This is a genomic window from Rhodococcus sp. IEGM 1372 (assembly GCF_030056835.1).
GTDB lineage: Bacteria > Actinomycetota > Actinomycetes > Mycobacteriales > Mycobacteriaceae > Rhodococcoides.
On sequence record NZ_JASHKS010000009.1, the window covers coordinates 57672 to 114178 of the forward strand.

Consider the following 56507-nt stretch of genomic DNA (forward strand, 5'->3'; position numbering starts at 1 on the left):
GGGAATCACCCGATCCACGAACGTTGCACAGCAGGATGTTGTATCCACGCTCGACCAGATATGCCGAGTCCACTGCCAACTGGTCGAGTCCGTCGTAGGCGTTGAAGTCGTAGACGATGGACGGAAACTGTTCGGCGACCGGCACATTGCCGGCGTCACCGGGCCGGTTCACGTCACACGCCAGAGTCTCGCCGTCGCGCATCGGAACATTCATGCGCTCGGAGGTGACCGTGTACTCGGCCGCCCGCCCGTAGGTGAAGAACGGGTCTGTCGGTGATTCGCGGGGCACCGCTGCCGCGGTGCCGGCAGTCTGTGCAGCGAGCACCACGGCGAGGGTCAGCGCCAAGGGTACGTGGGTGATACGGATATCGATCTCCATCCATCGGGCGGCTCGGCCGCAGGTTCTGAAAGTGGGATCAAAAAGATTCGGACACAGTCATACTCAGCAGGTGGTAGCTCAGACATTTGCCGTGTCCGTCGAGCACCGGGCTACCCGTCACTCCCCCACCGAGTACGCCGGGTAGCTCGAACACCAGTCCGGAGACCAGGGGCATGTCGGTGCGGCGTACCTCTCCCGTCACCAGCGGCGCAAAATGCGCAGCGACGGCCTCGACAGTCATTGCGCGAGTCAGCACTTCGTAGCTTTCGTCGGTCCGCGGGAAGACCGCGAGAATGAGAGTGTCGCCCTTGTCCCCGGTTCGCACGTCGGCGAGATCGTCGACAGTCCTCATACCGTCACCTCCGTGGTGTGCACGGCGGTCGTCACCTGTGCACGTGGAATCAAACACGATCTGATGGCGAGGACCTCCGTGTTGCTGCTGCGCGCACCGCCGCCGCCGGCTGGGCCGTTCGTATAGAGACTTTCGACTTCCCACCCCACGAGTGCCGCAGTTTCGGCGTCGGGCACCTTCGCGGTAACGCGCAGTCGTACTTCAGGGACATCCGTAGGGGCGACGAGTCCACGGAATGCAGCGCCCGCACCGATGTATTCGATGCCCACGTTCTCGGCGGATATACCGTGCACCTCCCACAGTCGTTGCTGCACAATCTCTCCGGCGAGCTCGGCGCGTTGCAGCGAGCGCGGACCCGCGTAGCTGATCTGCCCCTCACCGAGCCAACCGCCCCGGAATCCAAGGGTCACTTTCAGCTCCTCTGGCCGCGTGCTGCCCGTCGCCCCGGACACCGCCACCCGATCGGGTCCGATGGTCTCGAACGAGACCCCGGTGAAATCGGCGGTTACATCCGGCGTCAGATAACTGGCGGGATCGCCGACCTCGTACAGCAACTGCTCGGCGCACGTTCGCCGCGTCAACTCCCCGCCGGTACCGTCGACCTTGCCGAATTCTGCTGTGCCATCGGCACGTACGTCCCCGAACGGAAAGCCCAGATTCGCCAGACCCTGCACCGGCTTGGTGACCGGATCTGCGAAGTAGCCACCGGTCAGTTGGCCCGCGCATTCGAGAAGATGCCCGACGGCGGTCCCTGCACCGAGCGTCTCCCAATCCTGCCCGGCCCAACCGAACTCGTGCATCAGGGGTGCGAGATACAGCGCCGGATCGGCGAGACGGCCGGTGACGACCACGTCGGCACCGACGTCGAGTGCGGGCAGCACCGCATCGGCGCCGATGTAGGCGTTGGCCGATACGAGTTCCTCGGAATGCTCCGACAGCGGTCGACCGGTCTCCCACACCACCGGGTCGATCCGGCGCACCGCGTCCAGTACGTCGTCACCTGTGACGGCAGCGATACGTACCGAACGTGAGCACACCTGCTCGGCCACGCGCGCAACGACGGCCGCTGCCGCAACAGGATTCGCGGCTCCGGAGTTCGTGACGACGGTGATGCCCTGCTCGGTCGTCGCCCCGAGAACTGCGCGCATCCGCGCTGCCAACAGTGGGTCGTAGCCCGCCGTGGGATCGAGCAATTTCCGTGCCTGCCCTGTCGCGACCGTTCGCTCTCCGAGGCACTCGAAGATGAGATAGTCGAGCTCGCCTCGCTCGGCCAAGATCTGCGCCGGGTCGATGCGATCGCCGGCAAAACCTGCGCCGGCACCCAACCGGACGGTTCCGCGGGCGCTCATGACGACCACAGCGGGATCGCGCCGGTGGCCATGGCAACGCCGAGCATGCCGAGACTGATCAGCCACGCCCACCCCAACGTGTGCCGAATGTGCTTTCCGATGTCGACTTTCGCGAGACCCACCAAAAGGTAGAACGCGCCGGTCATCGGGCTGATCGGGAATCCGACCGTTTCCTCACCGATGATCGAGGCCTGCGCCAGATCGATTGCGCTGACGCCGAATTGGTCACCCACCTCGATGAGGACCGGCAGCACGCCGAAGTAGTAGGCGTCCGGCCCGAAGATCAGGCTCATCGGGACGGCGAACACGCCGACGATGAGCGGCAAGGCGGGGGCCATCGCGTCCGGAATGGCATTGGCTGCGCTGACCGCCATGGACTCGATCATGCCGCTGCCGTCGAGCACACCGAGAAGTACCCCTGCAGCCAACAACGTGCCGACCATCAGCATCGCGCCGACAGCGTGGGCCTCGATGCGGGCGGACTGGGCCTTCATTCCGCGGTAGTTGACGAGAAGCGCCACGATAGTGGCGATGATGAAGCACGTTTCCGGAGGGGCGATGGCGGCGATCAACGCAGCCAACGTCGCGATTACCAGGAAAGCATTGACCCAGAACAACTTCGGCCGCAGCAGTGCTCGGTCACTCGACGCGGTTGCCGGACCGTCCGCATCGTCGCCACCGGTCGACGGGGTGCCGGGCTCCTCGTTCGCGTCACCGACTGCGGATCCGGTATCCCCGGATCCCACGGACATGCGTTCGGCGACTCGCGCCGTCGACTCCTCCACGACGGCCGACGCATCGCCCGCGGCGACCTTGGCCAGACGGGTCCGCTCACGCCGACCCAGGTAGTAGGCGACGCCCAGCGCGAACACGACTCCGGCGATCTGGGCAGGAATCAACGGTACCCACAGTTCGTTGGCGTCGACACCCAGAGTTGCTGCAGCGCGAGCCGTCGGACCACCCCAGGGAACCATGTTCATCACTCCGGCACCGAGACCGACGCAGGTGGCCAGGACGAGCCGGCTCATACCGAGGCGTTCGTAGATCGGGAGCATGGCGGGGACGGCAATCAGGAACGTGGTTGCGCCGGCGCCGTCGAGGTGAGCCACCACGGCGAGGGCAGTGGTCGCGACTGCCACGGTCGGCGGGGCACTACCTGCCCAGCGCACGATGCGGGCGATGATGGGATCGAACAGTCCAGCGTCGCGCATGATCCCGAAGAACACGATCGCGAAGAGGAACATCGCGGCGACGCCCACCACGCCGCCGAGTCCGTCCTTGACGAACCCGGCCACCTCGGATGGCGAGTTACCGGCCAGGAACGCCGCAGCGAGCGGGACACCTGCGAGCGCGACGATCGCCGCAACGCGTTGGGTGAACAACAGCAGCAGAATGATGGCAATCGTCCCGAAGCCGAGCAGTGACAGCATGTGATCTCCTTCATCGAATACGACGAGTGTTGTGCAGATCACTTACTCCGTCCAACATCAGTTGGGTATAGATTCATGCATCGTGGGCATAAACCTGGGCATCGCCCATCTACGCGCCGTCGTCGCACTCGCCGATCATGCGAGCTTCACTGCAGCGGCGAACTGGCTTCAGGTCTCCCAACCCAATCTGAGCCGTACCGTCGCCGAGGCCGAACGACGCCTGGGCGTCCGACTGTTCGTGCGCACCACCCGCAGCGTCGACCTCACCGGAGACGGACACGAAGTCACGGCCTATGCCCGTCGGGTATTGCTCGAGTTCGACGACGGCCTGGAGCAGATCGGGCGCTTCGTCTCCGGTGACCGCGGAACCGTCACCATCGCGTGCCTACCCTCGATCGCGGCGACGTTTCTCCCGCCGTACATCGTGGACTTCCGCAGCAGTCACCCCGACGTCTCGGTACACATCAGAGACGGGTTGCGCGACGATGTGGTGGCCTCGGTTCGCGACGGTTCCGTGGACTTCGCAGTCGTCGCCGCGTCGGGACGAGCGAACGACTTGATGCGCACGACGGTCAGCACCGACGCCTTCGTCTGCGCACTGCCTCCGAATCATGCTCTGGCACAACGGACAAGCCTGCTGTGGACCGACCTCGCCGACCAGCCGTTCGTTGCGTTCGGTCCCGAATCGAGCATCGCCTCACACGTGCAACTGGGGCTCGAAAGCGCGGGAGTCGACGTCGGGCCATCGGTTCAGGCGCACAACGTGGCCGCCGTGGCGGGCCTGACCGCTGCCGGACTCGGCATCACCGTGATCCCGGAACTGGTGGTGCCGATGATGTCGTTCGCGAACCTGGTCTACCTGCCTATCGAGCCGACCATCCATCGCACCATCTCTGTTGTCCAGTTGCCGGGGCGACGCCAAAGTGCGAGCTGTACGGCGTTTCTGGATATTTTGGTGCCCGCCTTGAACGAATGAATGGTCCATTCAGTACGTCTGAGCGCGTGAAAGTCACATTGATCCGAACGGGGTGGGCGGTGGACCCCAATATTGTTGCGCCCCAATACGAATGAATGGTCCATTCAACACGTCTGAGCGCGTGAATGGACCATTCATTCGATGGGGTGGAGCAGAGAAAACTACTTCTTCGCCGACTCCAGAGCCTCGTTGAAGGTCTTCGAGGGGCGCATCACTGCCGCGGTGGCTTCGGGGTCCGGGTAGTAGTAGCCGCCGATGTCGACTGCGGTGCCCTGAACCTCGTTGAGCTCGGAGACGATTTTCTCCTCGTTCTCCGCAAGCGTCTTCGCCAGTGCAGCGAAGTGCTTGGCCAGTTCGGCGTCCTCGGTCTGCTCGGCGAGTTCCTGCGCCCAGTACAGCGCGAGGTAGAACTGACTGCCACGGTTGTCGAGTTCACCGGTCGAGCGCGACGGGCCCTTGCTGTTCTCGAGCAGCTTGCCGGTGGCGGAGTCGAGTGCCTTGGCGAGGATGGTCGCCTTGACGTCGCCGGTCTTGGTGCCCAGATCTTCGAGGCTCACGGCCAGGGCCAGGAACTCGCCGAGCGAATCCCACCGCAGGTGGTTCTCCTCGATGAGCTGCTTGACGTGCTTGGGAGCCGAGCCGCCCGCACCCGTCTCGTAGAGACCGCCGCCTGCCATCAGCGGAACGATGGAGAGCATCTTGGCGCTGGTACCGAGTTCGAGGATCGGGAACAGGTCGGTGAGGTAGTCACGCAGGATGTTGCCCGTCGCGGAGATGGTGTCGAGTCCGCGGACCAGACGCTCCATCGTGTATCGGATCGCGCGAACCTGGGACATGATCTGGATGTCGAGGCCCTCGGTGTCGTGATCCTTCAGGTACTTGCGCACCTTGCCGATGAGCTCGTTCTCGTGCGGGCGGTACGGGTCGAGCCAGAAGACGACCGGCATTCCGGATTCACGCGCACGCGTGACGGCGAGCTTGACCCAGTCCTGGATCGGGGCATCCTTCACGATGCACAGACGCCAGATGTCGCCCTCTTCGACGGTCTGCGTCAGCAGCACCTCGCCGGTGGCCTTGTCGGTGATGTTCGCGACGCCTGCCTTCGGTACCTCGAAGGTCTTGTCGTGCGAGCCGTACTCCTCGGCCTTCTGCGCCATCAGACCGACGTTGGGAACGGTGCCCATCGTCGTCGGATCGAACTGGCCGTTGGTCTTGCAGAAGTTCACCATCTCCTGGTAAATCCGGGAGAACGTCGACTCGGGGTTGACGGCCTTGGTGTCCTTGGGACGTCCGTCCGCTCCCCACATCTTGCCGCCGGCGCGAATCATCGCGGGCATGGATGCGTCGACGATGACGTCGCTGGGCGAGTGGAAGTTCGAGATGCCGCGGGCGGAGTCGACCATCGCGAGCTCCGGACGGGTCTCGTGACACTTGTGCAGGTCTTCGATGATCTCGTCGCGCTTGGACGCCGGGAGGGTCTCGATCTTGGTGTACAGGTCCGAGAGGCCGTTGTTGACGTTGACGCCCAGCTCCTCGAAGAGCTCGTTGTGCTTGGCGAACGCGTCCTTGTAGAACACACGCACAGCATGGCCGAACACGATGGGGTGCGAGACCCGCATCATGGTCGCCTTGACGTGCAGGGAGAACATGACGCCGGTGTCGTAGGCGTCCTGCATCTCGTGCTCGTAGAAATCGAGGAGTGCCTTCTTGCTCATGAACATCGAGTCGATGACGTCACCGTCGGTGAGCGAGACCGTCTCCTTGAGCACGATCGGCTCGCCGTCGGCGGGCAGCAGCTCCATCTTGATCTCACGGTCACCGTCGACGACCGTCGACTTCTCGCCGTGGTAGAAATCGCCCTCGCGCATGTGCGCGACGTGGGTGCGCGACGCCATCGACCACTCGGTCATGCTGTGCGGGTGCTTGCGGGCGAATTCCTTGACGGCCTTCGGCGCGCGGCGATCCGAGTTGCCTTCACGCAGAACAGGATTGACCGCGCTACCGAGGCACTTGGTGTACCGGTCGCGGATCTCGCGCTCTTCGTCCGTCTTCGGATTGCCGGGGAAGTCGGGGATCGCGTAGCCCTTGTCCTGCAGTTCCTTGATGGCAGCGAGCAGCTGCGGAACCGACGCGCTGATGTTGGGCAGCTTGATGATGTTGGTCTCGGGCAGCTGCGTCAGCTTGCCGAGCTCGGCGAGGTTGTCGGTCACTCGCTGGTCTTCGTTGAGGTAGTCGGGGAACTCGGCGAGGATGCGGTTGGCAACGGAGATGTCACTCGACTCGACGTTGATCTCGGCCGCGCTGGCGAAAGAACGTATGACCGGCAGAAACGCGTGAGTCGCCAGCATGGGCGCCTCGTCGGTCAGGGTATAGATGATGGTCGGCTTCTTCGCAGTCATGTTTCGCCTTTGCCTCAGTTTCAACGTCGTCTTTTGGATGCGTCCACCGTCGACTTTAATCTTTGAACCCGCCGCTGTGCGTGCCAGTGGGGTATCACTCCATCGGCGGTTCCAAGTTACCGACCGGTAGGCCGCTCAAAGGTTTTCGTCGCCCACCGCTGCCCCGCCTCTGACCACCGCCGGAGCATCCGATTTGCCCGGATCGGAACAACGGACCCCTCCCCGACCGTTGAACCGAATATGACGACCTACAAAACTGTCAATCCTGCCGACGGCACAACTGTCAAGGAATTCGAAACTCTCGACGCGGCCGGCGTCGAGCGCGCACTGGCCGACGCACACGCCGGATTCCAGACGTGGCGCAAGACCTCACCGAAGCACCGCGCCGAAATTCTGCACAAGGTCGCCGATCTCTACACCGAACGTTCGGACGAACTGGCGCGGACCATCTCGCTCGAAATGGGCAAGCCGCTCACCGAATCCCAGGGTGAGGTGGAGCTGTCCTCCAACATCTACCGCTACTACGCAGACAACGGTCCCGCGCTGCTCGAGGACGAGAAGCTCGACGTCCCCGGCGCGGAAGACACTGTGCTGCAGCGCAAGCCGGTGGGCGCGCTCGTCGGCGTCATGCCGTGGAACTTCCCGTACTACCAGGTGGCTCGATTCGCAGGCCCGAACCTGATGGTGGGCAACACGATTCTGCTCAAGCACGCACCGAACTGCCCGCAGTCGGCTCTGCTGATGGAGGAGATCTTCCAACAGGCCGGACTCCCCCAGGACGCGTACATCAACATCTTCGCGACCAACGATCAGATCGCCGAGATGATCGCCGACCCACGCGTGCAGGGTGTCTCGCTCACCGGTAGCGAGCGGGCCGGAACCTCGGTCGCCGAAACTGCCGGACGCAACCTCAAGAAGGTCGTGCTCGAACTCGGCGGCTCGGACGTGTTCATCATGCTCGACTCCGACGACATGGACGCCACCGTCGAATCCGCAACCCGGGCGCGGCTGTCCAACGCAGGCCAGGCCTGCAACGCCGCCAAGCGCATCCTCGTCGCCGAGGAGTTCTACGACGACTTCGTCACCAAGCTCACCGCATCGTTCGAGGCAGTGCGGACGGGCGATCCGTTGGACGCGAACACCACCCTCGGCCCGCTGTCGTCGCAGACCGCAGCCGACACGTTGATCGAGCAGATCGACGACGCCGTCGCCAAGGGCGCAACCCTGCTGACCGGCGGCAAGAAGATCGACGGACCGGGTGCATTCGTGCAGCCGACGTTGCTGACCGACGTCACCCCGGACATGCGTGCGTACAGCGAGGAGCTGTTCGGACCGGCAGCGGTGATCTACAAGGTCGAAAGCCCGCAGCAGGCAATCGAATTGGCGAACTCCTCGGCCTACGGCCTGAGCGGCTCGGTGTGGAGTGCCGACCTGGACAAAGCCCGTGACGTCGCCGAGCAGCTCGAAGTGGGCATGGCCTTTGTCAACGAACACGGCACCACGCTGCCCGGCCTGCCGTTCGGCGGAGTCAAGCGCTCCGGCGTCGGCCGTGAGCTGGGACCGTGGGGCATGGACGAGTTCGTGAACAAGAAGCTCGTGCGCGTCTCCGCGAAGTAGATCGTGTTGGCATGGCTCCCCGGGCAGTTGCCCGGGGAGCTTTGTCGTGCCGCAGTCATACTGTCTCGATGATCGTCGAACATGCTCTACTGCACGTCGTCCCCAGTCGAACCGACGAATTCGAGGCCGCGTTCACCGACGCGAAGTCGATCATCTCCTCGATGCCGGGGTTCGTGAATCTGACACTGTCGCGGGGCATCGAGCAGCCGAATACGTATCTACTGCTGGTCGAATGGGGATGCCTCGAAGACCACACCGAGGGCTTCAGGAAGTCCGACGAGTACCAGAAGTGGAAGACGCTGCTGCATCATTTCTACGAACCCTTCCCCGTCGTCGAGCATTTCGCTCCGAGGCTCAGGGCGTAGGAGATAAGTTCGATTCTCGTCCCCATCGCCGTTTCGAGGAGTCACCCGTGGCCAATGCTTCGTCGTTCGTATCCAAGCAGGACGACACCGAGATCAGTACCTACATCTGGGCGACGTCCGCCGACCCGGCGCGCGGCGTCGTACAGATCGCGCACGGGCTCGCCGAGCACGGCAGCCGCTACGCCCGCTTCGCCGCAGCGTTGAACGACGCCGGATTCCACGTCGTCGCGTCCGATCATCGCGGCCACGGAGAGTCGATCGTCGACACCCCCGGCGATTTCGGTGCTGCAGCGTTCGCGGGTTTGTGGGCCGACATCGAGCAGCTGGGCGAATCACTGCTGAACGAATATCCCGACCTGCCACTGTTCCTGTTCGCCCATTCCATGGGATCGTTTGCCGCGCAGCATGTTCTGATCGAACGATCCGATCTGTACGAGGGTGTGGTGCTGTCGGGCTCGACCACGCTGAACATCCTCGCCGCCGGAATGGCCGACGCCCCAGCCGGTGACCTGAGCGTGTTCAACGCCGCCTTCGAGCACCGCACCGGATACGAGTGGCTCTCCCGCGACGAGGCCGAAGTGGACGCCTACGTAGCCGACCCGCTGTGCGGCTTCGACCTCCCGGAGTCGACGGTCCCCGCGTTGTTCGGTGAGGCCGACAAGGTCGCCGACCCGCACAACCTCGAGCAGATCCGTTCCGATCTCCCGCTGCTCATCACCTCGGGAACCGACGACCCGCTCGCCGGGGGCGGACAGTTGATCGAGACCCTCGCTGCCCGATACCGCGAGGCCGGAATGAGCGACGTCACCGTCACCCTCTACCCCGGTGCTCGCCACGAGATCCTCAACGAGACCAACCGCGACGAGGTCACCGCGAACATCATCGGCTGGCTCACCGACCGCGCCGGATAGACCTACCGCTTTCGCAGCTGCACGGGCTGCCCGTCCTCCGGAAAGGGAAGCGACGTGAAGTTCAGCGGCGCAACGTAATCGGGGTCGACCGACCAGTCGAACCGCAGCAGCAGATGATGCATGATCGTCTTGATCTCCGCTCCGGCGAAGAACATGCCGATGCACTTGTGCACGCCTCCGCCGAACGGCTCCCACGCGTAGCGGTGCACCTTGTCCTCCCGGCGGTCGTCGGCGAACCGGCCGGGATCGAATTTCTCCGGGTTCGGCCAGTACTCGGCCATGTGGTGCGTGAAGTGTGGGGCGACCGACGCATACGTCCCCGCGGGAACGAACTTGCCCTGCACCTCGGTGTCCTTGACCGCGCGGCGCGCAACCACCGGCGTGGGCGAGACCAAACGCAAGCATTCCTTCATCACCAGATCGACGCTGTGCAGTTCGTCCAGTTGCGCGAGCGTCGGCGCATCGGTACCGAGCGCCTCGGACTCGGCACGGCACTTGTCCTGCCACTGCGGATGCTGACCGAGGTACTGCATCATCGTCGACAGCGTGATCGTCGACGTGTCGTGCGCGGCCATCAGCAGGAAGATCATGTGGTCGATCACTTCGTCGTCGGAGAAGCGTTCGCCGTCGTTCCCCTCGATGTGACACAGAACCGAGAACAGGTCGTCGGTCTCGGTGGCACGCCGGGACGGCAGGTACCGCCGGAAGAACTCCTCGAGCATGGCGCGGCCGTCGAGACCGCGCTTCCACCGAGTTCCGGGAACCCGAAAGCGCACAATGGATGTCGCCGCCTGAACGCACGCCACGAAACTGGAGTTCAGCTCGGCGATCTCGGCATCGGTGCTGCCCTCTGCGCCGCCCATGAAGATGCTCGTTGCCACCTCCAGGGTCAACGCCTTGAGCGCCGGGTAGACCTGAACGTCGCGCCCGCCTTGCCACGCGTCCAAACCTGTTGCTGTGACAGGATTCAACGCCTCGACGGATTTGGTGAGCCGGTCCCTGGTGAAGGCCTGCTGCATGATCCGTCGGTGCTTCAGATGCTCCTCGGAGTCGAGCAACATCAATCCGCCGTGAAAGAACGGGCCGATCAGCAGGGACCAGCCGTCACCGTTCGCGAACGCCTTGTCGGCGTTCTGCAACACCTCTTGGCATGCGTCCGGACCCAGAACGGTGATCCACTTCTGACCGGCCATCGTCAGCCACGACACCTCGCCGTACTTCTCCCACCGACTCCCGAGCAGTTTCAGGGGATCTCGGATGTACTCCAGCGTGTGCCCGACGACGGGCATACCGCCGTCGCCGTATACCGGTTGGAGCGTTGAATCAGCAGGTGGAGCAGCCAGAGCACGTGCCATTGTCGACCTCCGTCAATCTGACAGAGCGTCCTGTCAGATGGCATGTAGTCTGCGTCACACCTGCTCCCTCTGTCAAGATCTACGCATGGCTTCCACGCGCCGCTACAACGGCATGAGCGCAGACGATCGCACCGCCGACCGTCGCGCACGGTTGCTCGAAGCCGGACTCGAAGTGTTCTCGACGGCCGGTGCCCAGAACACGACCATGACCGCGATCTGCGCGGAGGCGAAGCTGACCGAGCGCTACTTCTACCAGAACTTCTCCAGCAAAGAGGATGTGCTCGAGAAAGTGGTGGAGTCGGTATCCGACGAGATCCGGGCCGCTGCCCTGGACGCGCTGCACTCCCCCGCCCCCACCGTCGAGGACCAGGTACACAACGCCATCGCCGCGTTCGTCGGCGTGCTCACCGACGACCGCCGCAAGGGCCGCGTCGCGATGATCGAGTCGCTGGCCGTCGACTCACTGCGTGACTATCGACGACAGTCCATGCGCGCGTTCGCCCATCTGGTCGCCGAGCAGTCACGCGAGCTGTTCGGCGAACAGGCCTGGCCGCAGCCACAATCCGAGATCAACGGCCTGCTGTTCATCGGCGGACTCGCGGAACTGGTCATCGCGTGGTTGAACAACGAGATAGCCGTCACCCCAGCGGATATCGTCGACGCCGCCACTCGCCACTTCGTCGCGACGGCACACCGCTGAGGTGCGCTACGCGCAGTGGCGTGACTAAGTGCCCGCTGAGGCACTTACCCGCACCACTGCGCCGGAGGCGCACTCCTACCGGTCGAAGTGCGCCTTGGAGATCTGACCGTGCACGCCGACCGTCTTGTCGACGACCTGCGACACGGTGAAGTTCGCGGCCGCGGAGAGGTACGCGTAGGCCGTCGCCCGGTCCATACCGAGGTCGGTCTCGAGGAAGTCGAGCGCGTTGACCACGGCGCGACGCATGGCGGCGTTCAGGTCCGAACTCTGGCCGCCGACGGCACCGTCCGGGTCGGACAGACCGATCGGAATCCACGAGTCCTCGTTCTCGGCAAAGGGATACGAGTACGCGACGGACGGGGCATCTCCACTGCCCGCCTTGCAGACAGTGAGGCGGAAGGTGCCGCGCAGAGAACCTTCCATCGCGGTGAGCGCCACCTCCCCGTCGCCCATCGCCATGTGCGGATCGCCGACGTAGAACAACGCACCCTCGGCGAACACCGGGAGGTAGAACGTCGATCCGACACCGAGCAAACCGACGTCGATGTTGCCGCCGCCGAGCGTCGGCGGAATCGAGTTCGCGTTGGGTGACGTCAGACCCGGGTCGCTGGCGAACGCGACGCCCATCATGCCCATGAACGGGCGCAGCGGAAAGCGCACGGCCGCATCGCCGTAACGCATCACACCCTGCCCGTCCTCGACGGCTGTGAACGTGGAGACGTTGCCGTACTGCGTCGGATCACCCGACGGCCTGCCATCGCTGCCGATCGGCGGCATCACCTCGTCCAGGCTGATACCTGCGGGTGCCTCACCGGACGCGGTCACCGCCAGGGAACCCTTGCCGTGCCGACTCGACACCACGCCGTACGGAACGCGGGGAATCGCCTCGAGCGTCTCGATCTTGAGCACGTCGCCGCGCTGCGCCCCTTCGACGAACACCGGGCCCGTCACTACGTGCGGGCCGTCGACGTCGAAGTTGCGGACCGTCCGGTCGTACCCGCCGGCGATGTCGATGGCGTCCTGCAGCACATCGGATTCCGCTACGCCTTTGCCGCCGAAGAACTCGACGGGATCGCGGCCCTGGTCCTCGAGAATTCCCTCGTGGCTGAGCGCATCGATGGTCACCGTCTCACCGGACTTCATCTGCAGCACCGATTCGGACTCGACCGTCGGGACGTATCCCCAGAGAACCTTGTCGACTTCGGAACTCAGGTAGTGATCGCCGGAGATATCGCCTGCGGCGGGCTGAAGAATGCCGACCGGTGCCGGAGCCGACGAACTCGCGGCGGCGGTGCTCGTCGACGACGACGTCGAACAGGCTGCGGTTCCGGCGATCCCGACGCCCGCGCCCAGCGCGGCCACCGCCTGAATGAATCCGCGACGTCCGATCCCCTTGGTGATCGTCTCCGCTGCCTGCTCCGCCATCGACCGCGCCATGATTCCTCCTGAATTGTCCGAAACCCGAACGTAGACCGGAGGTGTTTCTCGGCAGTTACGATCACGCGTCGCGGCAATTGCTCAGCTTGGATCGCTGCCGCCGATTGCGGACCACCACACAGCGGTGACGGCGGCGAGGACCGTCACTGCCACGAACTCGGCGAATCCGCCTCCGTCGACGACCAGCCACAGCAATCCGATGATCGGACCTGCCACCGCGGCGGGGGCGTCGAGCATGATCCGACGCCGCAGCGAGCCGAAGCGATCACTGCGCGTACGGAGGTCGGACTCGTTCAACCGCGGCGCGTCGAGCGGAGCGCCGGGAGGCAACGAACTACAACGCCGTCCCGACGGCAGCGCCACAATTCCGGGTTCGATGACGAAAGCGCGCCGCCCGAGAATCGACCTACTCGCGCGCGCGTCGGCGTCGGGGACGATCGCCAGCAGCCCGGTGTGGAAGTAGACGGGGTACCAGGCCCGCCCACCGTTCTCGTGTACTTCCAGGTACCCGCGAGAACGCATACGGTGTTGAAACCGTACTCGCCGAACGGTGGTCGAGGTGTTCATCGACCTTCCGGCCAGCACTGCGCACGCTGTCGACCAGCCCGTCCAGACGAGGACGATCAGGGCCACGAAAACGCTCAGTGGCGCAATGACGACAGCGGTCGATGCCGCGACAACCAGAGTGATCGCCGCGGCACCGACCGGATATCCGAGACCGTGAGCTATTTCAGGAACCCGACCTTCGAGTAGTCGAGATCGCCGAATCCCGGAGCTCCGAAGTTCGCGAGATTCGACTTGGTCGCGTACGTCGACGGACGCTGGAACATGGTCAGGCTATGGCCCTCGGCCCAAATCGCCTTGTCCGCTTCGTTGTAGTCGGCGATGCGTGCATCGTTGTCGAGCTCGGCGGCAGCCTTGTCGAGCAAACCGTTGATCTCCTCGGATCCCACCTGGCCGTAGTTCTGCAGCGTGCTGCCCGGCGTGAGCCGGAAGATGCCGTCACTGCTCGAGGAGTACGGCGTTCCCTCCCAAGTGAAGTGGGTGACATCGAATGCGCCGACCAGAATGTACTTCTCGAAGAAGTCATCCGACGGCACCGATTGGATGATGAGATTGGCACCGACGGCCTTGAGGTTCTGCTGGATGATCTGCGCTTCCTGCGTCGCATTGGGGGTATCGGCCGGAATGATGTCCTGCAGATCGAGCTGCTTGCCGTCCTTGGATCGGAACTCCCCGTTCATCGTCCAACCGGCCGCGTCGAGTTCGGCCTTCGCCTTTTCGGGGTCGAAGGTGATATTGCCGTTGTTGGCCTGGTAGCCCTTCTGCCCGTCCACGTAGATGTGGTTGTTCAGGACAGTCGGGCTCGAGGTGATCTGACCGAGCTGTGACGTCGCCAGGTAGTCACGATCGATCGCCTTCATCAACGCCACGCGCACTGCCTTGTCCGAGGTGATGCGTCCCGGGGCTCCGTTGAAGTCGAAGTGCCGGTACTGCGGGCCCAGGCTCTGCCGCAGGTCGACATTCGGGATACCGCGGGCAACCTTGAAAGCATCGGCGCTGCTGCCCAATTCGAAGTAGTCGATCTCGCCACTCTGCAACGCACCGATAGCTGCCGTCGTATCCAGCGGCAGGTACGTGATGGTGTCCAGCACTGCTGGGTTCTCACCCCACCAGTCCGGGTTGCGCTCGGCAACGATGCGCTTGCCGCCGGGCTCGATCGTGCGGATGCGGAACGGGCCGGCGGTGGCAGGCATGGTCTCGACCGAACCGGTGTTGAACGCCTCGACAGTGTTCACGGACTCCGCAGGCATCAGCGGCGAAAACAGGGAGCGCCAGTCCGCGAACTTCTCAGCGAACGTCAGGGTCACCTGCTGGTCGTTCTCACCGCACAACGGATTCCACCTTGTCCCAGCCCGCGGTGCTGGACGCCTCGTAAGCCGGGTCCTTGCCGCTGTTCGCAGTCCATGTGGCCACGAGGTCGGTGTAGTCCAGCGGCCTCCCGCTGCTCCACTTGGCCTTGGGATTGATGTTGTAGGTGATCACCTGCTTACCGTCGACCTCGGACTCGGTGATGTCGGTGAAGAAATCGGTCGCCGTCGTGAGGCTTGCGTCCGCGGCAGCCTTGAACGCCGTAGGCATCAACGCGGCGTAGTACCGCGCAGCGTCGACTGTGGTGCCGTCGATTTGGTAGTAGTTGTAGTTGGTCGGCACCTGCGAGAGCGGGAAGTTCATGTTTCCGCCCTGCTGTAGATCGCTGATCGGGTGTGGATTGATCTGCGCTCCGCTCTCGAAGGACGCAGGCGCGTCGGCGTTGGGCCCGGTATCCCCCGAGCTGCACCCCGCCACCAGTCCCACAGTGGTCACGGCCACCGCGATCGGGACCAGTGCCCGAAATAGCTTGGCTCTCATCAATTCACCTTTCTCAGTGTGCACGTAACCTGCAGGATCAGATGGCGTCGGCCAGTGCTGCGGCCTCGGCGATTCGGGCTCGTTGGAGCACGGGATCGGGGATGGGGATGGCTTTCAGGAGTGCCCGTGTGTACGGGTCCTCGGGTGCGTCGAAGATCTGCGCCGTCGGACCCTTTTCCACGAACACCCCGTTGCGCATCACAGCAACTTCGTCGGCGAGATGACGCACCACCGACAGATCGTGCGAGACGAAAAGATATGCCAGCCCGAGCTCCGCTTGCAGATCCTGCAGCAGGTTCAGCACGCCCGCCTGGATCGATACGTCGAGTGCGGACACCGGCTCGTCGAGCACCAGGATCGACGGCTTCAGCGCCAAAGCCCGTGCAATACCGACTCGTTGACGCTGCCCGCCGGAAAATTGTGTGGGATACCGATCTGCGAGTTCCGGACGCATCCCGACGGTGTCCATCAGTTCCCGAACCCGGCGGGTGCGCTCGTCGATCGGGACACCGTTGATCTTCAACGGCTCGGCGATGATCTCCCCCACCGGCATCCGCGGGTCGAGCGAGCCCATCGGGTCCTGGAACACGATTTGGATGTGCGCGCGGAGCTGTCGTTGCTCGGCGCGGCTCAGGCCGTACGGCTCGACGCCGTTGATCCGGATCGAACCTTGTTGCGGCTTCACGAATTCCATGATCTCGAGCAGGGTCGTGGACTTGCCGCAGCCCGATTCGCCGACGATCGCCAGCGTCGACCCGGCGTGCACGTCGAAGCTGATGCCCTGCACCGCAGGCACTTCCCCGGCCCGACGCCGCAGTACCGATCCCTTGAACACCGGGTAGCTCTTGTGTAGATCGGTCACCGACAGCACCGGAGCGTCCTTCGAAACCGTCACCACCAGCTCCGCTGGGGCCTCCGACCGTGGGGCACCCTCGAACTCCGTCTCCACCGAGTCTGCCGTCGCGGCATCGATGCGAATGCACGCAGCACTGTGGCTCGGTGCGACCTCGATCAACTGGGGTTCGCCTGCGTCGCACGCGTCGGTGTGCAACGGGCACCGCGGACCGAAGGGGCATCCCGTCGGCAGGTTGACCAGAGCCGGCGGGGTGCCCTCGATCGGCACGAGCCGCTCCTGGGCCGGCCGGTCGGGGCGAGGAACCGATCCGAGCAGCCCGACGGTGTACGGCATCGACGGATGCGCATAGAGCTCGTCCACGGGCGCGGTCTCGACTGCGCGACCGGCGTACATCACCATGGCCCGATCGGCCACGCCGGCAACGACTCCGAGGTCATGGGTGATGAACACGACCCCGGCCCCGGTGACGTCCCGCGCGGTACGGAGCAGATCCAGAATCTGGGCCTGGATTGTGACGTCGAGGGCCGTGGTGGGCTCGTCGGCGATGATGAGGTCGGGGTCGTTGGCGATGGCCATCGCGATGACGGCGCGTTGGCGCATGCCACCGGAGAACTCGTGCGGGTACGACCTGGCCCGTGTCTTCGGATCGGCGATACCGACCAGATCCAACAACTCGAGCGCACGCTCGTGCACCTTCGCTTTGCCGAGCGATGGATTGTGTACCGAGATCGCTTCGGAGATCTGGTCACCGATGCGGTAGATGGGCGTCAGTGCAGTCAGCGGGTCCTGCGAGATCATGGCCACCGAACGTCCGCGCTCGCGAGACATCTCGCGGTCGGACAGGCCGAGCAGCTGACGGCCGTTGAGTTCGATGGATCCGGTGACCCGCGCGGTCTGCGGGAGAAGTCCCATGACGGCGAGGGACGACACCGACTTTCCCGAGCCGGACTCGCCGACGATGGCCAACACCTCCCCCTTGTCGACCTGGTAGTCCAAGCCCCGGACTGCGGTGACGCGCCCTTCCTCACTGGGGAAACTGACCTCGAGCCCGCTGACCTTCAACACCGGCACAATCTCAGCCACGCGCCTGTCCCCTCGTCGAGTTCGGATCGAATGCATCGCGCAGGCCGTCGCCGACGAAGTTGGTGGCCAGCACGATCAACACCAGTGCGCCACAGCAGAACGCGAACAGCCACGGATACGTCAACGCGGACGACGTGCCGTCGGCGATCAGCGTGCCGAGCGAGACGTCGGGTCGCTGGACACCGAAGCCGAAGTAGCTCAGGGACGCCTCACCGATGATGGCGATACCCACGTTGAGCGTGACGTCGACGATGAGAATCGAGGCCATCGACGGCAGCACGTGCTTGCCGATCACACTCGCCGGGGTCGCGCCCATGTACTTTGCGGCGCGGATGAATTCACGCTCCCGGAGCGACCGCGTCATAGCCCGGATGATGCGCGAGGTGATCATCCACGCGAACGCCGCAAGTAGCAGCACCAGAATGAAGAAGCTCTTGTCGCGGAACAGCGGTGAGCAGATGGCGATGACCAGGAAGCTCGGGACGACGAGCAGGACATCGGCAACCCACATCAGGGCGCGGTCGGTCCAGCCGCCGAAGTATCCCGCCACCGCGCCGACGACGCCGGCGAGCACCGTGGAGATCAACGCCACGAGCATGCCGATGATCAGCGACTTCTGCAATCCGCGCAGAGTCTGAGCGAGGACGTCCTGCCCGATCTGGTTGGTGCCGAACCAATGCCGCGTGGTCGGCGGAGAGTTCAACGCATACGCGTCGAGTTCCTCGTAGGTGAAGGGGATGAAGTGCGGGAGCACGAACGCGCCGACGAACATCACCACCAACACCAGAATGCCTACCAGGGCCGGCCTGTTACGCAGGAACCGACGCAGCACCAGTCGACGGCGGGTGATCGGGGCCGTCGTCTCGCCCTGGCCGTCCACCGCGGCGATCTCGGGAACCACAGGTGTTGCCATCGCCGATCCTTTCCTCGATCGAAGTGGTGGGTCAGTCCGCGTAGCGAACGCGCGGATCCAGTGCGGCAGTGAAGATATCGGTCAGCATTCCGGAGACGAGGACGGAGAGCGCGGTGAAGAGCGAGACCGCGAGCGTGATGTTGATGTCCTGGCTGGTGATGCCGTAGATCAGCCAGTCCCCCATGCCGTACCAACCGAATACGCGCTCGGTGAAGGTGGCTCCGGTGATCACCGCGCCCATACCGAACGCGAACAACGTGGCCATCGGAATGAGCGCAGTACGGAAGCCGTGCTTGAAGATCGCGCGGCCGCGGGTGAGCCCCTTGCCGCGGGCGGTGCGAATGTAGTCCATGTTCAGCTCGTCCAGCATCGAGCTGCGCATGTAGCGGCTGTAGCCACCGATGGTGAACAACATCAGCACGACGGTGGGTAGCAGTAAATGCTGTGCACGGTCGACGATTTCGTTCATCAGGCCGGGCGCGAGCGTCGTCGACGTCTCGCCGGTGTACTGGAAGAACTGACTGCCCGTGCTCTGATTGACCTGCACCGCCAGGTATTTGAGCACCGGGGCAAGCACCAGAATCGGTGTGCTGATGAGAACGAACGTCACGACCGTTGCAACGTGATCGAAGATCTTGTACTGCCGAACCGCTCCGTACGCCCCGATCAACGTACCGAGCACTGCTCCCAACACGGTGCCGAGCACCACCAGCCGCAGTGATACGAGGATGCGACGCCACAACTCGTCGTTGACCGAACCGGCCGCGATCGTCTGCCCGAAATCACCGTGCAGCACCGCCCACAGCCACTTCAGGTAACGCAACACCGGATTGTCGTCGAGGTGCAGAGCCGCGCGCTTGGCGGCCAGCACCGCGTCGGAGGGCGGTGGGTTACGGCTGAGCAGATTGGACAGCGGATCGAACGTGAGCGACGCCAGAAGGTAGGTCAGAAACGTCGCGATGAGCAGCAGTACGACGTAGTTCAGCAACCTCCGCGCAAGATAACCGCCCACGCGCAACCACCTTCCATCTAACACCACGGCGGTGCCCACTGGCACTGCTCTCGGCATTGTTCACACCGCGTGTTTCCTGCTTGTTTCGTTAGCGGCGGAAACAGACATTCCACAACATAGCACCAGAAATTTGCTGTTCGTTCATGGAAGAGGAAATACTTTCCGAGGAACGGACAAACCGGAAATAGCGGTGTCAGAACATGTTTGGAGACATTTACCGATACAGGCTGCAAATTCCGACAATGCGGACAACGCGCGGAATAGGTGCTCTCCACTCGAATCGGTAGATTCACGACCATGACCGCAGCTGCCACACCCGACGGATTCGCCTACGAACGATTCGACGTCACCGACGCCGGATCCATCGCCGCGGTCTTCGCGGCCAAGGAACATCGAGCCGGGCTCTACGTTCTGCACTTCACCGACGGCTCGGCCTACGCGGGCTACGCAGATTCGGTCGCCGCGCGGTTCGCCGCGGACCTCGACGTGTGGGCCGACATCGAGGCACTCGACTTCGCGGCCGGAACTCCAGATCAGCTGGGGCAGCTGCAGGAGCTCGTGTCGCGCCTGACCCGCCTCCGCGAACGCCCTTCCGATCCTGGCGCGATCGGCGAAGCACCGAGCGCGAAATCCGCACTGCCGAAAGAAAGAGCCAAGCGGGCGACGTTGCTCGACACGGCAGTCGGCAAGGCACGCAAGCAGTTCTGGGAACTGTCCGACCACATCGCGTACCCCGCCATCCGCAGCATCGTGGCCGACTACCTCAATTCCTCGATCCCCGACCCGGCGAACACCGAGAAGTATCTGTGGCAGATCGCTGCCCTGTCCGACGATCTCGCCGAGACCGGTCCGCGACGCTTGGTGACGCTGACGTGCGGCGGCTTCGAGACGCTCCGCGTCGACGAGATCGTGCACGACGACGACACGATCGAACTCGACCTGCGCATCAACACCAACGTTCCGCGCGACCGCACCGACGAGCAACTCGAGGTCTCCAACGAGACGGTCAGCGCAGGACGCGGTCCGCACCGGGACGAACGTGTGTGGTCGTGGTCGATCGACCTCGGCGCACTGCTGGAAGAAGACGTGGACGTCGACCTCGGCATCGACGACGACACGTTCGACGACCTCGCCTACGGCCTCAACGCCCGGCTGATGCGATCCGGAAACTCAACGGGCGCAGCATCACACAACCACGACCTCGCGTCCGACCTGCTCGCCGAGGCATACCGGCAGCTGTTCGAGACCGAGTGACCGATCGGCTGTGGTACGTCTCGTACGGGTCCAACCTGCTGCGCGAGAGGTTCCATACCTACCTGACCGGGTCCGACGAGCGGTCCGAATTCGGTGCGCACCCACCGGCACCCATTGCGTCACCACCCGCCGAAGAACGATGGCTGTGGATCGATCATGCGCTGTATTTCGCGGGAGTCTCCCGGCGCTGGACCGGAGCGTCCGCATTCGTCTCCACGACGGTCGATCCGGCGAATCGCTCTGTAGGGCGCGGATATCTGATCGAGCGAGCCCAGTTCGCTCATCTGGCCGCGGTCGAGAACGTCGTCGCAGCCGTCGATATCGGGGCGACGGAGACGCTCGCCATCGGACAGTGGGCGCAGCTGTCAGTGGATCGCGAGGGCGAGAGCTTCCGCGGGAAATATGATGCACTGCTACGGCTTCCGGACATCCACGGAAGGTCCGCCTTCACGCTGAGCAGTTCGACCGTGCGCGAGCCCGGCGAACCGTCGAGCAGGTATCTCTCGACCATTCGCCGCGGACTGCTCGGCGCAGACCTCGATCTGGACGTCGACGCCTACCTCTACGCGGCCATCGAACGATCGATGCAGATCACTTCAGCGCATCAAGGTTCGTCTTCAACAGCAGCACGTTGTAGTCCGACCACCGAGAAGCAGTGAAGTACAGGTCTTTTCCGCTCGACATCGGGTGAATGAACGGCGCGTAGATGCCACCGGCCGTCTGATTGGCGTCGAGGATGGTCCTCGGCGCACTCCACGGACCCTCGGGATTGTCTGCTGTGCGAGCCACCAGAGTGCGAGAGTTCTCGTCCCCGTACATCATCACGTAGCGGCCGAGGTAGTCGTTCCACGCAACCGACATCTCACTGACCGGGCCCTTGACGATGGCGACCGTATCGCCGATGTTCTTCGACCACTGCTTCGTCGGGTCCGGATCCTGCGTCGAGTACTCGTACGCGTCGAGATTCTCGATGTCCGCAGGCGCGACCCGCGAGACGAAGGCGTCGCCGAATCTACCGTTGGGAGTACCGAACTGGTACAGGTACTCGCCGTCGCGGCCCAGGACGTACGCACTCTGCTGGAACTTGCCCTGGCTTTCGTGGACGTTGGTGAAGCCCGGGATGGTGACACCCTTGTTGACGCGGATGGTCCTGGGATCCGTCGACCAATTCTGGCCGTTGTCAGTGGACTTCGCTGTCGCGGAGTAATTCGTGACCCAGCGCCCGGGTGTGCCCCAGCTCCGCACCGACATGTAGTTGATGTACTGGGTGTTGCCGATCGCGATGGCCGCCGTGGGGATGGTCGTGTCCTCGACGCTGGGTAGCTTTGCGCTCGAGATGATCTCGGCCGCATAGCGTGGGTTGTCTGCACGCACGACGGCACCGGAGGTGTTGTCCGCGGGATCGGCTGGACCGATCTCGATGCCCTGCGCCAAGTTCGTCGACGCCTTGTCCGAGCGGAAGAGCGCGTTGCTGCGCCACTGGGCATTGCCGGAGGAGCAGTCGCCGAACGTGTCACCGAACGCCATCAGGATCTGGCCGGCACCGTTGTCCCAGCTGATGCCGAGGTCGGTACCCGACATTGCAAGGTCGTTGTAGGTGTTGTTCACACTCTGCGGACCGGTGACCCAGGCAATGCTCTGCGTGTTGCCTGTGATCCGAGGAAGCGGCCCCTGCGGACCCTGCGGGTTCTTGCCCGACATGCCCGCGCTGCCCGACGACCCGAACAGCGGAGACGAGCCCGGCCCGCCGAGCCCACCACACGGTTCGGCCGACACGGTGGGCGCAGTCAAAGCGCTGAGTCCGCTCACTGCCAGCGCCAGGACAGCCCCGACAGCGATCTGCCGACTACGTACACGCATAGACGAACCCACCGTTTCCCGTGTGACTCACGATACTGATGTGACTGATGGGACGAGTGTTACGCAAATCTACTGATCGCGCAACAAATCGGGCGAGTCGGTACTTGACAAAACACCTACGGAGAGAATGACACTCGTGTGATTAGCCGGCAATCATGCGGGCGTGAGTCGTGTCCAGCGCGAGCAGCGCAGCGCCCTGCACGACGACGGCAGTGCCGTGACCCACGGCCTGGTCAGCAGTGATCCGGCGTCCGAACCGAGGCTTCCTGACGGCGATGTGCGCACCGGTCGCGATGTAGAGAACGTCGAGACCGGCATTGATCCACAGCAGCCGGCTCAAACTCGCGGCCGTCGGGGGCTTCGAGCTCAGCGCGCCTGCACCCGCGATCGCCAGATCGATCGCGCCCCACCCCGCCGTCTGCAACCCGAACGCCCGCCGGGCAGGCGAGGACCCGCGCAACGCCAACATCGTTCCGGTGAGCACACTCCCACCGCCCCACACCGCGAGGCGACGGCCGAGCTGCTGGGCAACGATGGGCGCTTCGAGTGCTGTCATGCACTCCAGTGTGCCGCCTCGGGGGAGATGCCGGTTCGTAACGCGCGGTCGGTTGCAGCCGATTCCATGAGCACTGAGCATTCGCGCTCGAAACGAACGGAGCCACCATGCTGAAGAAGGTCCTCGCCGGAGTCGCGCTGGCGATCGGCGGCGCAGTGCTCGTCGCGCCGACAGCGTCCGCAGCACCCGACGACAACCCGTTCGGACCCAAGGACTCGACCGCGAACTTCGTGAGCGCCTTCGACCCTGCGGCATACGGTGCAGGGAGCGCCAAATCGTTGATCGTCAGCCCGTTCGGCACGAGCCAGCAGATCGACTGCTCGTCGTTCCACGGCCAGAGCTGGTGCACCCAGAGCGGGCGAGTCCTCACTCAGATTCGAATCCCGGCCGGATCGTCGGAATGGGACTACCGGACGCTCTACGTCTACAAGCCGTTCTGATGATCGCCGGCCGCGTCCTGTGCGGACTGGCTCTCATCTCCCTCACCGGTTGCGCTGCAACGCAACCCGAGCCGACCATCGACGCGGCGGTGAATGTTGCGCCGTCGTCGTTCCCGGCACCTCCTCCCTCCGTCGCACCCTCCGCCATCCCGACCCCGGACGAGGCGACCGCCATCTTCCGCACCGTCTTCGACTGGACCGCCGAGCGGTCCGACCGCTCCGACGCGCTCGAGGGATCTGCCGAGGACAACGCTGCGGTCTTCGACAGCGGTGGGATCATGTCCGAGGCGTCAATCGACCACATCGACGTCGTCGCACCCGGCCGGGTCGAGGCGAGCGGAACGTCCGTCGGGCGAGTGTCGTCGATCGGCTTCGTTGTCTCCGAGGGCCGTTGGAAGCTGGAACGCTCGACAGCGTGCGCTGTCACCGGGGTCTGTTAGTCACCACCCGAACGGGTCAGAGTCGGATCCGGGCAGCCAACTGTTGCCGGGTCCGACCCACCCTCGGGCCTTGATCATTTCCTTCGCTGCGCGCTGATTGCGGCCTATCAGACGGTCGAGGTACAGGTGACCGGCCAGATGGTCGGACTCGTGCTGCAGACACCGCGCCAGGTAGCCGTGGCCCTCGACGGATACGGGGTTGTTCTCCACATCGACACCGGTCACGCGGGCCCAGTCCGCACGGCCGGTCGGGTACCGCTCCCCCGGGGCCGACAGACACCCCTCACCGTCCTCGGGGTCCGGCATCGTCTCCGGGATCGCCGACGTCTCGAGCACTGGATTGAACGCGTGCCCGCGATGACGGACTCCGCCGTCGTGGAGGTCGTAGACGAAAACCGCACGCGGATCACCGACCTGGTTGGCGGCAAGACCGGCACCGTGCGCCGCAGTGTTGGTCTCGAACAGGTCCTCCACGAACGCGGCCAACTCTGCGTCGAACTCGGTGACGGGAGCGGCACAGGTCGTCAAACGTGGGTCGCCGGCAACGAGGATGGGTCGAATCGCCATGCGAGAAGGTTACTGTCGAAGCATGGCTCATTCCCGTCGCTCCCCCACGGCTCACCCCGCGGACAAGGTCTGCGCATCGTGCGGACGGCGAATCGAATGGCGCAAGAAGTGGGAGAAGAACTGGGATGACATCAAGTACTGCAGCGACGCATGCCGGCGGCACAAGGTGAGCACCACCGACAAGGAACTCGAAGACAAGATCCGTTCCCTGCTCGACGCCCGATCCCGCGACTCCACCATCTGCCCTTCCGACGTCGCACGTGCACTGTCCGACGACAATTGGCGGGAGTTGATGGAACCGGTTCGGCGCGCCGCCCGCCGGATGGTCGACGCGGGAGAAGTCGAGATCACCCAGAAAGGATCAGTCGTCGATCCGTCGACCGCGAAGGGGCCCATCCGCATCCGATGGACGCGCTGACCTGCGACACAGAAGTTGTCGGTGGGTGGGTATAGCTTTCGTGGTGTGAAGGCATGGGGGGATGTGTTCGGGCTCGGTGACCAGGATTTGGTCTCCGAGCTCGCTGGCGTGTCCTCCCTCGAAAACGAGCTCGCTGCAACGCGATTGACGCTGCTGGCGGAGATGGACCGCCGCGGTCTTGCGATGAAACTCGGCTACTCGTCGGTGACCCGGTGGTACGCGCGATCGGTGCGCATCACCGACGGGTCCGCGGCCCGTCAGATGGAGCTGGGGCAGTGGCTCACCGACCGGCCCAGCGTGTTGGGTGCCCTCGCAGGTGGTGACATCCACGCCGCGCACGCCTCGGCGATCGCCGACGGTTACGCCACCGTGGTGGTCGCCGACCCCACCCTCGACGAACGACGCCGCGACGCTGTCGTCGCCGAACTGCTCGAAACCGCCATGCGCAGCACCGCCGGGCAGGTCGCCTCCCGCGCGCAGGCACTGGCGCATTCCGCGGCCGAGGACGCCAGAGCCCGCCACGAGCAGGCAGAGAAGCAACGACAAGAACAGGAGCGGGAACAGGAGCGGGAGCAAGAGCGGGACCGTGCGAGCCGAGCTGACGCGTGTGACGCAGCTGGCTCGGGCGAGCCCGAACCTGCTCGGCCGGAACCTGTTCCAGCTGGACCGCCGCCGATACCGGTGTCGGAGAACCCGGAGTTGAACCGTTTCGATGTTCACCCGCTTGCCAGTGGCCGCTTCCAGATGGGTGGCAACGTCGACCGGCTCCTGGCCGAGAAGCTGCTCACCGCGCTGTCGGCGTTGACCGCGCCGCAGCCCGGCCCCGGTGGTGAACGCGATCTACGTGGGCCGTCGAAGCGGCGGGCCGATGCACTCGATCGGATCCTCGACCGGCACCTGAGCGGTGGTGGCCGCGGATCGGCGGGCGGGTTGCGGGCATCGGTGCACTTGATCGTCCCGCTGCGTAACCTGCTCGCCGACCGCGGACACACGCAACCGAACAGCGCAACAACGGGTTCGACGGCATCCGGTACCGGCGGCAACTCACGGGCCCGCGATACCGACACGGGTCCCGATCGTGGTGCTGGCGGCAGTCACGCCGGCGAGAGCAATGCTGGTGCCGGCGGCAGTTCACGAGCCCGCGATACCGACGTCGGTCCCGATCGTGGCAACGGTCGTCGCGTCAGCGGGAGCGGCGCGGGTGCCGGCGACGACTCACGGACCGGCGATACCGACACGCCTCCCGTGGCTGGCACTGACGGCGGGCACGACGTCGGGAGCGGTGCTGGTGCCGGCGACGACTCACGGACCGGCGATGCCGACACGCCTCCCGTTGCTCGCGCTGGCAGCGGGCACCACGTGAGTGAGAGTGCCGGTGCCGGTTCACGGACCGGTGATTCCCGCGGCGATCGTGTCGGTCCCAGCGCTGGTGCCGGTGACCATCGCGGGCAGAGGTCTGCACCTGAGCCCGGTGATGCCGACTGGCCGTTCCACTTCGACTGGACCGGGCCGATGAGCCGCGCCTTCGCCGAACTTCTCACCTGCGATGCCGACCTCACCCCGGTCATCGTCGACCACCACGGCGTCCCGCTCGCCCTCGGCCGCAGCACCAGACTTGCCAGCGACGACCAACGCATCGCCCTGACCATCCGCGACCGATGCTGCGTGATGTGCGGCCGCCCCGCACAGTGGTGCCAAGCCCACCACGTGAAGTTCTGGGAACACGGCGGCCGCACCGACCTGAACAACCTCGCGCTGGTCTGCGGGGAATGCCACCGCCTCGTCCACCACGGCGACTGGCAACTGCTCATGGGCGACGACGGCCACCCCTACGCCATCCCACCCGAATCCATCGACGCCACACGACAACCCATCCCCAGCTACCACCGCCGAAAACGTCGCGCAGCCTGACAACAGGTCAGCTGCGCAGCTCACGCTTGAGCAATTTTCCGCTCTGATTGCGCGGCAGTTCGTCGACGAAGGTGACGGTCTTGGGCACCTTGAACGGCGCTATCCGACCCTTCACGTGGTCGATCAACACCTCAGACGACAGCTCACTTCCGTCCTTGAGCACGACGACGGCCGTCACCGCCTCGATCCACTTGTCGTCGGGCATCCCGATCACCGCGACCTCGGCGACCGCCGGATGGGTGTAGATCGCATCCTCCACCTCGCGTGACGCGACGAGGATGCCGCCGGTGTTGATGACATCCTTGATCCGGTCGACCACGGTGATGAACCCCTCGGCGTCGCGTGTCACCAAATCACCGGAATGAAACCACCCATCCGAGAACGCATCTGCCGTCGCCTCCGGCTTGTCCCAGTAGCCGTCGCACAGCTGAGGAGAACGGTAGAGAATCTCACCGGGCTCGCCGTCCGGCACATCATTGCCGTCGGCATCGACGACGCGGGTCTCGACGAAGAACACCGCACGTCCACACGACGCCGGCCGCGCCTCGTGCTCCTCGGGCTGCAATACCGTTGCCAATGGCCCGATCTCGGACTGCCCGAAGCAGTTGTAGAACTCGATGTCCGGGTACCGCTCACGCAGCCGAGTGAGCACGGTGACAGGCATGATGGACGACCCGTAGTGCGCCTTCTTCAGCGACGAGAGATCGCGCGTCGCCAGATCGGGGTGATTGGCGAGCGGAACCCACACCGTCGGCGCCAGGAACAAAGACTTGATCTTCTCCGCTTCGATGCGGCGCAGGATCTCCGGAACGTCGGGCCTGCGCATCAAGCGGACCGTGGCACCCACCGACAGGTACGGCAGCATGAAGACGTGCATCCCCGCCGAGTGGTACATCGGCATCACCAGCAGCGGGTCGTCGTCCTGGGTGAACCCGAGCGCGATGACGCACGAGACGTACTCGGCGACCAGTGCGCCGTGAGACATCATCGCGCCCTTGGGTTTCGACGTCGTCCCGGAGGTGTAGAGCAACTGAGCGAGGTCGGTCGCATCGGCGACTGGTTCGAGTTCGGAGCCGTCGCCGTCCGTTCCCAGCACATCGGGAAGGGCGACCACGTGCTCGATGCTCAGCTTGCCGCGAACCGAATCGAGCGTGCCCGCCAACTCCGGGTCGACCAACACCGCCCGAGAACCCGATTGCTGCAACAGGTACTGCAATTCGTCGCCCACGAGCGCGTAGTTGATCGGGACGTGCACCAATCCGGCTCGCGCACAAGCAAGGAACGCGACGACGTACGCGTCGGAGTTGACGCCGTACGCCGCCACTCGGTCACCCTTGTTCAATCCCAACGCGATCAGTCGTCGAGCGGCGCGAGTGACCGCGGTATCGAGTTCTGAATAGGTATAACTGCGTCCCTCGAATGTCACCGCAAGACGGTCCGGGAATTTCGCGGCAGACCGTCGAAGGACGCCGTCGACGGTGTTCACTCGTGTTCCGCTGCTCATCACCCGACGTTATAGGACGTCCAAGCATCTCGTGCCGTGTTTGGCTGCCCTCAGGGTTCGATCGATGCCATTGGGGCATGCGGCAAGGCATGACAGCGAAACAAGCCCTCGACAGCCTCGAATCTGCCTCGTTCCTCGACGGAGCGAGCAACGCGATCAACAGTGTCCTGAAACCCGCACTGGACGACACCGCCGTCGGCGCAGGTCTACGCGGCCGGTGGATCGGTCACCCCATCCACCCGGCTCTCGTCAACGTCACCATCGGAAGCTGGACGAGCGCCGTCGTCCTCGATCTGCTGAACCACCAGTCCAGGGCGAGCAAGCTGGTCATCTCCCTCGGGCTTGTGTCCGCGCCGGCAGCCATCGCCACCGGATGGGCCGATTGGTCGACGATGAACACCCGTCAGCGACGCGTCGGGATGATCCACGCGGCGTCCAACGCGACCGGCGTCTTCCTCTTCCTCGGCTCCTACTTGCGGCGCCGCAAGCAGACCGATGGCATCGCCAAGGCCCTGGCCGCTGCCGGTCTGGCAACAGCCAGCGTCGGCGGTCTCATCGGAGGCCACCTCGCCTACAGCTCGACCGAGCAGGAACCAGCTCCGGCAGGCAAGCACAGCATTCGCCGATAGATCAGCAGTTGTTCGGCTCCCCGATCTTCACCGCGGACAGCAGAGCATCACCCTCACCGACGAGCACCCCTGCTTGCGGATCCTGCGCCACAACAATCCAGTTCGAGTCGTTGACCTGCATCCGGCTCGCACCGGACGCGTCGACGCTCCGGGAGTAGAAGATCCCCGCCGCCTGGATCGCGTTCTGGGCGGACTGCAAGTTCATGCACACGACCGAAGGCATGGCGGCGAGGACGGGCTCTGCCGTGGGCGGCTCGGACGCGGTGGTGTCCGGGACAACGATCCTGTCGACCGGCGTCGGTGCGGGCGTGGTCGCCTCGACGGTCACGGTCACGGTCACGGTCCGAACTTCGGGCTCGGCGGAGTCCGTGGATCCGCAGCCCGCGAGGACGAGCGCAGGAAGGGCAAGCGCGAGGACCGAGTGCACGCGGGAACGACTACTGCTCGTCATGAAAACCCTTCGACCGACCGATGGCCTGGCGCAACCGGTACCCATGAGAGATCGCCAGACCGGTAAGTCTGTTACTTCCCGTCCATCGGTGGCGTTTCCGTACACCGTACGGTAAGCTGCGTCGGCCCCGGGCGAACCAGCGTCGGGGGCGGCGAAAGGCGACCGAAGCGCACATGACCCAGGCCCAGCCGACGACACCGACTCAGCCATCCATCGACGAACTGTCCACCATCCTCGTTCGCGGAGCACGCGAGAACAATCTCCGCGACGTAAACCTCGACCTGCCCAAACGCTCGCTCGTCGTCTTCGCGGGCGTCTCAGGGTCGGGGAAGTCATCACTCGTCTTCGACACCATCGCTGCCGAAGCTCAACGGCAGATCAACTCGACGTTCACCGCGTTCGCGCAGACGTTCCTTCCGTCCTACGGCCGTCCCGACGCCGATCTCATCGCCAACCTGTCGGCCGTCGTGATCGTCGACCAGAAGCGTCTGTTCGGCGGCCCGCGGTCGACGGTCGGCACCATCACCGACATCGGCGACTGGCTGCGCATGCTCTGGTCCCGCGGCGTCACCCCGACGATCGGCTTCGCGAACGCGTTCTCGTTCAACGACCCGGCCGGCATGTGCCTCGAGTGCGAGGGGCTCGGCGAGGCGAAGGTCGTGGACCTCGGCGAACTGGTGGACGAGTCGAAGTCCTTGCGCGAGGGGCCGTTCAAGCATCCGGACTTCGAGGTCGGCAAATGGCCGTATCGGGTGTTCGCCGACTCGGGCCTGTTCGATCTCGACGTCCCGATCGAGCAGTACTCCGCCCGCGAGCGCCACATGTTCTTCGACGCGAAACCCGGCGAGTTCGAGGTACTGAACCCCGATGCCGTCATGAAGAGCTACGAGGGGATCGTGTCCCGGTTCCGGCGCAGCTACCTGGCCAAGGACGCCGACGCCCTGAAGGGCAAGGCCAAGCTCGCGTTCGAACGCATCGTCACGCGCGGCGTCTGTGAATCCTGCGGCGGCTCCCGATACAACGAGACCATCCGCGGCGCGACCCTCGAGGGCCTGTCGCTGCCCGACGCGTTCGCGATGCAGGTGTCCGAGCTCGCCGACCGCATCGACGGGTGGAAGATCGACGGCCTGGGCACCGTCACCGCCGAAATCGTCACGCAGCTGCGAAGACTCGTCGATCTCGGTCTCGGCTATCTGAGCCTGGACCGCGCGACGTCGTCGCTGTCGGGCGGTGAATCCCAGCGCATCAAGATGGTCCGGCACCTGGGAGCGACCCTCAACGACATGCTCTACGTCTTCGACGAACCGACCACAGGCCTGCACCCCCGCGACGTCCACCGCCTCGACGACATGTTGCTCGCGCTGCGCGACAAGGGCAACACCGTCCTCGTCGTCGAGCACGACCCCGAGGTCATGGCCATCGCCGACCGCATCGTCGAGATCGGCCCCGGCGCGGGAAAGGCCGGCGGCACGGTCGTGTTCGAGGGAACCTACGACGAGCTGCGCGACGCCGACACCAGGACCGGTGCCGCGCTGCGGCGCGAGGATGTCGAATTGCACACTCCCCGAAACCCTTCGGGCTGGCTGAGCATCACCGGAGCCAGCACCCACAATCTGCGCGACGTCAGCGTCGACATTCCGCTCGGAGTCCTGACCGCCGTCACCGGCGTCGCCGGTTCCGGCAAGTCGAGTCTCATCCACGGGCACCTCCGTGAGGCCGCACCGGACGCCGTCATCATCGACCAGGCACCCATCCGCGGATCGCGGCGCTCCTCCCCCGCGACGTACACCGGTCTGCTCGATCCGATCCGCGCGTACTTCGCCAAGAAGACCGGCCAGCCGCCGTCGCTGTTCTCCCCCAACTCCGACGGCGCGTGCCCCGACTGCCAGGGCAGCGGTGTCATCTTCACCGATCTCGGGTTCACCGACCCGGTGACGAGCACCTGCGAGACGTGCCAGGGCAGGCGATTTCGGTCGGGCGCGATCCGGCATACCGTCGAGGGCATCAGCATCGCCGATATCTTCGAGATGTCCGTCGAGGACGCTCAGGACTTCTTCGAGGTCAAGAAGATCCGCGACATCCTCCGCCGGTGCCGGGACGTCGGGCTCGGCTACCTCTCGCTCGGCCAGAACCTGTCCTCGCTCTCCGGCGGCGAACGCCAACGGCTCAAGCTCGCCACCGAACTGGTCGGGTCGTCACCGGTGCTGGTCCTCGACGAGCCGACGACCGGTCTGCATCCGTCGGACGTGTCGAACCTGATCGCGTTGCTGTCCGGGATGGTCGACGAGGGCAGGTCTGTGATCGTCATCGAACACAACCTCGACGTCATCGCCGCCGCGGACTGGGTCATCGACCTCGGCCCCGACGGCGGGCACAACGGCGGTCTGATCACCTTCACCGGGACCGTCGACGAGTTGGTGGTCTCGAACACCCACACCGGCACGTACCTGGCACGGAGCCTGGGCCGGTGACCACCACCCGATAGTGTTGGCGCTCCAGGGGCATCGGACACACAGGAGTGGCAGTGCAGCGTCGATCGGCACGAATGATCTCAGCAGGGTTCGCGGTCGTCGCGCTGGTCGCGACCGGCTGCGGCAGCACGACGGCCGACTCCCCGCCGGCGACCACCTCGGCCACGGCGTCGAGCGGGGAGTTCCCGAGGACGATCGCGTCGGGCACGGACGGCGGGACCGTCACCATCGACGCGATGCCTCGTTCGATCGTCTCGCTGAGCCCGACGGCGACGGAGACCCTGTACGCCGTCGGGGCCGGCGAGCAGGTGGCGGCCGTCGACGATCAGTCGGACTATCCCGCCGACGCACCGAAGACCGGGCTGTCGGCGTTCACGCCGAGCCTCGAGGCGATCGTCGCGTACGACCCCGATCTGGTGATCACCTCCACCGACCTCGGCCTGGTGACGTCCACTCTGGCCGAGGCCGGTATCCCGACGCTGCTCGTCCCGGCCGCAACGAGCCTCGACGACGCGTACTCGCAGATCGAGCTCGTCGCGGACGCGACCGGGCACGACGCCGAAGGCGACGCGGTGGTCACAGAGATGCGCGACCGAATCGATGCGGCCGTGGCGAGCGTCCCCGCGCGCGACGAGCCCCTGACGTACTTCCACGAACTCGACGACACCCTGTACACGGTGTCGAGCGCGAGCTTCGTCGGCCAGATCTACGGTCTGTTCGGCCTGACGAGCATCGCCGACGGCTCCGGCGCAGGCGACTACCCCCAGCTGTCCGCCGAATCGGTGATCACCGCGGATCCCGATGTCGTGTTCCTCGCCGACGCCCAATGCTGCGGCGTCACAGCCGAATCGGTTGCAGCCCGACCGGGGTGGGGATCGATGACCGCCGTCCGAGACGGCAGGATCTTCCCGATGGACGAGGACCTGTCGAGTCGGTGGGGTCCCCGCATCGCGGACCAGGTGGAAGCCGTCGCCGCAGTGGTGCAGCAGATTCCGGCGTGAACCCAGCGACGATCGGGTAACGCGTCAGCCAGCCACGGCCGCCTTCCGCTGCACTGCAGCAGATTCCGGCGTGAGCCCGGCGACGATGGGGTAAGGCGCTAATCGGCCAAGTCCGCCGTCCGATGTGGTGAGACAGGTTCCGGCGCGCACGCGGCGACGATGGGGTATCGAGTCAGCCGGCCACGGCGGCCTTCCGATGTGGTGAGGCAGGTTCCGGCGTGAACCCGGCGACGATGGGGTAACGCGTCAGCCGGCCACGGCGGCCTTCCGTCGTCGTGCAACAGATTTCAGTGTGTCCCGAGGACCGGCCCGATGGCGCGTCCATCGGCAACGGTCCCCTTCGGCAGTGCTGCCGAAGGGGACCGTTGCCGGGCACTGGCCGTGCTCTACACGACGCTGTCGCGCCGCATGGCCTCGATTTCGTCGGCGCTGCAGCCTATTTCGGTGAGCACCTCGTCGGTGTCGGCCCCGTGCTTGCGGCCGGTGTACCTGATGCGGCCGGGGCTGCCACCCATTCGCCACATGACGTTCTGCATCCGGACGGGACCGAGGTCGTCGTCCTCGACGGACGTCACCATCTCGATGGCGTTGACCTGTGGATCGGACAACAGATCGCTCGGCTTGTAGACGGGAGCGACTGCGGCCCCTGCCTTCTCGAACTCGTCGATCACCACGTCCTTCGTCCGTTCGCCGATCCAGCCGCCGACGTACTCGTCCAACAGGTCCGCGTGGGCGGCGCGCTGACGCCCGGTGGCGAACCACGGTTCGTCGAGCACTTCGGGGTGACCCACCAGCACGAGCACGCGTTCGGCTATCGAATTGGCGCTCGTGGAGATGGCCAACCAATGCCCGTCTGCGGTCTTGTACAGGTTGCGGGGCGCGTTGTTGCTGGACCGGTTCCCGGTTCGCTCCTGATCGATCCCCAGCTGGTCGGCGTAGATGACGCCCGGCCCGACCGCGGCCATGATCGGGCTCAACAGATCCAGATCGATCTGCTGGCCGATGCCGCCGTTGTTGGTGCGGTGCAGCAGAGCCATCGACACCGCCGACGAGCCCGCGATCCCAGCGAGGGAATCGGCCAATCCGAACGCCGGAAGTGTCGGCGGCCCGTCGGCTTCACCGGTCAGGTGCGCGAACCCGCTCATCGATTCGACGAGCGTGCCGAAGGCGGGCCTGGTGGCGTACGGTCCGGTCTGACCGAAGCCGGTGACACGCAACAGGATCAGACCCGGGTTGAGCTCGGAGAGCACGTCGTATCCCAGCCCCCAGCGTTCGAGGGTCCCGGGCCGGAAGTTCTCGACCACCACGTCGGCCTCCGCGGCGAGGCGGCGAAAGAGCGCTCCGCCCTGCGCGCTTCCGAGGTCGAGGGTCATCGTCCGCTTGTTGCGACCGATCATCGTCCACCACAGTGGGTGACCGTCCTTGTCAAGACCGTGCCCGCGCATCCCGTCGGGCTTGGTGGGGTGCTCGATCTTGATGACCTCTGCCCCGAAGTCGCCCAGGATCTGCGCGACGAGGGGCCCGGCGAGGATCGTCGAGATGTCGAGAACCTTGATGCCCTCCAGTGGGCCCGTCACAGGTACGGACGGTGCAGGTAGCGGCCTGCGGGAGCACCGGCGACGGCACCGTCGGCGAGTACCCGCTGACCACGGACGAACGTGTCGGTCACCTTGGCACCGAGCTCGAATCCCTCGAACGGCGTGTACTCCTGAGCCGACTCGGAATCCTCCGGGCGCACGGTCCAGGTGTGATCGGGGTCGATGAGGGCGATGTCTGCGTCCATGCCGACTGCGATGTCTCCCTTGCCCGGCAGCCCGTAACGGCGGGCCGGGTTCAGTGACGTGAGCTCGGCGATACGACGCCAGCTCAGGCCGCGCTTGCGTCCTTCGCTGACGAGACCGGGCAGCAGGTATTCCGCACCACCGAAGCCGGACTTCGCGGCGAAGATGTCGTCCCGGTCCTCGGCGAACTTCTTCTCGTCCTTGCAGCAGGCGTGATCACTGACGACCCAGTCGATGTCACCGGCGAGCAGGTGCTCCCACAGTGCTTCGACGTCGTCGCGCGGGCGCAGCGGCGGGTTGACCTTGCCGCCGAGTCCGTAGGCGGTGTCGATGTCGGCCAGCAGGTGCCCGATGGTGACCTCGCGGCGGAAGTTGACGTGCGGGAACGCCTTTGCCATCCGCATCGCCGCGGTCAACGCCTTGCGCGAGGACAGGTGCAGCAGGTTGATGTTGGGCAGCTGCGTCTCGTCGGCGAGGAACGACGCGATGGTGACGGCGAGGCCCTCGGAGTGCGGCGGCCGCGACGCACTGTAGGCCGCGAGGCCCTCGAGAGTGCCTTCCTCTTCGACGATCTTGGTGTACGCGCTCATGATCTCCGCGGTCTCGCAGTGCAGCGACAGCGAGATGTGATCGGCCTTGTCGCCCATCTGCTCTCGGGCAGCCTGGATGCCGCGCATGACGAACTCGAAGTGCGCCAGGTCGTATCGCTCTCCCTCGGGTGTCATGAGGAATTCGCTCTGATCGGTGGACCGGCCGTGCAGCCCGTGGCTGCCGTAGAACATGAAGATCTTGAACGACGTGACGCCGTGATCTGCGATGAGCGCGGGGATTTCGTCGATGTGTTCCTTCGACATCGGCGCGAGGTGGTACGCGTAGTCGACGTAGGGGCGTCCCTCGGTGGCCTCGAGGACCTTGGGGAACACATCCGCGTACGAACCACCGGTGTTCATGTAGTACTGCCCGGTCCGCATGTAGGACAGCGACGTGGTGACGCCGCCCTGGACACACGCCCGCGACTCGGTCTCGGCGTCGTCACCGAGGGAGTTGTAGATGCCCCAGTGCTGGTGTGCGTCGACGACACCCGGGAACGCGACCTTGCCGGCCGCGTCGATGACGGTATCCGCTGCCGAGGCATCGATATTCGCTTCGATGCGAGTGAACTTGCCGTCTTCGATCAGCAGGTCCAGAAACTCGCCCTCGTCGGGGGCGTCGGATCCTGGTCGAACTACGCGCGCATTGGTGATCAACAGCGTTGACATGGTGGTCCTTTCGAATTTTTTCACAAGAGTTGGGTTGTTCGAAGCGAACTTGCCGCGAGGTATGCGAGTCCGAGCGCCGGGAGCAGTCCGTTCCCCGCGAGATACCCGGCAGCACCGTGGCCGGAGATGCCCATTGCGGCACCGCCCGAGGCGAACAGACCGGTGATGGCGGAACCGTCGGTGCGGAGAACACGTGCGTTCTCGTCGACGACGAGCCCGCCCTGGGTGTGGAACAACGCGGGCACGATCTTGATGGCTGCGTACGGTCCGGTGAGCGAATGCTCGAAAGAGCTGCGGCCGAAAGGATCCGACGCCTCTCCCCGTGCATACCTTTCCACAGCGGCCAGCTCCTCCGCCACTGCCGCAGGTGGGAGCCCGGTTGCGGCAGCAAGGCCGTCCGCATCGTCGGCCCACACCGCGGCACCCGAGTCGACGGTCTGCTGGAAGTCCTTGAACGACAGGCACTTGTCGTAGATCTCGCGGTCGATGACGACCCAGCCCTCCGAGCCCGGCCTGGCGGCCAGAATGGCTGCGTACTCGGAGTACCCGGTCGTCTCGTCACCGAACCGGTGCCCGGATGCGTCGAGCACGACGCCGCCGTGCATCACCGTCGCCCATCCGACGAGCGTCGTTGCCTGCTTCGAGAGTGCCGCGTGTCCCTGGTACGCATCCAGATACGCCGAATCGGCACCGAGACGGCGCCCGATGGTCAGCGCGTCACCGACGGAGTGCTCACTTCCGTGATAGCGCGCCGCGGATATCTCCGGCACGTGCTCCCCAACCAACTCTGCGTTGGCACCGTAGCCGTTGGTGGCCAACAGGACTGCGCGCGTCGGAACTCGGTCGACGCTGCCGTCGGGCATCGTGATCGTCACGCCGTCGACGGCCCCGTCGGAATCGACGGACACATCGGTCAGCCGGGCGGGCATCAGCATGTCGATGCGCGGCTCGGCGGCGACCGCTCGCGCGAGGTGCTCGAGCATCCCACTGCCGTGACGGCCTTCGACCGTGTGACAACGCAACTGCGAATGGCCGGGGTATGCGAAATCGGTGACGAGCGTGAGGGGCAGCTGCACGTGATCGGCGAGCCATTCCACCAGCGGCGCACTGACATCGGCGAGGGTGGACGCCAGCCGCAGATCGGCAGTGCCCTTCGTTTTGCGCAGGACGTCGTCCAGGAACTGTTGCGGCGAATCATCGATTCCGGCCGCACGCTGCCACCGTGAGCCGGCACCGGGGATCATGGCCGTGGACATCGCCGTGTTGTTGCCCCGCTTGAAGTGCGCACTGGCCTCGACGACCAGCACGTCGAGCCCCAGCTCGGCTGCACGCAGAGCAGCGACGAGGCCACCGCCCGCGCCTGCCACCACCAGGTCGGGTCCGTCTTCGCTCACGCGGAGACCTGCAGCTCGGAACGCAGACCCAGCAGCCGCAACGCCGTGCCGGTCGGGGCCACCACCTGCGGTGACGTCGGTGGATCGACGAGATCGACTGCAGAGCAAGCATTGATGGCGATGGTGCAGCGGAGCTTGCCCGCGTGTTCGGAGACCGCTCTCCCCCAGGTGCCGGTGTCTGCGATGTCGTGCACACCGAGCCCGAGTACTTCGGTGGCCTCGGCGACGATCCCGTAGAACCCGAGTCGGCGGTCCAGTTCCGCAGCGATCGCGTCGTTTCTCGCCAGTGCACCGATCCGGTGCCCCCGGGAGGCATAGAACGAGGCCGTCAGCCGGGTGAGGCCGTAGAGCGGCCGAACGAACGAATCCGCTTCCTCGGCGCAGGGGTCGAGCACGCAGTCGGGCAGAAACCCGTCGGCGTGCGTGTCCAGCACGGAACGAAAGGCCTGTGACAGCACCTGTTCCGACCGTCTGACGTCGAGTTCGGTATCCAGTGCGCTCGGCGCGTCGGGCCCGATATTGCGGAGCTCGACGGTGATCCCCGCGGGCGAAAGGTGGTCGTACCGATCCTGCCGGCGCTGCAGTTCTGCCGCGTGGACGTCGATCGGGGTGAAAGCCAAGAGATGCATGTGAGGTGAACTCCTAAATACCGAGGTAGGCAGCTTTGACCCGCTCGTCGTGTGCCAGTTCGGGCCCGGTGCCGGTCAGCACGATGGACCCGCTCTCGATGACGTAGGCCCGATCGGAGATCGCGAGTGCCTGCGCGGCGTTCTGTTCGACGATCAGTACGGTCACACCCGAGTCGCGGATACGCACGATCGCCTCGAGCACTTGAGCTGCCAGCTTGGGAGCGAGCCCGACGGACGGTTCGTCGAGTGTCAGTACTCGCGGCTTGGACATCATGGCGCGGCCGATCGCGAGCATCTGCTGTTGACCGCCGGACATGGTGTCGGCCCGCTGCTCTCGTCGTTCGGCGAGAATGGGGAACAGGGCGTAGACCTGGTCGAGGGATTCCTTCACGCCGCTGCGCTTCTGGGTGTACGCGCCCATCTCGAGGTTGTCGGCCACGGTGAGGCTGCCGAACAACGCCCGATCCTGGGCGACGTGCACCAGCCCGGCTCGCACGATCCGGTCCGCCCGCATCCCGTGAATCGCGTTGCCATCCAGCATGATTCTGCCACCGGACGTGGACACCATGCCGGAGAGCGCACGCAGCGTGGTCGTTTTCCCCGCGCCGTTCGCGCCGATCAGGGAGACGATCTCGTGCCGATCGACCGAGAGGTTCACCCCGTGCAGGATCTCCAGACGGCGGTATCCAGCGTGCAGGTTGTCGATTTCGAGCATCATGCTGTCTTCTCCTCACCGAGGTATGCCTCGACGACGCGGTCGTCGGCAACCACCGTGCGCGGGTCGCCCGAGGTGAGCACCGCCCCCTCGTGCATGACCACCAGGCGTTCGGACAGGGCCATCACCGCAGCCATGATGTGTTCGACGAAGAGCACCGTCTGGCCCTGCTGATGCACCGTGCGCAGCAGTTCGATCATCGGTGCCCGCTCTGCCGGGACGAGCCCGGCGAGAACCTCGTCGAGGAGCACGACGCGTGGCTCCATGGCCAGGGCGCGAGCGAGTTCGAGTCTCTTCAATCCTGCCGTCGACATGGTCGAGACCTTGCCGCCGACCTGATCGGACAGTTGCACGCGGTCGAGGACGTCGAGGGCGTGCCGCCGGGCGTCTTTGCGCGACTTGCGCTTCGACAGTGCGGCGATGGTGACGTTCTCGAGCACCGACATCGACTCGAAGGGGCGCATGAGCTGGAACGTACGTACCAGCCCGGCGCGCGCGATCTTGCTCGCCGGCCATCCGGTGATGTCCGTACCGTCGAAGATCACTCGGCCTGCTGTCGGGGGCTGCTCACCCGACAGCAGGGAGAACAGGGTCGTCTTGCCTGCCCCGTTGGGGCCGATGATGCCGAGGAATTCGTGCTCGGGCACGTCGAGGCTGACCTCGCGGACCGCGTGGATTCCCGAGAAGGATTTGCTCAGGTTCTCGATGGTCAACAAGCTCATCGGTTCCACCTCTCACGGATCGTGCCGAAGATTCCTTTGGGCAGGAAGATCACGATCGCGATCAGAATCACCGAGTACGCGGCGACGTCCAATCCGATTGTTCCCTGCAGGAATTCGAGGAAGGCGGGTGGGTTTCTGAGCAGTTCGTTGATCAACTCCGACAGCGGCCCGATCACGGCGGCACCGATGACCGGGCCCCAGATCGTTCCGATGCCGCCGATGACGGCCGGCACGATCGCTTCGACGGAGACCGCCGAACCGAAGGCCTGCTCGGGACCGACGAAGAAGTAGTACTGCGTGTAGTAGACCCCGGCTACGGCGGTCAGCGCACAACTCGCCGCCACGGCGATCAACCGATACTTCATCGTGTCGATACCGAGCGAGGCTGCAGCGGTCTCGTCGTCGCGGGTGGCCTGGACGAACTGCCCTGCCCGGGAACGGGTGTAGAAGATGGTGCCGAGAACCGCGAGCGTCAGAATGACCAGCGGAATCCAGACGTAATTGGGGCTGCCCTTCTCGAACTGCAGCATCCACCACGAATCACGCGGCAGGATGGGCACATTGAAGCCCTCGGTCTTGTTGAACACCTCGAGGTTCTGCACGAGCAGCAGAAACATCTGTGCGAAGGCGAATGTCGCCAGTGCGAAATACGACCCGGCGAGTCGGTAGCGCAGGCACAGGTAGGCGATGAGTGTGCCCACCGTGGCCGAGAGGACTGCCGCGACCACCATCGAGATCCACGGGGAAATTCCGTGCTCGACCAGAAGATACGCACCGGAGTACGCACCGATTCCGAAGAACGCGGCGTGGCCGAAACTGAACATGCCGCCGAACCCGCTCATGATGTTCCACGCCACGGCCATCACGGCGAAGATGAGCGTGCGCACGGCAACCGTCTGGGCCTGCTCGCCGAGGAGCAGCGGCAATGCCGCCACGACGACGAATCCGATGACCAGCGTGATCAATTGGCGGCGTAGCCACGTGTCCTTCAACCGCGGATCGTGCTGCACCGGTGTGGGTGCGCTTCTTGTCGTAGTCATCGGCGCGCTCCGTACAATCCTTCGGGCTTGAGAAACAGAACGAGAACGAACACCGCGAATACCAGGATCAGCGAACCTGTTCCGGGGAGATACAGGGCGCCGACGGTCTGCACGAGTCCGATGACGAGGCCACCGACCATGGCTCCGACGACACTTCCGAGTCCGCCGAGAACCACGATGACGAACGCCAGGATGGTGAATTGTTCTCCGACCGACGGCGTCAGGCTGGTGAACGGTGTCATCAACCCGCCTGCGACCGCGACGCAGGCTGCGCCGATACCGAAGGTGAGCGCGTAGACCCGACCGATGTCGACGCCGACGAGCTTGGCTCCCTCGGAGTTGGATGCGACTGCGCGGATGGACAATCCGAGCGGCGTCCGCTTCAGTACCGCGGTGAGCGCGACGGCGACCAACGCAGCCCCGATGAACGCGATCACTCGCGGCCACGACGCGACTGCACCGAGCACGTCGAGGGAACCGTCGATCGGAGCCTGCACCGATTGCGGTCGCCCACCGAAGATCATCAGCAGCACGTTGATGATCAGCAGCGACAGGCCGAGGGTGACCAGGAGCGGGCCGTCGTGACTGCCGCTGATGGTCAGTTTCGTCAACAGTGTTGCTTGGACGACCATGCCGAACAGGAACATCACCGGAACGGCGACCAGTGTTGCAACGTAGACCGGCAGCCCGGCGGTGGACAACGCGTAGACGATGTACATCGCCATCGTCAGCATCGCGCCCTGGGCGAAGTTCACGATTCCGAGGACACCGAAGATGAGCGTCAGGCCGACGGAGATCAGTGCGTACACACCGCCGAGAAGGAGTCCGGAGACGACCGACTGCGTGACCAGGCCCTGGTCTTTTCCACCGACGAGGTAGATCACCGCCATGATGACGACGATCGCTGCTGCGACCGGGATACCGGGGTTGAGCCCCGCGAGACCTTTGTTCCCCGCTTTCTCTGCGGTCGAGGTAGCGGCCGTCACTGGCCGGCTCCCGCGGGGAACTGGATTGCGTCCGTTGCGAACTCCTCGGGGAAGACCTGAGCGACTGCACCGTCGCGAACCTGCATGACGATGACGGTGGCGTTCTTGTTCTGGCCGGTCTCGTCGAACTCGATCGGTCCGTTGAACGCGAGAAGCGGATCCTCGATCGAGACGCCGGAGATGGCGTCGCGCAGATCCTCGGGATCACTCGACGCACCGTCGTTCAGTCCGGCCGCGATGACCTCGACTGCCTGGTAGGACAGCATTGCTGCGGTCTCCATCGGGCGTCCGTATTCGGCCTCGAACCGCGAGCGGATGTCGGTGACGCGGTCGCTGGTGGCGTCGAAGTGGTAGTTGGCGCTCAACACGCCCTCCCCTGCCGCACCTGCGTCATTGGGGAACGAGCTGTCGTCGAACGCGCCGTTGGCAATTCCGTAGACGCCCTTGACGTTCAGGTTCAGCTGCTCGACCGCACGTGCGATCAGCAGCCCGTCCGGGTAGTAGCCGGTGGCGACGATGACGTCGGGGTTGGACACTGCAGCCTCACGCACCTGAGTGGTGGCGTCGGAGAAATTCGTTGCCGGGTAGGTGATTTCCTGCACCGACGAGATTCCTTGGTTCGCGGCCTCGGCCTCGAATGCGTTGAAGACGCTGTCTCCGAAGGATCCCTCGATGTGCAGGTAGGAGACGCGGTCGATCGGCTGACCGGTCTGCTCCTCGATCGCGGCGAGCGCCTTGGCACCGTCGGTTCCCATGCTGGACGCATTCGGCTGCATACGGAAGGAGTACTGGTAACCCTGGTCGAGGATCTTGTCGTCCACCGCCACATCGATCACGAGCGGAACCCGCGATCGCTCGGCAACCGAGGCGACGTTCTGTGTGACGTCGCTCTGGTACGTGCCGATGAGCGACACCGCGCCGTCGTCGATCAGCCGCTGCGCCTCACTCTGTCCGACCTCTGCTTTGCCCTGACTGTCGCCCGACACCAACTCCAACTGCCGACCGTCCATGGACGAAATACCGCCTGCTGCATTGATATCGGCCACGGCGAGGGCAGCACCGTCGTTCATCAGCCCGCCCACTCCCGCCAGAGCTCCGGTGGTGGGATGAACCGATCCGATCTTGATGGGGCCGGAGTCGTCCGAGCCGGTGGAGGAGCCACATGCTGCCGCACCCACGACTGCAACGGCTGTCAGCACGCCTACGAGCTTCTTCATTGTTGAGTCTGCCTTCCGCGCCCATCGGCGCCGAGTCGAACCACTGGGCGGAACCTACCGTTCCGCTGAGCGCACCATCAGATTGATGATTGATCTCGCTGAAGTCGAGTATGGCACGCATCACGGCCTCAGAACAGGCTCTTCCGTCAATTTCTTGTTACGGGTATGGTTCGCTCAGCGGAACGCACGCACATCCGAAAGGTGACACTTATGGTCAGCAGGCCTGCACTGGAGACGTCGACGGGAACAGAGTCCGCCGATCGTGTCGCCGATGTGCTCATCGCCTTCGCACAATCCGATCGGGCACTGGGCGTGTCCGAGATCGCTCGCACTCTCGACCTGAGCAAGGCTGTGGTGCACCGCATTCTGCAGTCGCTGGCATCGCGGTCGATCGTGCAGCCGGTTGCGGGCGAGTCGACGTATTCCCTCGGCCCGGCGGCGATCGGACTCGGCACCAAGGCGTGGAGCCAGCTCGACGTCCGGTCGATCGCTGCTCCCGTGCTGCGCGCGCTTCGCGCGAACACACGCGAGACCGCAACGCTGTCGGTACTCGTGGGGCACCGTCGTGTCTATCTCGATCAGTACGAGAGCCCCCAGGAGGTGAAGATGGTGGTCGAGATCGGCCCTCAGTACGCGTTGCACTCGGGAGCCTCGAGCCGAGCGATTTTGGCGTTCCTCCCCGATCGATTCGCGGACGAGGCCTTCCAGGAACTCCGCAGCAGTTCCCCCGACGCCGACGAGACCCGCTTCCGCGCCCGCCTCGCAGAGATCCGTACCAACGGATACGCAACCTCGACGAACGAGCGAAACACCGGTGCAGCATCGATCGCCGCGCCGTTCTTCGACGCCGCAGGGCACGTACTCGGATCGGTCAGCTCCTCGGGCCCCGCTTTCCGCTACTCCTCGTCCGCGGACGACGAACACATCGTTCATGCTGGTCAGGTCGTCGCGGCGGCCCAGTCGATCACCACCATCCTGGAAGCGCGTGCAGCTCGATGACCCCTACCTCCGCCCGGTCGTTCCTCTACGTACCGGCAAACAAGCCCGAGTTGTTCGACAAGGCCGTTGGCGGTGCCGCAGACGCGGTGATCATCGACCTCGAGGACGCGGTTCCGTTGGCGGACAAAGACCGAGCGCGTGCCGACCTCGCGGGGTGGTTGGCCTCGACGCCGTCGACCGATACCCAGATCTGGATTCGCATCACCCCCGAATTCATGACGCAGGACCTCGAGGCCGTCGCCGGAGGCGGTGTCACCGGCATCATGGTGGCGAAGTGTTCGGTCGAGTCACTCACGCGCGCAGACCGATTGCTCACCGAGCACAACCTGCTCGGGGTCGAGCTGATCGGGCTGATCGAGACGGCTCACTCCTTGCGTGCTCTGCCGCAGATGGCTCGATGCAACAGAGTGCGAACATTCGGGATCGGTGAAGTCGACCTCCTCGCGGACCTGCGCATCACCCGTTCGGAATCGACGGAATCGATGATCGACGCGCTTCGGCTGAACGTCGTGATCGATTGTGCTGCTGCGGGATTGGCAGCACCGATCGCCCCGACGTCGACCGATTTTCGCGATCTGGACGGGTTCGTCGGCACCACGGCCCGTTTCGTGCAGATGGGTTTCCGCGGCCGGACGGCATTGCACCCCAGTCAGGTTCCGATCATCAATGCCGCGCTCACCCCGTCCTCGGACGACATCACCACAGCACGTCGACTGGTGGAGCTGTACGAGGTGTCTCGGGGAGGACCGACCGTCGACGACAACGGACGATTCGTCGACGAGGCAGTGGTGCGGGGCGCACGGGAAATCCTCGCCCGGGCCTGAACCGACCGAACTGCAGCTCGGGCACCGCACACGAGTGACGGTGCCCGAGCCGGTGGGACGACTGTTCTATTGCTGCGTGGTCGATTTCAGGTCGATCAACGGTGCGAGCAGTGTCCCGATGTCGGTCAGGTCCCCGAGACGATCGCATCGGCCGGCCAGTTCCTTCAGCTCGACGTCGGAGAGGAACGGCCCCGCATTGCTGGTGAACTTGGTCGAGACCTCGCCGAACGACAGCGGCCGTTCGGGTCCGCCACGAGTGGTGAGCACCTCTTCGACCACTACTGTTCCGTCGGTCAGAGTTGCGGTCAGCACCGCCGGGAACTGGTGCGGGAAGATGGCGTCGCACTTCGGGTTCGGAACGACGTCGACCTTGGCCATCAGAGCTCGCCGATCTGCTGACTTCGCCAACTCGTCGGTGTAGTCCTCGAGCGCAGCACCGAGTCCTCCCCCGCCGAGCAAGCCGACCACCACTGCGTACGGTCCGCTGAACTGCGCCATGTACCCGGTTTCGGGCGTGCGTTTGACGTCGATGGGTTCACCGATGGTCCGCAGATTCGCTGCGGGCACCCCCAGCTCGAGCTTCTCGATCTGCTCCGGCCGGATTCCTCTCGCCCGCAGCGCTGCTCCTGCGTCTATCGCCGCGTGGGTGAAGTGATTGGCGGGGTAGGGCTTGAAGAAGATTCCGGGAACGGCCCACTCGGAGCCGAGTCCGTCCAGAATCTCGTTGGCTCGGCCAGGCTCGTGCAGCCAGGCCTGGAAGAAGCCGAACCGTCCTTCGAGGACCGTCGGCGGCCCGGTGATCCCGTGTCGCGCAAGCCCTGCTGCGGAGAGCGCGGAATGCGCAGCCCAACCGCAGTGCATGCGCTTGACGGTGCCCCCGGTGCGGTTGGCCTCGATGATGCCCGACGCCATCGACGCCGCAATGCCCATCGTGTCGACGATCTGTTCCTCAGACGCACCACCGATGACAGCGGCAGCCACAGCGCTACCCATCGCACCGCAGATGGACGTCGCGTGCTGTCCGTGCTCGAAGAACACCGAGTTCTTGGTTTCCGGGTCGAACCCCGCCATACCGATGCGCACACACACTTCCAGCCCGATCGCGATGCCGCGGACGAGTTCTCGACCGTCGGCACCGTGCTCCTGAGCAGCCGCAAGAGCCGCGGGCACGACACTTGCGCTCGGATGCAGGATCGATGGAAGATGCGTGTCGTCGAAGTCCAGTGAGTGTGCGAGCACTCCGTTGACGAAAGCGGCGAGGGCCGGAGGGAGGGCGATGTCGAGGCCGACCGCGGATGCCGTTGCTGCCCCGCCTTGTTCGCGGGCCCATGCGGTCGCGGCCTTGCTCGTCTCGAGATCGGTGGCCGCAACCGCGATCCCGAGCGTATCGAGCACCCGCATCCCCACCGAGGTGACGACGGCGTCGGGCAGATCCTGATAGCGGGTGGTCGCGGCGAAACGCGCCAGGTGCTGCGCGAGTGTGCGTTCGCTCATGCGGACGTCACCGCCAGCGGCCGTACCGGTGAACCCGTTGCGCCGAAGATGTTCAGGGGAACGAGAACGAACGTGAACTCGAACAGTTCCTGCTGGGAAAGCTCTTCGAGGTCGAGTGCTTCGATGATGTAGATACCGCTCTCCACCAACAGAACTCGGTGCGCGGGGAGCAGAGCGTGACCACCACCGGGGGCGAGCCGCTCGAACGCGATGGTGTCTGCACCTGCAGCGTGTACACCCTTGTCCGCCAGCCATTGCGCGCCTGCTTCTCCGACTCCGGGGACTCCGGACGGGCCGCCGACGTACGGCGATCCCTCGGCGAACAACTGCCCCCATCCGCTGCGAATCAGCACGACATCGCCGCGTTCGATCTCGATTTTCTCTGCAGCACATGCTGATTGCAGATCATCGACGGTGATCTCGTACCCGCCCTCGCAGCGACCGACACCGAGGAGCCTCGGGATGTCGAGCAGCACGCCGCGGCGGATCATGGGTTCGATGGTGTGGACGCCGTGTTCGACATACTTGCCGCCCAGGCACGACTGCCCGGCATCGGCACCGCCGTGCAGCTTTCCGTCGTGGCTGACGTGGGCGAGCGCATCGATGTGAGTGCCCACGTGCGTTCCGGTGGTGATCATGTCGTTCGCGGCGCTGCCGCCGTCTGCCCGAGTCACGTCGCCGTGTCTGCGCGGCAGGGTGTGCCAGAACTGAGGATGATTGGGCGACTGCGGCATCCCGACCCTCAATTGTCTACCGAGATCGACTGCGCGCACGCCCCCCTGGACTGCACGAAGAAGTTGATCGGACATTGCTTCGTCTCCTCGTTCGACGCTGCGTGCGTACCTCACACCAGCGTTGGTTCGTTTCGCTAGCCGGAACAGCTTTGAGCGTCAGGGGCTCGCGCCGGCGGTAGGCCGAGCCTAGCAGTCGGCAGGTGGCACGTCTCGATCATTGACTCTTTCTTTCCGAGCCTTCTACAGTCCAACAATGGACGGTTCAACGTCGTTTCGCTCAACGGAACAGATGCATGCGGTCGACGCCTTGGCCACCGCGATGGTCGAACTACGGAAGTCCCCCCTCTCCGCGCCGCTCGGCGATCGAACGCGGTTGATTCTGTTGGACCTGCTGGGCGTCACCCTTGCCGGTGCCCGCACCGCCGAGATGGTCGAACTACGGAAGAAGTGGGACGCGGAACCAGGATCGACGTACCCGATAGGCGGAAGCACCGGCACCACGATCGAGACTGCAGCCGAACTCGACGCCATCGCATCGTGCTGCCTCGAGCTCGACGAGGGCAACAAATACGCCGCCGGACATCCTGCTGCGCATGTGCTTCCTGCAGCGATCGCCGCGGCCAGGCTGGCATCGACGCCGATCTCGGGCCGGGCCTTCCTGACGGCCGTCGTAGCGGGATACGAGGTTGCCGCTCGATTCGGCTGGGCTCTGACCCGGCACAGTGCATGGCACACCCATGGACACTGGGGTGCCACGGGCGCGGCCACAGCAGCCGCGTTGATTCGCGGTGCCGATGCGAACGAGGTTGCCGCGGCGATCGACTCGTCGTCTGCGTTGATTCAGGTAGCGCCCTGGGCGGTGGTTCTCGACGGCAATTTCTCGCGAAACCTGTGGATCGGCGGTGCCGCACGGGCGGGCGTGACCGCGGCCAGGCTCGCCCGGTCCGGGGTCGTCCACAATTCGGGGGCCATCGAGCACACCCTGGGCGCTCTGGTCGGGACATTGGACACGTCCCGACTGACCGAGGATCTCGGCGACCGATGGCTCACGCTGGAGGGCTACACGAAACAGCACGCCAGCTGCTCGTACACGCACGCCGCCGTGGACGCTGTGCAGAGCCTGCGCGCTGACGCCGAATGGTCCGCCGCCGACATCGAACATGTTCGGGTGCGGACACATTCGTTAGCGGAACCCCTGTTCCGCCGACATCCGTCGAACAGGTTGGGCGCGATGTTCTCGCTGCCGTTCGTGGTGGCCGCAGCGTTCGTGTCCGACGCGATAGACGTGGATTCTCTGGATCCCCGAGGTTCGGGCTTCTCGACGGCCGAATCGTTCAGCGCCCGAGTCGACGTCGCATCGTCGAGCGAGCTCGACGCGCTGCTGCCCGAGCGCCGAGCCGCCGAAGTGACGATCGAATTTCGGGACGGCACCACACTCTCGGCGACTGCCCCGAATCCGCTGGGCGACATCGACCATTTTCCGATGGATTACGGCGCGGTGCGCGCCAAGATCGCCCGCTTGGTCGGCGAATCCGATACCGCGGTCATCGAGGACATCGTCGACTCCCTCGGCGATACGGAGGACGTTGCGGCGCTGTTGCGCGCACTACCGATTCGCTAGCGTCGACCGATACGCACCTCGTCGACGAATTCGTCTGCAACACAGGACAATCTCTGTCGTAGCGAATCCGGCACGGTGACCGTCACCTGAACCAGGTACTGGTCGACGATGTGGTGGACGACGACGTAACGGGTCCGGGCGAAGAGCAACCGACCGGCGCAGTCGTAGCGACCCGCAATCGAGACGGACGGTAGACCGCAGAACGAACCTCGGTCGTGACTGATCTCGACCCAGCCGGGCAGTGCCCGCGCGTCTCCGAAGCCGCACTCCAGTAGGGCATCCGGGTCGACCGACCGTGCGAGCTTCCCGACCAGAACCACCGCATTCGGTACGAATCCGTCGACTGCGTTCGCCGGCGAGCACAGCACCGCGGTGGCGTGTGGGAAGTGATGCTCGGAAACAGCCTCCCAGTCCGGTAGCACCGGGAGCTCGAGCCCGAACCTGTCGCATTCGTCGCGGTGCACCGGTGCCAGTTCGACACCCTGCTGCTGGAGATAGGTGTATACCGTCCTCTGTCGAACCGTCACTGGACAGTGTTCCTTCCACCGACAGTCGTTGCGGCACGGTCGGCGCGGATACGCTCGCGCAGCCTGGGCGGGCGCAGCAACTCCCGCGCATCGTCGTGGCCCAGTTGCGCACGAGCCCAATGATTGTCGCGACACCACAGAAGCAGCGCGAGCAGCGAATTCGGTTCGACCTTCTTCTCACACGCCATGATGACCAGCTCCGGCTCGTCGGTCTCGCTCGATCGGCGCGAGACTCTGATCACCGGCAAGTCACCTCGGTGCGGTACTGCTGGATTCGGATGCTCCTCCAGGCACAGATCCGCAATGTCGCTCCAGGGCACGACCGTCACGTCGTTCGACACCTTCCACCCACGACGTCGATAGATCTGTTGGACAATACCTTCGGGGTGCAGAGAGATCCAGGTGCGGTTGACGACGACGAACCCGAGCACGAACCACGCCAGGCATGCCGGCGCGCCTATCGCCGTCAGCAACTCTGCCCTCTCTTGGCGAGGGTCCGGTCCGTCGTCTCTGAATACGAAGTAGGACAGGCCCACCACCGACGCGAAGGCGAGTAGACCTGCCCTGGCCACGAAGTCCCCGCGCCCGGGCACCGACAAACCTGCGCCGACGCCTGCAACGTCGACCCGCCGCACGAAACGTGACAATCGCGCAGCTCCGATGCCGGACATCGGCACAGCCATCCCCAAGGGAAGGAGCACGAAGAACGCGAGCCACAACAGTGCCAGGAGGCCGCCTGCGCCCGTCCTGGCAATCACAGGGACGGCAGCAACCAGCAGTCCCACCACTGCCGTACAGATGCCGAAAACCGCTGCGAGCCAGCCGAGGTGAACACTGCGCCACCTCCGCACCCACACAGGTCCCGGATTCGCTGTCGCAGGCATGTTCGCGCCTGTGTCCTCACGATCGGTCATCGCAGTGTCCATTCGAAGACCTTCGAGACGCCGTGGCTGACGGAGCCCCCGACCAGGGCACCCAACGCAACGCCTGCGGCAGCACCGGCAACCGTGCCCGGCCCGGGAAACACCGAACCCGCGGCACTACCGACTCCCACCAGAGCACCGGTCACGTAGCTCGCAGCTGCGAGGCCGGCGGCGGTACTCGCCGTATTGACCGCAATCGCCTCAGCGGGGCTCACCCCCTCATCGATATCGTGGCCAATCGAGGGCACCGTTCCCGCCACCGCGCCGAACGCCCCCAACCCCCGACCGATGTTCTTGGCAACATCGTCGACGGAACCGACACCCGGAAGTTGGAGAGCCCTCCTCGTCACGTCGGTCATACCACCGATGACGGTGGCTGCAACGGTCGTCGGCCAATCCGGCATCCACGAGAAGGACCCGTCCGGGTTCTCGACGAACTTCCCGGCCGGACTACCGAGCGCAAGCTCGGTCAACAGCTTCGTGGGCTCGGCCAACTGCTGCGCAGCGTCGAGTGCGGCCCTGTCTGCCTGTCTCAGAGCTCCCTGAATGTCCTCGGTCAACTGCGCTGCAGCAGAGCGTAGTTCGTCGGCCTTCCGTATCTTTTCTTCACCCAGGACGTCCGGTATCAATGCGATCATCCCGTCTGGATCCACTACACCGTCGGCCCGAACGGCGAACCCGCTCGCCGTCGCCGCCGAGACCTGCGCATGCAGGTGGGCCTTCGCAGCATCGACCAGTCCTGCTGCGGTCTCGAATGCTCTACCGAGTGAATCGATTTCACTGCACACCGAGCTCATCCGGGAGCATTCGCTCACCACACGCTCGGCTGCGGCGTCGGCTGCTTCGCCGGTCCACGTCTCGGCCAGTACGTCCTGCTCCTCGAGCACTCCGGTGCGCTGGCCGTTGACGCGCTCGACGATCTCCGACAACTCGATCATCGTCTTGCGCATCGACTCCGGTTCCCAACCCGCGACGTGCGGGACCGTCGGGGTCATTTCGGCTCGTCCATCGCTGCGAGGCGGCGGGCGAGTTCGTCGTCGGCGATCTCGTAGTTCTGCGCGACGCCGCGGGCGATGTCCGCGACGCATTCTGCCCGCCCGGCCAGAGCTGCAACAGCTCCGGCCGCCGCGGCTGCTGCCGCCGCACATGCTGCGTGAAAGTCACTACCCTGCAACGCATTCTCCGACGCACGGAACGGAGCAAGAGCATCCACCTCACGGATCACCCCGCCAGTTGCCGACAACACATTCGAGAACTGCCGCAGGATCGCTGGATCCACATTCACTGTCATGACGCTCCCCCGAGTTGCACCGTAGCGACGCCCGGTGAATCGGCGTCATCGGGTTTGACGCGAGTGGGCCCCGATCGGTTCCCTCCGGCCGTTCCGAGAAACGTTCATGGGAATCACGACGATGAACACCGCCCAGTCACGGCCCATCGAACCTACGGCGGCAGGACTGCACGCGACGCGGTGAGTACGGCGGACTCGGCTCAGTGCTGTGGGTCGTAGCCCGGAACTTGCGCCAGAGTCTCGAACGTTCGCGCTCGACCCCATTCCACGTGCGCGAACGCAACAGCGGCAGCCAATTCCGTATCCCCCTTGGCGATGGCGTCGACGAGGGAGACATGCTCCCCGTGTCGTAGCGACGGGTCCCGTTCGAGATTGGCCATGTTGAGTCGATTGCTGCGCTCGCGCAACGGTTCCATGATCACCGGGAACAGCCGGTTGGCGGACAATGCCTCGATCCCCGAGTGCACTCCAGAGCTCGCGTGATGGAATTCGAGCAGATCACCCCGGTCGAGCGCTGCACCTGCACGGGACACGGCGTCGATCAACGACGACGAGTCCGCGCCCGCCGCCACAGCGGACGCTGCCCGGCGAGCAACGAGCGGCTCGAGCGCGGACCTGATGTCGTACAACTCGTCGACGGAACTTCTGGTCACTCCTGTCACCACGGCAGGGCGTCGCGGCGACAGCGTCACCAACCCTGCTGCTTCGAGCAATGGAAGCGCCTCACGAATCGGGACCCTCGACACTTGGAGCTCGGTTCCCAGGTTGCGCTCGCTCAGCGTTTCACCAGGCCGGAGGCGGCCGTCGAGGATGCGTGTTCTGATCGCGTCGAACACCGATCGCGACAGCGATTCGCGACCTTCCGTGGATGCCATGATGCTTGTATACCAGCGAACTGTAGGTATACCGCGCATCCGCCAGCGTCATCGGCAAGCTTTGTCCAACGACGACCTAGACAGCAAGAGCCAGGTGAGAGGACCTGGAAACACAAGCGTTACCGCTGAGAAACCATTCACGGCCCAATGCTCCGTAAATTCTCCGTTGTTGGTATACCACTTAGCGAGAGGCACTGGGATGAGCGTCCCGACCAGGAACGAGAAGCCGTCACCGATCGACCCACCGCCCGAGGCCGGCAGCCTCAGTGAACAGATCGAGGCGTCGTACTCGAAGATCGGCCTCACCACAGCGCACTTCGGCATCGTCGCCATGGTCCTGTTCGGTGTGTTCTTCGATGCCATCGAACAGAATGCCGTCGGCATCACCGGACCGCTCCTGCGTGAATCCTGGGGCCTCGGCGGAACCGAGATCGGACTGCTGAACACCGCGACGTTCACCGCCGTCGCACTCGGGCGCATCCTGGCCGGAGCCGTGATGGACCGATTCGGTCGTCGAACCCTCCTCGGTGCAAACCTCCTCGTCTTCGCATTCGGCTCGCTACTGTGCGCATTCGCACCCAACTACGAGGTGCTGGTGGGCGCTCGATTCCTGGTCGGGCTCGGACTCGGCGGTGAGATCGCCGTAGCGGTGATCATGCTCTCCGAGTTCTTCTCCGCCAAGCATCGCGGTACTGCGGTCGGCATGATCAACGTCGCGGCCGCAGGTCTGGGCAACATGCTCGCCCCTCTGTTCGGGGTCATCGTCTTCGCGATCTTCACCGGTGACGACCGCTGGCGTTGGCTGTTCGGTCTGCTGGTGCTACCCGCACTCGCGGTCGTGTTCTATCGACGCTCGCTTCCGGAAACACCTCGCTTCCTCGCGGCGACAGGCCGGGTGGCCGAGGCCAACACCGTCATCAACCGCCTGGCACAGGGCAAGCTTCGCGGCACCCTCGACTCCGAGGTTCAGTACTTGAACGTCGACACCACAGTCGATGATCACGCCGCACCGCGCGCACGGTGGACGGAGATGTTCGGGCAGCGTTACCGCAGAAGCACTCTCGCCCTCGGCATTGCCGTCTGCATGTCCTACGCAGCACAGATCTCGATGCTCACGCTGATCCCCGTCATCCTGACGGAGCGGGGAATGTCGATCTCGAGTGCGCTCTGGTACACCCTCGTGATGCAGTCCGGGTCGTTGATCGGTGCGCTGACCGCCGCACTCATCGCTCGCAAACTCCCCCGCAAGGTGACGCTGACCGGTGGCGCTGTGCTCGGTATCGTCGCCGGGCTCGGATTCGGCTTCTTCGCAACGTCCATCGGGCTCGTACTGTTCTTCGGCACCCTGTTCAACTTCTCGGTCATCATCCTCAACACGACGATCTGGCTGTTCGCACCCGAGCAGTACCCCACGCGAATTCGTGGCCTCGCGACGTCGGTGATCCTGGCGCTGGGCTCCCTCTCCGGCGGACTGTTCCCGCTCATTGCCGGAGCCGTACTGGACTCGTCCGGCGTTGGTGCCATGTTCGCGATGCTGGCCGGTCTGTTCATCGTGTGCGGAATTGCCGTGCAGTTCCCGAAAGAGACCTTCGGACAACCCATGCCGGAAGATGGCTGAGCAGTGAAGATTCTCGTGATCAACCCCAACTCGAACACTGCAACGACGCAGCTGCTCGTCGACGTCGCGCGGCGTTGGCTCCACGACACAGAATTCACCGTCGTCGGGGTCACCGCGGGTACCGGACCGGCGATGATCACCGGCACCGAACAGTTGCGTGCTGCCGGACCGGATGTCGTAACCGCGGCCCTCGACGCGATCGAGCACCATGGCCCGGCAGCGGTGATCGTCGGCGCGTTCGGTGATCCCGGTGCCGCCGAACTCCGAACCCTCGTCGACATTCCGGTCGTCGGGATCGGCGAGGCAGGAATCCTGCACGCCGCACGAGGTGGTCGGCGCTTCGCGATCGCCACCACCACAGCCGATCTCGCTGCCCAACTCGATGCATTGACTCGTGCTACCGTGCCCGACGGCGATTTCGCGGGTGTGTTCCTTACTGCGTCGTCGCCGTTGGTCCTGGCCGAGGACCTCGCATCGAGTGTTGTCGAACTGGGAGCAGCGGTCGATGCAGCAGTCGCCGCCGGAGCGAGCGCGGTCGTCATCGGCGGCGGTCCGTTGAGCGATTCGGCCCGGCGGCTGGCACTGCGCACCGACGTGGACGTCATCGAGCCGGTTCCGAGTGCCGTTGCGATGGTCGTCGACAGAATCTCGAACGCGGTACGCAGCTGAACTATCGACGTCCGAAGGCCCTGGACACCAGCCAGCCCTCGACCATTCCCGCGAGGAAGATGCCCGCGATCGGTGCGTACTTGCGCACCGGTTCGGGCATCAGGCTCATCGCGTTCAATTCGCCGCCCATCGGGCTCGCAACAGCAGCCTTCACAGCTGCAGGCGTGGTCGATTCGGCCGGAGCCGAACCACTGAGCAGCGCACCGAGATTGACGGCGAACTGTTGCAGGACCTTGTTCGACACCGCGACGATCGCGCCCTTGCCGAACGAGACTATCTTTCCGCTGATCACCAGATCGGTGTTCAGGGTCAACCGCGAACGATCACCGAGCGCCTCGACCGCCAGATCGACCTGGGCCTCGGCGTCGCCGTTGCCGTGCGAGTCCGCCCCCTTGGCTTCGAGTGTGAGCGTGCGGGTCTCCGCGTCGACCTCGAGGAACCTGATCGTGCCGGCGTACGACGCGCTGATCGGGCCCACTTTGACCTTCACACCGCCGAGGTAGGTCTCGCCGTCCTTACCGGTGATGGCCGCCCCCGGTACGCAGGTCGCGACCTTCTCGACGTCGTTAATCAGCCGGAACACGTCCTCGGCGGACGCGTCGATATCGAGTGTATTGGTCAGTATCACTTGGGAACTCCGTTCACACAGCCGGCGCAGCGGCGCTGCTCGGCGCACGAGTCGATGGCCTCGACGATGGTCTGGTACCCGGTACAGCGGCAGTAGTTCGACGCCACCACCTCGCGGATCTGTTCCTTGGTGGCATCGGGGTTGTCGGCGAGGTAGCCCTCGGCCAACATCAGGAACCCCGGTGTGCAGAACCCGCACTGCAAGCCGTGGTGGTCTGCGAAGGCCTGCTGCAGGTCGTTCAATTCACCGTCGATGCCGAGTGATTCGACGGTTTCGATATCCGAGTTCTCCACCTGCGCTGCGAATGTCAGGCACGCGCGAGCCGGCTTGCCGTCGATCAGCACGGTGCAGGCTCCGCACACGCCGTGTTCGCAGCCGACATGGGTTCCGGTGAGCTGCAGATCGTGCCGCAGTACGTCGACCAAGGTTCGCCGTGGTTCGGTGATCACCTCACGGACGGTGCCGTTGACGTTCAGTTCGATCAGTTGCTTGTTGCTCATGGCCTGCCCTTCGCCAGTGCTGCCTGTACTGCCACGGGGGTGATCGGTGTGTCGTTCAGTTCGACTCCGGTGGAGCGCAATCCGTCGTTGACGGCGTTGAGCACAGCGGCGGGTGCACCGATCGTTCCGCCCTCACCGGCACCCTTGGCTCCGGATTCGGTGAACAGGCAGGGAGTTTCGAGGTGGTGGATCTCGATGTCCGGGATCTCGCAGGCAGTCGGCACCTTGTAGTCGATGAAGCTGGCACACAGTGGATTTCCGTGATCGTCGTACGACACCTGCTCGAACAACGCCCCGGCGATGCCCTGGGCGATCCCACCCCGGCACTGGCCCTCGACGATCTTGGGGTTGATCGCGACGCCGCAGTCCTCGACGCACACGTACTTCAGGATCTCCACTCGTCCGGTGCCCTCGTGCAACTCGACCACAACGCCGTGGGTGGCGTTGGAGAAGGTGCCGTCGTTGAACACGTCGAAGCTTGCCGTCGCGGACAATCCGGGTTCCACGCCCTTCGGCAGCAGTTGCGCCTTCAGATACGCGACGTCGGCGATATCCCGGTAGGTAACGTACTTCGAGTGGTCGTCGCGCTGACGGACGCGCCCCGATGCCAACTCGACGTTGTCGTCGCGAGTCTCCAGCAGATGCGCTGCGATCTCACAGAGCTTGTCTCCCAGCTTGTTCGACGCCAACGCCACCGCACTGCCGCCGATGGTGATGGAGCGAGAGGCGAACGAGCCGAAGCCGTAGGTGATCCGGTCGGTGTCGCCCTGCACGATCTTAACCTGTTCGACGGCGATGCCGAGCCGGTCGGCGACGATCTGCGCCATCGTGGTCTCGTGGCTCTGCCCGTGGCTCATCGTTCCGGTGGTCACGACGACCGTGCCGGAGGTGTCCATCCGAACCTCCGAGATGTCGAACCCGGGCACCACGTTCATCTTGCGCGCCGCGAATGCGCTGCTGCCGTAACCGGTTCGCTCGCTGAAGCACGAGTATCCGATGCCGATGTGTCGGCC

The 56507-nt window shown here is 64.8% G+C and carries 56 protein-coding genes and 1 pseudogene (2 of these 57 cut by a window edge); 20 read left to right on the forward strand and 37 right to left on the reverse strand.

Features of this window, described 5'->3' with window-relative positions; genetic code table 11:
* The 4 genes in view from QM590_RS11050 to QM590_RS11065 are tightly spaced (at most 37 nt apart) and all read right to left on the reverse strand, a layout consistent with a single transcriptional unit that may run on beyond the window.
* Nucleotides 1-379, reverse strand: the 5' portion of a protein-coding gene (locus QM590_RS11050) for a CocE/NonD family hydrolase (RefSeq protein ID WP_269594929.1). The gene continues 1316 nt to the left of window position 1, outside the view; only the first 379 of its 1695 coding nucleotides appear in the window; it begins with the start codon at nt 377-379; its stop codon lies off the left edge, out of view.
* Nucleotides 380-416: 37 nt separating this feature from the next.
* Entirely contained in the window at nt 417-731 is a 315-nt protein-coding gene (locus QM590_RS11055; RefSeq protein WP_269594928.1) for an AtuA-related protein, read from the reverse strand.
* The gene (locus tag QM590_RS11060) at nt 728-2080 is read right to left on the reverse strand and encodes an acyclic terpene utilization AtuA family protein (protein ID WP_269594927.1); all 1353 of its coding nucleotides are present in this window, start codon (nt 2078-2080) and stop codon (nt 728-730) included. Before QM590_RS11060 ends, QM590_RS11055 begins: the two co-directional genes overlap by 4 nt.
* Complete coding sequence (locus QM590_RS11065; protein ID WP_269594926.1) at nt 2077-3510, reverse strand: CitMHS family transporter; 1434 nt, start codon at nt 3508-3510, stop codon at nt 2077-2079. The genes QM590_RS11060 and QM590_RS11065 overlap by 4 nt, the downstream gene beginning before the upstream one ends.
* A gap of 82 nt (nt 3511-3592) precedes the next feature.
* Between QM590_RS11065 and QM590_RS11070 the strand changes: the two genes are divergently transcribed.
* A complete protein-coding gene (locus QM590_RS11070) occupies nt 3593-4486 on the forward strand; it encodes a LysR family transcriptional regulator (protein WP_269594925.1) in 894 nt (297 codons plus the stop codon).
* Nucleotides 4487-4647: 161 nt separating this feature from the next.
* Here QM590_RS11070 and QM590_RS11075 read toward each other — a convergent pair whose 3' ends face one another.
* A complete protein-coding gene (locus tag QM590_RS11075; RefSeq protein ID WP_269594924.1) occupies nt 4648-6885 on the reverse strand; it encodes an NADP-dependent isocitrate dehydrogenase in 2238 nt (745 codons plus the stop codon).
* Between the two features lie 240 nt (nt 6886-7125).
* Between QM590_RS11075 and QM590_RS11080 the strand changes: the two genes are divergently transcribed.
* From QM590_RS11080 to QM590_RS11090, 3 genes are all read left to right on the forward strand, one after another.
* Nucleotides 7126-8502, forward strand: coding sequence for an NAD-dependent succinate-semialdehyde dehydrogenase (locus tag QM590_RS11080; protein ID WP_269594923.1), 1377 nt, complete (start codon nt 7126-7128; stop codon nt 8500-8502).
* 68 nt (nt 8503-8570) lie between these two features.
* The gene (locus QM590_RS11085; RefSeq protein WP_269594922.1) at nt 8571-8867 is read left to right on the forward strand and encodes an antibiotic biosynthesis monooxygenase family protein; all 297 of its coding nucleotides are present in this window, start codon (nt 8571-8573) and stop codon (nt 8865-8867) included.
* A gap of 47 nt (nt 8868-8914) precedes the next feature.
* Nucleotides 8915-9778, forward strand: a complete 864-nt coding sequence (locus QM590_RS11090) for an alpha/beta fold hydrolase (protein ID WP_269594921.1) — start codon at nt 8915-8917, stop codon at nt 9776-9778.
* Nucleotides 9779-9780: 2 nt separating this feature from the next.
* Here the strand turns inward: QM590_RS11090 and QM590_RS11095 are convergent, their stop codons facing one another.
* A complete protein-coding gene (locus QM590_RS11095) occupies nt 9781-11133 on the reverse strand; it encodes a cytochrome P450 (RefSeq protein WP_269594920.1) in 1353 nt (450 codons plus the stop codon).
* 85 nt (nt 11134-11218) lie between these two features.
* On the opposite strand from QM590_RS11095, the gene QM590_RS11100 reads away from it, so the two are divergent.
* Nucleotides 11219-11833: a TetR/AcrR family transcriptional regulator gene (locus QM590_RS11100; protein ID WP_269594919.1), complete on the forward strand. Its 615-nt coding sequence runs from the start codon at nt 11219-11221 to the stop codon at nt 11831-11833.
* A 75-nt stretch (nt 11834-11908) separates the two neighbouring features.
* Here the strand turns inward: QM590_RS11100 and QM590_RS11105 are convergent, their stop codons facing one another.
* The 7 genes from QM590_RS11105 to QM590_RS11135 all read right to left on the reverse strand — a co-directional run bounded on the left by QM590_RS11105 (nt 11909) and on the right by QM590_RS11135 (nt 19546).
* A complete protein-coding gene (locus tag QM590_RS11105) occupies nt 11909-13270 on the reverse strand; it encodes an acetamidase/formamidase family protein (RefSeq protein ID WP_269594918.1) in 1362 nt (453 codons plus the stop codon).
* An 81-nt stretch (nt 13271-13351) separates the two neighbouring features.
* Complete coding sequence (locus QM590_RS11110; protein WP_269594917.1) at nt 13352-13792, reverse strand: hypothetical protein; 441 nt, start codon at nt 13790-13792, stop codon at nt 13352-13354.
* A gap of 203 nt (nt 13793-13995) precedes the next feature.
* On the reverse strand, nt 13996-15165 hold the full coding sequence (locus QM590_RS11115; protein WP_269594916.1) for an ABC transporter family substrate-binding protein: 1170 nt from the start codon (nt 15163-15165) through the stop codon (nt 13996-13998).
* Nucleotides 15155-15682, reverse strand: a complete 528-nt coding sequence (locus QM590_RS11120; protein WP_269594915.1) for a periplasmic substrate-binding domain-containing protein — start codon at nt 15680-15682, stop codon at nt 15155-15157. Before QM590_RS11120 ends, QM590_RS11115 begins: the two co-directional genes overlap by 11 nt.
* A gap of 37 nt (nt 15683-15719) precedes the next feature.
* A complete protein-coding gene (locus tag QM590_RS11125) occupies nt 15720-17657 on the reverse strand; it encodes an ABC transporter ATP-binding protein (RefSeq protein WP_269594914.1) in 1938 nt (645 codons plus the stop codon).
* Nucleotides 17614-18534 (reverse strand): ABC transporter permease, encoded by a 921-nt coding sequence (locus QM590_RS11130; RefSeq protein WP_269594913.1) that lies wholly within the window; start codon nt 18532-18534, stop codon nt 17614-17616. Before QM590_RS11130 ends, QM590_RS11125 begins: the two co-directional genes overlap by 44 nt.
* Before the next feature lie 31 nt (nt 18535-18565).
* Nucleotides 18566-19546: an ABC transporter permease gene (locus QM590_RS11135; RefSeq protein WP_269594912.1), complete on the reverse strand. Its 981-nt coding sequence runs from the start codon at nt 19544-19546 to the stop codon at nt 18566-18568.
* Between the two features lie 297 nt (nt 19547-19843).
* Here QM590_RS11135 and QM590_RS11140 point away from each other — a divergent pair, with 297 nt between their 5' ends.
* Nucleotides 19844-20800: a hypothetical protein gene (locus QM590_RS11140; RefSeq protein WP_269594911.1), complete on the forward strand. Its 957-nt coding sequence runs from the start codon at nt 19844-19846 to the stop codon at nt 20798-20800.
* The gene (locus QM590_RS11145) at nt 20797-21459 is read left to right on the forward strand and encodes a hypothetical protein (protein WP_269594910.1); all 663 of its coding nucleotides are present in this window, start codon (nt 20797-20799) and stop codon (nt 21457-21459) included. The genes QM590_RS11140 and QM590_RS11145 overlap by 4 nt, the downstream gene beginning before the upstream one ends.
* On the opposite strand, the gene QM590_RS11150 is transcribed toward QM590_RS11145, so the two are convergent.
* Both QM590_RS11150 and QM590_RS11155 read right to left on the reverse strand, forming a co-directional pair.
* Entirely contained in the window at nt 21392-22660 is a 1269-nt protein-coding gene (locus QM590_RS11150) for a glycoside hydrolase family 183 protein (protein WP_269594909.1), read from the reverse strand. The two genes, QM590_RS11145 and QM590_RS11150, sit on opposite strands and share 68 nt — an antisense overlap.
* Before the next feature lie 142 nt (nt 22661-22802).
* Nucleotides 22803-23216, reverse strand: coding sequence for a DUF6992 family protein (locus QM590_RS11155; protein ID WP_269594908.1), 414 nt, complete (start codon nt 23214-23216; stop codon nt 22803-22805).
* 107 nt (nt 23217-23323) lie between these two features.
* On the opposite strand from QM590_RS11155, the gene QM590_RS11160 reads away from it, so the two are divergent.
* Nucleotides 23324-23656, forward strand: coding sequence for a hypothetical protein (locus tag QM590_RS11160; protein ID WP_269594907.1), 333 nt, complete (start codon nt 23324-23326; stop codon nt 23654-23656).
* The gene (locus QM590_RS11165) at nt 23617-24096 is read left to right on the forward strand and encodes an MTB12 C-terminal domain-containing protein (RefSeq protein WP_269594906.1); all 480 of its coding nucleotides are present in this window, start codon (nt 23617-23619) and stop codon (nt 24094-24096) included. The genes QM590_RS11160 and QM590_RS11165 overlap by 40 nt, the downstream gene beginning before the upstream one ends.
* Here QM590_RS11165 and QM590_RS11170 read toward each other — a convergent pair whose 3' ends face one another.
* The gene (locus QM590_RS11170; RefSeq protein WP_269594905.1) at nt 24097-24663 is read right to left on the reverse strand and encodes a peptide deformylase; all 567 of its coding nucleotides are present in this window, start codon (nt 24661-24663) and stop codon (nt 24097-24099) included.
* 22 nt (nt 24664-24685) lie between these two features.
* Between QM590_RS11170 and QM590_RS11175 the strand changes: the two are divergent.
* The 3 genes and pseudogenes from QM590_RS11175 to QM590_RS11185 form a co-directional block, all read left to right on the forward strand.
* Nucleotides 24686-24814, forward strand: a pseudogene (locus tag QM590_RS11175) (DUF2256 domain-containing protein); the annotation flags it as partial.
* 15 nt (nt 24815-24829) lie between these two features.
* Nucleotides 24830-25081: a DUF3253 domain-containing protein gene (locus tag QM590_RS11180; protein WP_255183390.1), complete on the forward strand. Its 252-nt coding sequence runs from the start codon at nt 24830-24832 to the stop codon at nt 25079-25081.
* 45 nt (nt 25082-25126) lie between these two features.
* On the forward strand, nt 25127-26992 hold the full coding sequence (locus tag QM590_RS11185) for a DUF222 domain-containing protein (RefSeq protein WP_269594904.1): 1866 nt from the start codon (nt 25127-25129) through the stop codon (nt 26990-26992).
* Between the two features lie 7 nt (nt 26993-26999).
* Here the strand turns inward: QM590_RS11185 and QM590_RS11190 are convergent, their stop codons facing one another.
* On the reverse strand, nt 27000-28496 hold the full coding sequence (locus QM590_RS11190; RefSeq protein WP_269594903.1) for an acyl-CoA synthetase: 1497 nt from the start codon (nt 28494-28496) through the stop codon (nt 27000-27002).
* An 89-nt stretch (nt 28497-28585) separates the two neighbouring features.
* On the opposite strand from QM590_RS11190, the gene QM590_RS11195 reads away from it, so the two are divergent.
* Nucleotides 28586-29125 carry a DUF2231 domain-containing protein gene (locus QM590_RS11195; RefSeq protein WP_094670739.1) on the forward strand — a complete coding sequence of 180 codons (540 nt, stop codon included), beginning with the start codon at nt 28586-28588 and terminating at the stop codon, nt 29123-29125.
* A 1-nt stretch (nt 29126) separates the two neighbouring features.
* On the opposite strand, the gene QM590_RS11200 is transcribed toward QM590_RS11195, so the two are convergent.
* Nucleotides 29127-29576: a hypothetical protein gene (locus QM590_RS11200; RefSeq protein WP_269594902.1), complete on the reverse strand. Its 450-nt coding sequence runs from the start codon at nt 29574-29576 to the stop codon at nt 29127-29129.
* Between the two features lie 173 nt (nt 29577-29749).
* Between QM590_RS11200 and QM590_RS11205 the strand changes: the two genes are divergently transcribed.
* Nucleotides 29750-32047, forward strand: a complete 2298-nt coding sequence (locus QM590_RS11205) for an ATP-binding cassette domain-containing protein (RefSeq protein WP_269594901.1) — start codon at nt 29750-29752, stop codon at nt 32045-32047.
* Between the two features lie 74 nt (nt 32048-32121).
* Complete coding sequence (locus tag QM590_RS11210; protein WP_269594900.1) at nt 32122-33048, forward strand: ABC transporter substrate-binding protein; 927 nt, start codon at nt 32122-32124, stop codon at nt 33046-33048.
* A 386-nt stretch (nt 33049-33434) separates the two neighbouring features.
* Here QM590_RS11210 and QM590_RS11215 read toward each other — a convergent pair whose 3' ends face one another.
* The 9 genes from QM590_RS11215 to QM590_RS11255 are packed head-to-tail and all read right to left on the reverse strand — an operon-like array spanning nt 33435 to nt 42791.
* The gene (locus tag QM590_RS11215; protein WP_269594899.1) at nt 33435-34625 is read right to left on the reverse strand and encodes a CaiB/BaiF CoA transferase family protein; all 1191 of its coding nucleotides are present in this window, start codon (nt 34623-34625) and stop codon (nt 33435-33437) included.
* Nucleotides 34622-36088: a dihydroorotase gene (locus QM590_RS11220; protein ID WP_269594898.1), complete on the reverse strand. Its 1467-nt coding sequence runs from the start codon at nt 36086-36088 to the stop codon at nt 34622-34624. Before QM590_RS11220 ends, QM590_RS11215 begins: the two co-directional genes overlap by 4 nt.
* Before the next feature lie 20 nt (nt 36089-36108).
* The gene (locus QM590_RS11225) at nt 36109-37482 is read right to left on the reverse strand and encodes an FAD-dependent oxidoreductase (RefSeq protein WP_269594897.1); all 1374 of its coding nucleotides are present in this window, start codon (nt 37480-37482) and stop codon (nt 36109-36111) included.
* On the reverse strand, nt 37479-38111 hold the full coding sequence (locus QM590_RS11230; RefSeq protein ID WP_269594896.1) for a hydantoin racemase: 633 nt from the start codon (nt 38109-38111) through the stop codon (nt 37479-37481). The genes QM590_RS11225 and QM590_RS11230 overlap by 4 nt, the downstream gene beginning before the upstream one ends.
* A 13-nt stretch (nt 38112-38124) precedes the next feature.
* Entirely contained in the window at nt 38125-38829 is a 705-nt protein-coding gene (locus QM590_RS11235; RefSeq protein ID WP_068047080.1) for an ABC transporter ATP-binding protein, read from the reverse strand.
* Nucleotides 38826-39548: an ABC transporter ATP-binding protein gene (locus QM590_RS11240; RefSeq protein ID WP_269594895.1), complete on the reverse strand. Its 723-nt coding sequence runs from the start codon at nt 39546-39548 to the stop codon at nt 38826-38828. Before QM590_RS11240 ends, QM590_RS11235 begins: the two co-directional genes overlap by 4 nt.
* A complete protein-coding gene (locus QM590_RS11245) occupies nt 39545-40588 on the reverse strand; it encodes a branched-chain amino acid ABC transporter permease (protein ID WP_068047081.1) in 1044 nt (347 codons plus the stop codon). The genes QM590_RS11240 and QM590_RS11245 overlap by 4 nt, the downstream gene beginning before the upstream one ends.
* On the reverse strand, nt 40585-41574 hold the full coding sequence (locus tag QM590_RS11250) for a branched-chain amino acid ABC transporter permease (protein WP_094670731.1): 990 nt from the start codon (nt 41572-41574) through the stop codon (nt 40585-40587). Before QM590_RS11250 ends, QM590_RS11245 begins: the two co-directional genes overlap by 4 nt.
* Entirely contained in the window at nt 41571-42791 is a 1221-nt protein-coding gene (locus QM590_RS11255; RefSeq protein ID WP_269594894.1) for an ABC transporter substrate-binding protein, read from the reverse strand. The genes QM590_RS11250 and QM590_RS11255 overlap by 4 nt, the downstream gene beginning before the upstream one ends.
* Before the next feature lie 210 nt (nt 42792-43001).
* Between QM590_RS11255 and QM590_RS11260 the strand changes: the two genes are divergently transcribed.
* Nucleotides 43002-43790, forward strand: coding sequence for an IclR family transcriptional regulator (locus QM590_RS11260; protein WP_068051171.1), 789 nt, complete (start codon nt 43002-43004; stop codon nt 43788-43790).
* Nucleotides 43787-44614, forward strand: a complete 828-nt coding sequence (locus QM590_RS11265; protein ID WP_269594893.1) for an HpcH/HpaI aldolase/citrate lyase family protein — start codon at nt 43787-43789, stop codon at nt 44612-44614. Before QM590_RS11260 ends, QM590_RS11265 begins: the two co-directional genes overlap by 4 nt.
* A gap of 66 nt (nt 44615-44680) precedes the next feature.
* On the opposite strand, the gene QM590_RS11270 is transcribed toward QM590_RS11265, so the two are convergent.
* Nucleotides 44681-46108, reverse strand: a complete 1428-nt coding sequence (locus QM590_RS11270; RefSeq protein ID WP_269594892.1) for an MmgE/PrpD family protein — start codon at nt 46106-46108, stop codon at nt 44681-44683.
* A complete protein-coding gene (locus tag QM590_RS11275; RefSeq protein ID WP_068051189.1) occupies nt 46105-46917 on the reverse strand; it encodes a cyclase family protein in 813 nt (270 codons plus the stop codon). Before QM590_RS11275 ends, QM590_RS11270 begins: the two co-directional genes overlap by 4 nt.
* 178 nt (nt 46918-47095) lie before the next feature.
* On the opposite strand from QM590_RS11275, the gene QM590_RS11280 reads away from it, so the two are divergent.
* Nucleotides 47096-48463, forward strand: coding sequence for an MmgE/PrpD family protein (locus QM590_RS11280; protein ID WP_269594891.1), 1368 nt, complete (start codon nt 47096-47098; stop codon nt 48461-48463).
* Here the strand turns inward: QM590_RS11280 and QM590_RS11285 are convergent.
* From QM590_RS11285 to QM590_RS11305, 5 genes are all read right to left on the reverse strand, one after another.
* A complete protein-coding gene (locus tag QM590_RS11285) occupies nt 48460-48990 on the reverse strand; it encodes an LpqN/LpqT family lipoprotein (protein ID WP_269594890.1) in 531 nt (176 codons plus the stop codon). The genes QM590_RS11280 and QM590_RS11285 overlap by 4 nt on opposite strands.
* The gene (locus tag QM590_RS11290; protein WP_269594889.1) at nt 48987-49916 is read right to left on the reverse strand and encodes a hypothetical protein; all 930 of its coding nucleotides are present in this window, start codon (nt 49914-49916) and stop codon (nt 48987-48989) included. Before QM590_RS11290 ends, QM590_RS11285 begins: the two co-directional genes overlap by 4 nt.
* Nucleotides 49901-50908 carry a hypothetical protein gene (locus tag QM590_RS11295; protein WP_269594888.1) on the reverse strand — a complete coding sequence of 336 codons (1008 nt, stop codon included), beginning with the start codon at nt 50906-50908 and terminating at the stop codon, nt 49901-49903. The genes QM590_RS11290 and QM590_RS11295 overlap by 16 nt, the downstream gene beginning before the upstream one ends.
* Nucleotides 50905-51204, reverse strand: coding sequence for a type VII secretion target (locus tag QM590_RS11300; protein WP_269594887.1), 300 nt, complete (start codon nt 51202-51204; stop codon nt 50905-50907). Before QM590_RS11300 ends, QM590_RS11295 begins: the two co-directional genes overlap by 4 nt.
* 200 nt (nt 51205-51404) lie before the next feature.
* Nucleotides 51405-52079 carry a GntR family transcriptional regulator gene (locus QM590_RS11305; protein WP_269594886.1) on the reverse strand — a complete coding sequence of 225 codons (675 nt, stop codon included), beginning with the start codon at nt 52077-52079 and terminating at the stop codon, nt 51405-51407.
* A gap of 199 nt (nt 52080-52278) precedes the next feature.
* Between QM590_RS11305 and QM590_RS11310 the strand changes: the two genes are divergently transcribed.
* A complete protein-coding gene (locus QM590_RS11310; protein WP_269594885.1) occupies nt 52279-53697 on the forward strand; it encodes an MFS transporter in 1419 nt (472 codons plus the stop codon).
* Nucleotides 53698-53700: 3 nt separating this feature from the next.
* Nucleotides 53701-54366 (forward strand): aspartate/glutamate racemase family protein, encoded by a 666-nt coding sequence (locus QM590_RS11315; RefSeq protein ID WP_269594884.1) that lies wholly within the window; start codon nt 53701-53703, stop codon nt 54364-54366.
* Between the two features lies 1 nt (nt 54367).
* Here QM590_RS11315 and QM590_RS11320 read toward each other — a convergent pair whose 3' ends face one another.
* The 3 genes in view from QM590_RS11320 to QM590_RS11330 are tightly spaced (each overlapping or abutting the next) and all read right to left on the reverse strand, a layout consistent with a single transcriptional unit that may run on beyond the window.
* Nucleotides 54368-54994, reverse strand: coding sequence for an SRPBCC family protein (locus tag QM590_RS11320; RefSeq protein ID WP_269594883.1), 627 nt, complete (start codon nt 54992-54994; stop codon nt 54368-54370).
* Nucleotides 54991-55494: a (2Fe-2S)-binding protein gene (locus QM590_RS11325; RefSeq protein ID WP_149407882.1), complete on the reverse strand. Its 504-nt coding sequence runs from the start codon at nt 55492-55494 to the stop codon at nt 54991-54993. Before QM590_RS11325 ends, QM590_RS11320 begins: the two co-directional genes overlap by 4 nt.
* A protein-coding gene (locus QM590_RS11330) for a xanthine dehydrogenase family protein molybdopterin-binding subunit (RefSeq protein ID WP_269594882.1) crosses the window boundary here: on the reverse strand, nt 55491-56507 show its final stretch. The gene runs 1350 nt beyond the window's last position; 1017 of the gene's 2367 nt are visible here — the last part of the coding sequence; its start codon lies beyond the right edge, outside the window — the gene reads right to left on this strand; the stop codon is at nt 55491-55493. Before QM590_RS11330 ends, QM590_RS11325 begins: the two co-directional genes overlap by 4 nt.

What these genes read in the sequence shown, in the direction of transcription:
- QM590_RS11260 (WP_068051171.1), top strand. Translation starts at nt 43,002, where the DNA reads ATGGTCAGCAGGCCTGCACTGGAGACGTCGACGGGAACAGAGTCCGCC.
- QM590_RS11170 (WP_269594905.1), bottom strand. Translation starts at nt 24,663, where the DNA reads ATGGCGATTCGACCCATCCTCGTTGCCGGCGACCCACGTTTGACGACC.
- QM590_RS11160 (WP_269594907.1), top strand. Translation starts at nt 23,324, where the DNA reads ATGCTGAAGAAGGTCCTCGCCGGAGTCGCGCTGGCGATCGGCGGCGCA.
- QM590_RS11125 (WP_269594914.1), bottom strand. Translation starts at nt 17,657, where the DNA reads ATGCATTCGATCCGAACTCGACGAGGGGACAGGCGCGTGGCTGAGATT.
- QM590_RS11325 (WP_149407882.1), bottom strand. Translation starts at nt 55,494, where the DNA reads ATGAGCAACAAGCAACTGATCGAACTGAACGTCAACGGCACCGTCCGT.
- QM590_RS11085 (WP_269594922.1), top strand. Translation starts at nt 8,571, where the DNA reads ATGATCGTCGAACATGCTCTACTGCACGTCGTCCCCAGTCGAACCGAC.
- QM590_RS11110 (WP_269594917.1), bottom strand. Translation starts at nt 13,792, where the DNA reads ATGCGTTCTCGCGGGTACCTGGAAGTACACGAGAACGGTGGGCGGGCC.
- QM590_RS11290 (WP_269594889.1), bottom strand. Translation starts at nt 49,916, where the DNA reads ATGGACACTGCGATGACCGATCGTGAGGACACAGGCGCGAACATGCCT.
- QM590_RS11080 (WP_269594923.1), top strand. Translation starts at nt 7,126, where the DNA reads ATGACGACCTACAAAACTGTCAATCCTGCCGACGGCACAACTGTCAAG.
- QM590_RS11150 (WP_269594909.1), bottom strand. Translation starts at nt 22,660, where the DNA reads ATGCGTGTACGTAGTCGGCAGATCGCTGTCGGGGCTGTCCTGGCGCTG.
- QM590_RS11240 (WP_269594895.1), bottom strand. Translation starts at nt 39,548, where the DNA reads ATGAGCTTGTTGACCATCGAGAACCTGAGCAAATCCTTCTCGGGAATC.
- QM590_RS11060 (WP_269594927.1), bottom strand. Translation starts at nt 2,080, where the DNA reads ATGAGCGCCCGCGGAACCGTCCGGTTGGGTGCCGGCGCAGGTTTTGCC.
- QM590_RS11155 (WP_269594908.1), bottom strand. Translation starts at nt 23,216, where the DNA reads ATGACAGCACTCGAAGCGCCCATCGTTGCCCAGCAGCTCGGCCGTCGC.
- QM590_RS11245 (WP_068047081.1), bottom strand. Translation starts at nt 40,588, where the DNA reads ATGACTACGACAAGAAGCGCACCCACACCGGTGCAGCACGATCCGCGG.
- QM590_RS11105 (WP_269594918.1), bottom strand. Translation starts at nt 13,270, where the DNA reads ATGGCGCGGTCGATGGCGGAGCAGGCAGCGGAGACGATCACCAAGGGG.
- QM590_RS11305 (WP_269594886.1), bottom strand. Translation starts at nt 52,079, where the DNA reads ATGGCATCCACGGAAGGTCGCGAATCGCTGTCGCGATCGGTGTTCGAC.
- QM590_RS11140 (WP_269594911.1), top strand. Translation starts at nt 19,844, where the DNA reads ATGACCGCAGCTGCCACACCCGACGGATTCGCCTACGAACGATTCGAC.
- QM590_RS11130 (WP_269594913.1), bottom strand. Translation starts at nt 18,534, where the DNA reads ATGGCAACACCTGTGGTTCCCGAGATCGCCGCGGTGGACGGCCAGGGC.
- QM590_RS11280 (WP_269594891.1), top strand. Translation starts at nt 47,096, where the DNA reads ATGGACGGTTCAACGTCGTTTCGCTCAACGGAACAGATGCATGCGGTC.
- QM590_RS11270 (WP_269594892.1), bottom strand. Translation starts at nt 46,108, where the DNA reads ATGAGCGAACGCACACTCGCGCAGCACCTGGCGCGTTTCGCCGCGACC.
- QM590_RS11120 (WP_269594915.1), bottom strand. Translation starts at nt 15,682, where the DNA reads ATGAGAGCCAAGCTATTTCGGGCACTGGTCCCGATCGCGGTGGCCGTG.
- QM590_RS11095 (WP_269594920.1), bottom strand. Translation starts at nt 11,133, where the DNA reads ATGGCACGTGCTCTGGCTGCTCCACCTGCTGATTCAACGCTCCAACCG.
- QM590_RS11235 (WP_068047080.1), bottom strand. Translation starts at nt 38,829, where the DNA reads ATGATGCTCGAAATCGACAACCTGCACGCTGGATACCGCCGTCTGGAG.
- QM590_RS11195 (WP_094670739.1), top strand. Translation starts at nt 28,586, where the DNA reads ATGACAGCGAAACAAGCCCTCGACAGCCTCGAATCTGCCTCGTTCCTC.
- QM590_RS11265 (WP_269594893.1), top strand. Translation starts at nt 43,787, where the DNA reads ATGACCCCTACCTCCGCCCGGTCGTTCCTCTACGTACCGGCAAACAAG.
- QM590_RS11205 (WP_269594901.1), top strand. Translation starts at nt 29,750, where the DNA reads ATGACCCAGGCCCAGCCGACGACACCGACTCAGCCATCCATCGACGAA.
- QM590_RS11300 (WP_269594887.1), bottom strand. Translation starts at nt 51,204, where the DNA reads ATGACAGTGAATGTGGATCCAGCGATCCTGCGGCAGTTCTCGAATGTG.
- QM590_RS11295 (WP_269594888.1), bottom strand. Translation starts at nt 50,908, where the DNA reads ATGACCCCGACGGTCCCGCACGTCGCGGGTTGGGAACCGGAGTCGATG.
- QM590_RS11275 (WP_068051189.1), bottom strand. Translation starts at nt 46,917, where the DNA reads ATGTCCGATCAACTTCTTCGTGCAGTCCAGGGGGGCGTGCGCGCAGTC.
- QM590_RS11255 (WP_269594894.1), bottom strand. Translation starts at nt 42,791, where the DNA reads ATGAAGAAGCTCGTAGGCGTGCTGACAGCCGTTGCAGTCGTGGGTGCG.
- QM590_RS11165 (WP_269594906.1), top strand. Translation starts at nt 23,617, where the DNA reads ATGGGACTACCGGACGCTCTACGTCTACAAGCCGTTCTGATGATCGCC.
- QM590_RS11100 (WP_269594919.1), top strand. Translation starts at nt 11,219, where the DNA reads ATGGCTTCCACGCGCCGCTACAACGGCATGAGCGCAGACGATCGCACC.
- QM590_RS11075 (WP_269594924.1), bottom strand. Translation starts at nt 6,885, where the DNA reads ATGACTGCGAAGAAGCCGACCATCATCTATACCCTGACCGACGAGGCG.
- QM590_RS11190 (WP_269594903.1), bottom strand. Translation starts at nt 28,496, where the DNA reads ATGAGCAGCGGAACACGAGTGAACACCGTCGACGGCGTCCTTCGACGG.
- QM590_RS11220 (WP_269594898.1), bottom strand. Translation starts at nt 36,088, where the DNA reads ATGTCAACGCTGTTGATCACCAATGCGCGCGTAGTTCGACCAGGATCC.
- QM590_RS11210 (WP_269594900.1), top strand. Translation starts at nt 32,122, where the DNA reads ATGATCTCAGCAGGGTTCGCGGTCGTCGCGCTGGTCGCGACCGGCTGC.
- QM590_RS11055 (WP_269594928.1), bottom strand. Translation starts at nt 731, where the DNA reads ATGAGGACTGTCGACGATCTCGCCGACGTGCGAACCGGGGACAAGGGC.
- QM590_RS11310 (WP_269594885.1), top strand. Translation starts at nt 52,279, where the DNA reads ATGAGCGTCCCGACCAGGAACGAGAAGCCGTCACCGATCGACCCACCG.
- QM590_RS11230 (WP_269594896.1), bottom strand. Translation starts at nt 38,111, where the DNA reads ATGCATCTCTTGGCTTTCACCCCGATCGACGTCCACGCGGCAGAACTG.
- QM590_RS11200 (WP_269594902.1), bottom strand. Translation starts at nt 29,576, where the DNA reads ATGACGAGCAGTAGTCGTTCCCGCGTGCACTCGGTCCTCGCGCTTGCC.
- QM590_RS11065 (WP_269594926.1), bottom strand. Translation starts at nt 3,510, where the DNA reads ATGCTGTCACTGCTCGGCTTCGGGACGATTGCCATCATTCTGCTGCTG.